General features: G+C 52.7%; 17 protein-coding genes and 2 pseudogenes. 11 read left to right on the top strand and 8 right to left on the bottom strand.

What is annotated here, in order from left to right; all coding sequences use genetic code 11:
* The 3 genes and pseudogenes from ACCI49_RS15945 to ACCI49_RS15935 form a co-directional block, all read left to right on the top strand.
* Positions 1-171, top strand: a pseudogene (locus tag ACCI49_RS15945) (transposase); the annotation flags it as partial.
* Positions 172-733: 562 nt separating this feature from the next.
* Positions 734-1,975, top strand: coding sequence for a capsule polysaccharide biogenesis protein (locus ACCI49_RS15940; RefSeq protein ID WP_371840073.1), 1,242 nt, complete (start codon positions 734-736; stop codon positions 1,973-1,975).
* 216 nt (positions 1,976-2,191) lie between these two features.
* The gene (locus tag ACCI49_RS15935) at positions 2,192-3,970 is read left to right on the top strand and encodes a DEAD/DEAH box helicase (RefSeq protein WP_371840071.1); all 1,779 of its coding nucleotides are present in this window, start codon (positions 2,192-2,194) and stop codon (positions 3,968-3,970) included.
* Between the two features lie 89 nt (positions 3,971-4,059).
* Here ACCI49_RS15935 and ACCI49_RS15930 read toward each other — a convergent pair whose 3' ends face one another.
* Positions 4,060-4,599: a cytochrome b gene (locus tag ACCI49_RS15930; protein WP_371840069.1), complete on the bottom strand. Its 540-nt coding sequence runs from the start codon at positions 4,597-4,599 to the stop codon at positions 4,060-4,062.
* Between the two features lie 73 nt (positions 4,600-4,672).
* A complete protein-coding gene (locus ACCI49_RS15925; protein WP_371840068.1) occupies positions 4,673-5,641 on the bottom strand; it encodes a LysR family transcriptional regulator in 969 nt (322 codons plus the stop codon).
* 180 nt (positions 5,642-5,821) lie between these two features.
* Here ACCI49_RS15925 and metE point away from each other — a divergent pair, with 180 nt between their 5' ends.
* Positions 5,822-8,056: a 5-methyltetrahydropteroyltriglutamate--homocysteine S-methyltransferase gene (gene metE / locus ACCI49_RS15920; protein WP_371840067.1), complete on the top strand. Its 2,235-nt coding sequence runs from the start codon at positions 5,822-5,824 to the stop codon at positions 8,054-8,056.
* An 82-nt stretch (positions 8,057-8,138) separates the two neighbouring features.
* Here the strand turns inward: metE and ACCI49_RS15915 are convergent, their stop codons facing one another.
* Together ACCI49_RS15915 and pepQ are read right to left on the bottom strand one after the other, a co-directional pair.
* Complete coding sequence (locus ACCI49_RS15915; protein ID WP_371840066.1) at positions 8,139-10,190, bottom strand: amidohydrolase family protein; 2,052 nt, start codon at positions 10,188-10,190, stop codon at positions 8,139-8,141.
* Between the two features lie 205 nt (positions 10,191-10,395).
* Entirely contained in the window at positions 10,396-11,697 is a 1,302-nt protein-coding gene (pepQ, locus tag ACCI49_RS15910; protein ID WP_371840065.1) for a Xaa-Pro dipeptidase, read from the bottom strand.
* 83 nt (positions 11,698-11,780) lie between these two features.
* Between pepQ and purU the strand changes: the two genes are divergently transcribed.
* The 5 genes from purU (at position 11,781) to ACCI49_RS15885 (ending at position 18,874) form a co-directional block, all read left to right on the top strand.
* Entirely contained in the window at positions 11,781-12,620 is an 840-nt protein-coding gene (purU, locus tag ACCI49_RS15905; RefSeq protein WP_371840063.1) for a formyltetrahydrofolate deformylase, read from the top strand.
* Positions 12,621-12,688: 68 nt separating this feature from the next.
* Positions 12,689-13,108: a hypothetical protein gene (locus tag ACCI49_RS15900; RefSeq protein ID WP_371840062.1), complete on the top strand. Its 420-nt coding sequence runs from the start codon at positions 12,689-12,691 to the stop codon at positions 13,106-13,108.
* A gap of 130 nt (positions 13,109-13,238) precedes the next feature.
* The gene (locus ACCI49_RS15895) at positions 13,239-13,970 is read left to right on the top strand and encodes an AraC family transcriptional regulator (protein ID WP_371840061.1); all 732 of its coding nucleotides are present in this window, start codon (positions 13,239-13,241) and stop codon (positions 13,968-13,970) included.
* Between the two features lie 407 nt (positions 13,971-14,377).
* Positions 14,378-17,185, top strand: coding sequence for a TonB-dependent receptor (locus ACCI49_RS15890; protein WP_371840060.1), 2,808 nt, complete (start codon positions 14,378-14,380; stop codon positions 17,183-17,185).
* Positions 17,186-17,545: 360 nt separating this feature from the next.
* A complete protein-coding gene (locus tag ACCI49_RS15885) occupies positions 17,546-18,874 on the top strand; it encodes a glycosyl hydrolase family 18 protein (protein WP_371840059.1) in 1,329 nt (442 codons plus the stop codon).
* A 788-nt stretch (positions 18,875-19,662) separates the two neighbouring features.
* Here the strand turns inward: ACCI49_RS15885 and gcvP are convergent.
* The 3 genes from gcvP to ACCI49_RS15870 all read right to left on the bottom strand — a co-directional run bounded on the left by gcvP (position 19,663) and on the right by ACCI49_RS15870 (position 24,449).
* Complete coding sequence (gene gcvP, locus ACCI49_RS15880) at positions 19,663-22,554, bottom strand: aminomethyl-transferring glycine dehydrogenase (protein ID WP_371840058.1); 2,892 nt, start codon at positions 22,552-22,554, stop codon at positions 19,663-19,665.
* Positions 22,555-23,504: 950 nt separating this feature from the next.
* Positions 23,505-23,870, bottom strand: coding sequence for a hypothetical protein (locus ACCI49_RS15875; RefSeq protein ID WP_371840057.1), 366 nt, complete (start codon positions 23,868-23,870; stop codon positions 23,505-23,507).
* Positions 23,871-23,873: 3 nt separating this feature from the next.
* On the bottom strand, positions 23,874-24,449 hold the full coding sequence (locus ACCI49_RS15870; protein WP_371840056.1) for a hypothetical protein: 576 nt from the start codon (positions 24,447-24,449) through the stop codon (positions 23,874-23,876).
* Between the two features lie 300 nt (positions 24,450-24,749).
* On the opposite strand from ACCI49_RS15870, the gene ACCI49_RS15865 reads away from it, so the two are divergent.
* Together ACCI49_RS15865 and ACCI49_RS15860 are read left to right on the top strand one after the other, a co-directional pair.
* Complete coding sequence (locus tag ACCI49_RS15865) at positions 24,750-44,729, top strand: hypothetical protein (protein WP_371840055.1); 19,980 nt, start codon at positions 24,750-24,752, stop codon at positions 44,727-44,729.
* Entirely contained in the window at positions 44,720-45,274 is a 555-nt protein-coding gene (locus tag ACCI49_RS15860) for a hypothetical protein (RefSeq protein WP_371840054.1), read from the top strand. Before ACCI49_RS15865 ends, ACCI49_RS15860 begins: the two co-directional genes overlap by 10 nt.
* A gap of 241 nt (positions 45,275-45,515) precedes the next feature.
* Here the strand turns inward: ACCI49_RS15860 and ACCI49_RS15855 are convergent.
* Positions 45,516-45,668: pseudogene (locus tag ACCI49_RS15855) on the bottom strand (IS256 family transposase); the annotation flags it as partial.
* Positions 45,669-45,763 lie beyond the last annotated feature (95 nt).

Genomic DNA, 45,763 nt, shown 5'->3' with positions numbered 1-45,763 from the left:
AATCGTTACCAGCGGGAAAAGAAACGGAAAAAGTGCCGGCGTCGGGCAGCGATTGAACCACTCATTGGGCATCTCAAATTTGATTTTCGACTGTCAAGAAACTTCCTCAAAGGCACAGTGGGTGATGCGATAAATCTCCTCATGGCTGCGTGTGCCTGGAATTTGAGAAAATGGATGATCAGGGCGCTGGAGGCGTTTTTTTGTGCCCTAAAAAATCGTTTTCACCTATTTTTATGATCTCAAATCCGTTCCGGCTAATAATACGGATATTTTACTTACGTTTTGGAAGGTGGATTTAGTCCGAATCGCCCCGTAAACCCTCATTACACCGTGCTGGAGGCTAGTGTTTGGTTTTTTTTCAGGGCCGACTAAATAATGGCTTTCAAGGAAACTTGGTTTAACTATTTCTCTATATTTCAATAGTTTTCTTCCCCAAACGTTGTCAGCATGCGTTTTAAGTTGGCTAAAAACTTGTTGTCATCTGTGTTGCTAAGGGAAGTCTTTGCTATTGAAGAATTTAATTTCATTTGTTAGGATTTGGCGCCCAATTGGTTCCCTAGCATCTATTGCTTAGTTATTGGGCTTTCCAGAAGGTTTCTCGGAGCAAAAAAAGATACACAGTGAAGTGTCTTTTGTCCTAAGTGTGGTGGGGTTAAGGTCTCTCTTCGGCCAAATATTACGCATGCTCTATGGCAATGCACAAAATAACTAAAACCCAGGAGTAAGACATAGGATGTCTGTGGCAGTCTTTTTACAGGGACCTCACGGCCCTTTCTTTGCAAATTTAGCAAAAAAACTGTCACACCATGGCGTAATTACCCACAAGATCAACTTTAATGGTGGTGATCGCCATTTCGGATGGGCGGATTTTCAGGTAAGTTTCACCGGCAGTGAAAGTGACTGGCCGTCCTTTTTTCGTGAATATCTTTCGCTACACGGAGTAAAAGCGGTATTCGTCTATGGTGATTGCCGTCTCTACCATTCGAAAGCTCGAAGCGTCTGCGAATCTTTGGGGGTTGCTTTTGGGGTGTTCGAAGAAGGATATTTGCGCCCGGACTTCATATCCTTTGAATGGAATGGGGTAAATGCCTTTTCTCAGACAGATTGGTCTCGTGAGGCTATAGAGAGCTATAAGCCTATTAGTCGGAAGCCAGGCCTCCCGGTAGGGCAAACCTTTTGGCACCGTGCTTGTTATGCGACAGGGTACTATTTGGCAATGCGCCTAGCTCGTTCCGAATTTTTGTATTATCAGCACCATCGCAATCGTGACTGGAAGGCTGAAGCAACCTGTTGGCTGCGAAGCTTTGCTCGTAAGGGGCTTTATAAGATAACAGAGCGCTACCTAACACCAAATTTGATTGGTGAATTCAGCCAACGCTTTTTTTTGTTCCCCCTACAGACTCGTGATGATTTCCAGTTGCGTGAGCATTCTGATTTGCTCTCCATAGAAAACGCCATTGACAGGGTATTGAAGTCTTTTGCCGGGAATGCCCCTAGCGATACGGTGATGGTTATTAAGCATCATCCGATGGATCGCGGATTTTGTCATTATCAGAAGCTGATCAATGTTCTGGAAGTTCGTTATAGCATTCGGGGCCGGGTAATCTACTGTCATGACCTGCATTTACCCACCTTACTTGATCATGCTCTTGGGGTGGTAACTATTAACAGTACCGTTGGTATTTCTGCATTATTGCACAAGGTGCCAACTAAAGTGCTGGGCCGCGCGCTATATGATATGCCGGGCTTAACGCATCAGGGCCCCCTCTCGAGCTTTTGGTCTGAGCCCACGCAGGTGGATTTTGAGCTGTTCAAGCGGTTCCATACCTATCTTTATGAACAGACCCAACTGGATGGCAGCTTTACCAGAGCAGCGAGAACCACCATTAATGGTGTGGTTGATCGTTTGCTTGCTGCTGGCGCGGACAGCCTCCAGGTTAGACTGTCCAGCGGCAGTAGGAGGGACGCTGGCTAATTCTGCTATCTAGCTATCTCCTTATAGAGTGTGTCGTCCTGTTTGCAAACCTTGACCTTACCTTGGGCTAGGCAGTTTCTACGGTGCCATTCTCGGTAGTCACTCTTTGTTTAAAAAATAGGCTGATCTAAGTCGACTAACCTGTTAGACTGCGCGGCCTTTTGACCCGCCGCTCCGGTCCCGCGATAGGGACTTTGGCTTCAAGTGAATTCCGAAATGACCGATACCCCTAAACCGGCCGGCTTCGACCAGCTGGGCCTGCCGCCTGAAATCCTCAATGCCATCGAAAAGCTTGGTTATGAGACTCCATCCCCAATTCAGGCGCAGACTATCCCTTCCTTAATGGAGGGTCGCGATGTACTGGGCCAGGCACAAACTGGTACCGGCAAAACAGCTGCTTTTGCGCTGCCGCTGCTTTCCCAGTTAGATTTGAGTGACCGGCGCCCCCAGGCGCTGGTATTGGCGCCGACCCGTGAACTGGCAATCCAGGTGGCAGAAGCTTGCCAGGCCTATGCAGCCAAACTTAAAGGCTTTCATGTAGCACCGATTTACGGTGGTGCCGACTACCGTGGACAGATACAGCAGCTGAAGCGCGGAGTACAGCTAATAGTGGGAACCCCTGGTCGGGTGATGGACCATATGCGCCGCGGCTCCCTGGATCTCTCCAATTTACGCACGCTGGTACTGGATGAAGCTGATGAAATGCTGCGCATGGGCTTTATTGATGATGTGCAATGGGTATTGGAGCAGATTCCTGAAGAGCGCCAGATCGCCCTCTTCTCTGCGACCATGCCCAAAGAGATTGCCCGTATTGCCCGCGAACACCTGCAGGAGCCGGTAGAAGTCAAAATTCGGGTTAAGACCGAGACTGCCGAGACTATTCGCCAGCGTTACTGGCCAGTGGGTGGTCTTCACAAGCTGGATGCACTGACCCGCATTCTGGAAGCTGAGCCAGTGGATGCCACGATTATTTTTGTGCGCACCAAGAACAGCACTGTGGAGCTCGCAGATAAGCTGGCAGCGCGTGGCTTCGCCAGCGCAGCATTGAATGGAGATATGGCACAGAACCTGCGTGAGGCGGTGATCGACAAGCTCAAAAATGGCAAACTCGATATCGTAGTGGCCACCGATGTGGCGGCGCGTGGCTTGGATGTGAGGCGTATCAGCCATGTGATCAACTACGACATCCCCTACGATACTGAAGCCTATATCCACCGTATTGGCCGTACTGGCCGCGCAGGACGTGAAGGTGATGCCATCCTGTTTGTGGCACCGCGTGAGCGTCGCATGCTGCGAATTATTGAAAAGGCCACCAAAAAGCCGATTGAAAAGCTGGAGTTGCCAAGTGCTGCGGCGGTTAACAGTGCTCGAATGCAGCGTTTCCGTGAACGTATTACCGCAACATTGGAAGGCCAAACTGATCTGGCTCCCTACCGCCAGCTGGTAGAGGAATTCCTGGCACAAAATGACGTGGATCCACTGGATGTAGCCGCAGCACTGGCTGCGATGGCTCAGGGTGATCAGCCTTTGCTGATCAAAGAGCAGGAGCCCAAGCAGCGCAGAGAACGACGCGAGCGCGATGATGACTTCGAAGGGGCGCGCGGTCGCAAGAAAGGTGGTTATGAGAAAGACCGCAAGTTGCCGGCACCGGACGAAGGCCTGGAACGCTACCGTATCGAAATCGGACGCGAGCATGGTGTAAGGCCAGGCAGTATTGTTGGCGCGATTGCCAATGAAGTGGAGCTGGATAGTTCCTACATTGGTCGCATTGAGATCTACCCGGATTTCACTACGGTGGACCTGCCTGAAGGAATGCCAAAAGAAGTCTTCCAGCACCTGAAAAAAGTGCGTGTGGCTGGAAAGCCGATGAAGATTTCACGCTTTGATGAGACGAGCTCAAAGCCCAAGGGTAAGCCGAAAGGCAAACCCAAGGGCAAGTCGAAAGATAAGCCAAAAGGAAAGCCAAAGTTCAAGCGGGAGAATAGCGGGGAGTAATATGGCCCCCTATAAAAAAACGGCGCCGAAGGCGCCTTTTTTTTATTTGATAAACCATTTTGGTTTATCGCTTTTTCTATTCTCCGGTGCTAGCGCTGCGGCAGCATACGGGTCAGGGTGGTATCGCGTTTCACAAAGTGATGCCACAGGGCGGCTGTAATATGCAGGCCAACCAATATCAACAGTGCCGGCCATAGAACGTCTTTGTGAAGGAAGGCGAGCTGCTTGCCCAGATCGGGGTTTTTCTCTAACAGGCGTGGCAACGCGAAGAGACCAAAAAACTCAGTATCCCGGCCAAACAGCTGGCGCATGGCAATTCCGGATACCGGCATTGCCAACAAGACCAGGTAAAGGGCGCCGTGTGTCAGTTTGGAAACGGTCTTCTGCCAAGTAGTTCCCTGAATTTCTGGGCGCTTGTGGCGGGCGCGCCAGTACAGGCGAACAGCCAGCAGCATCAGTACAGCAACACCCAACGAGAAGTGCAGGCGTACAAACCAGCCGCGCATGGGGTCCTCCCGGTCGAAGAACTCATGTAACTCTACAGCTCCCCACACGGCCAGCAGTAAAATTACAAATAACCAGTGCAAGCCTTTACTGACTGAATTCCAGCCTTTGCTCGATGTTGACATAGGTAAATCTCCTGTAAAAACAATGCCCGAGAAAGGGCTTATCAATTGTGGCGAGTGTGTGCACCCGCTCCAGTTATGTCTCTGTGGTTAATTCGGCCTGTGGGCTTTTACCTCCAGTGGCAGCGCGAATGCCCTTTAAGTGGGAAAAACAGGTATCCCGCGCTGTTTGTAGGAAATCAGCCAAGTAAGCCTGCTCCAGTATTTCCTCTCGCACCGCTGCGTAGAGGGTGCTCCAGAGGCCCTTTTCCCCCAGGCGCAATTGCGCAATAAATCCTTTTTGCAGGTATTCGTGTAGGGCCCAGTCGGGTAGGGCACAGACACCACGGCCACTGGCCACCAGTTGCACCATCATAACTGTCAATTCTGCCGTACGCACATCTGCGGGTTCAACACCTGCCGGGTCGAGGAAATGTTGGAATATATCCAGGCGCTCCCGCTCCACGGGATAGGTGATCTGTATTTCTCCGTCCAGGTCATTGGGGGTGACCCAGCGCCGCTTGCCATTTTGTAACAGAGGGTGATTACGGCTGAGCGCCAGGCACATTTCGAAGCTGAACAGAGGGTAGTAGTGGATACCTTTCAGCTCTGAATCAGGGTTGGAGGTGACCACGAGATCCAGATCGCCGCGAACTAGTGCCGGTAGTGGTGCGAAGTGAAATCCACTACAGAGGTCCAGCTCTACTTCGGGCCAGTCGTCGCGGTAGGTATTTAGGGTTGGCATCAGCCACTGATAACAGCTGTGGCATTCAATGGCGATATTGAGACGACCAGACTGGCCTGAGGCGAGCCGTGCCAGGTCGCGCTGTGCGACGGCCACCCTCGGCAGTATGTCGTCAGCGAGCTGTAACAGGCGCAGTCCTGCGCTGGTAAAGCGTAGGGGGCGGGATTTGCGCACAAATAACGGTTGGTCGTGGCGCTCCTCCATTTCCCGGAATAAATGGGATAGTGCCGATTGGGTTAGGTGTAGCCTCTCGGCGGCTCGGACCAGGCTGCCGGTCTCCCTTAGGGTACAAAGGGCACGTAGTTGGCGCAGCTCAATCATCTTTAAATTTATTCATGTTAACCGCAAAAAATATGAAATTGATTGAATAACACTGTGCCGACACAATCAAGTCTGAATTATCGCGGAGTGTGTGACGGGATCTGGAACCGGCGATTTACCGCGAACGACCGTATACACGGAGCGATGCTCCCTCACAGGAATGGACTTGGTAACAGAGACATGGCGCAGACACATATTCTTGGCTATCCCCGTATCGGGGCCAATCGTGAGTTAAAGAAGGCCCAGGAGGCATACTGGCGTGGGGAAACTTCCCAGCAGCAACTCTTGCAGGAGGGAGAGGAAATACGTCGTAGCAACTGGCAGGCACAGAGTGATGCCGGTCTGGATTGGGTGACAGTGGGAGATTTTGCCTGGTATGACCAGGTACTGAATCACTCGTTGATGTTTGGTGTGGTGGGCGATCGTTTTTCTGAAGGTGCCGCGGAGAACAAACTGGATCAGTACTTTCGTTTGGCGCGGGGGCGAGCTCCCTCTGGGCAGCCGGTTGCGGCCAGTGCAATGACCAAGTGGTTTGATACTAACTACCACTACCTGGTACCGGAGTTTACTGATCAACAGGCCTTCTCCCTGGATAGTGAATGGTTGTTGGATGAAGTACGTGAAGCTCAGGTTCAGGGGCAAAAAGTAAAGCCGGTAGTAATGGGTCCCTTAACCTACCTATGGTTGGGAAGAGGCGTTGATAGCGCTTTGGCACTGTTGCCGAGTTTGTTGCCGTGTTACACACAGTTGTTTTCGCAGCTGGCTGATCTCGGTGTGGAGTGGGTACAGCTCGATGAACCAATCCTGGGTTTGGACTTGCCAGAAGAATGGCGCTCCGCATTTATTGGTGCATACAAGGGAATTGGCGCGGATTCTGGCAGCCTGAATTTACTCCTGGCAACTTACTTTTCCCCACTGCGGGAAAATCTACAGCTGGCTTTCTCTCTGCCAGTGGATGGTGTGCATATTGACTGTATACGAGCGTCTGAAGAATTAAATACTGCCCGCGATCTCCTTGGTGATAAGCAGGTACTATCTGCAGGTGTGGTGAACGGACGTAACATCTGGCGTGCAGATCTGGATAAATGGCAGCGTGTCCTGAAGCCAATGGCGGAAAAGCTGGGTGACCGCTTGTGGATCTCAGCCAGTTGTTCGTTGCTACACAGCCCGGTAGACCTGGATACTGAAACCTCCTTGCCCGTGGAGCAAAAGCAAAAACTTGCCTACGCTCGCCAAAAACTGGATGAGCTGGTGCAACTGCAAAGTCTTCTAGATCAAGAAGTAAGTACGACCGTAACCGAGTTGAAGAGCGGTGATAAAAGCGGTTCAGTTGCCCAACAGCTACGGGATACATGGCGTGAACAGGGTTACCTGGAGCGCGTTCCCGTGCAGGCTGAGCGCTGGCAATTACCACTGCTGCCTACAACGACTATCGGTTCATTCCCACAGACTGATCTACTGCGCAAGGTTCGCCGCCAGTATCGCAATAGTGAAATCAGTGAAAAAGATTATCTGGAGCATTTGCGCGCGGAGATTGCTGAAGCGATCCGGCGGCAGGAAATTCTTGGCTTGGATGTTCTGGTTCACGGTGAAGCCGAGCGCAACGACATGGTGGAGTACTTTGGTGAACAGCTTGATGGATTTGTGCATACCGGCAATGGTTGGGTGCAGAGTTATGGTTCCCGCTGTGTAAAACCGCCGATTATTTTTGGGGATATTTCCCGGCCCCAGGCAATAACTGTGGAGTGGAGCAGCTACGCACAGAGCCTTACCAAAAAACCTGTAAAAGGCATGTTGACTGGCCCGGTAACGATTCTCAACTGGTCCTTTCCGCGAGAGGATATTCACCGCAGTGAGAGCTGCCTGCAAATTGCCAGGGCTTTGCGTGAGGAGGTTCTGGACCTGGAGTCGGCGGGTATCGGTATTATTCAAATAGATGAGCCGGCTCTGCGCGAAGGCGTGCCCCTGAGAGAATCAGAACATGCAGATTACTTCTCGTGGGCGGTGGGTTGTTTCCGCTATACCTGCAGTGAAGTGAAAGCGGAAACGCAAATCCATACTCATATGTGTTACAGCAATTTCAATGCAATTATGGATGCTATTGTTTCCCTTGATGCGGATGTGATTACTATCGAATCAGCTCGCTCCGACTTGCGCCTGCTCAGTGCTTTTGCCGATAGAAGTGATGGCTATCCCAATGAGATTGGACCAGGCATTTACGATATCCATTCACCCAATGTTCCTGAGCGAGGAGAATTGGTGGATCGCCTGAAGAAAATTGCCGAAGTGGTTCCGGTAGAGCGCCTCTGGGTAAATCCGGATTGCGGTCTCAAAACCCGTAGCTGGGCAGAAGTCGGATCATCCCTGCTAAATATGGTAGAGGCTGCGCGCACTGTGCGTACAGAACTGGCTTAGTCAATTTATAAGTAGAAAAACCGGCAATCATTTGGATTGCCGGTTTTTTCTTTTCTGTTTTTTCCGCTTCTGTTTTTTCCGCTTACTGGGACTTGGCGGCTACTGTAGTAGTGTTATTTAATTCAAATGGCACTGAAGGGTGGAAAGGTTTAATACCCAAGGCTGTGTAAAGCTCATCCGGGCGATACATATTCTGCCCCTCGAGCACCAGTGCGGTGCGACGCAGCGCGGTAATATCCTCGAGAGGATTTCCCTCCAGTAAAACCAGGTCTGCATTTTTCCCAACCATAATACTGCCAGTGTATTCGTCGGCCCCCATAACCTGTGCCGGTACCAGGGTGGCCGTGCGCAGCACATCAATATTGGGAATTCCGGCTTTGGCATAGAGCTCCAGTTCACGTAAAAGGGTAAATCCGGGGATGCCATCGGAGCCCGCTACCATAGTGACCTTATGCTCGTGTAGCTTGAGCATCATGGCCAGCAGGGCTTCCGCTGAAAGGTCGTAGTCATCCCGGTGTTCCGGCTTCACATCCAGTTCGGCCCCAACAAAAGCGCGTTGGATATTCACTGGAAGGTGGTCGGTAATATCGGCAAATTCAGGATCTACTTTGCCCGGCTGGCGCAGTAACATCGAGCTGAATACGGTGGTGGTTGCGTCTACGACAGTACCTTTCTTGGCTAGCTTATCCAGGAAAGCAGCCACTTCTTTGCTATCCAGATCCAGCTCGTGGGCGTGCTCCCCGATTTCTGTAAAGCGCAGTCTTTTACGGGTATCTATCTTGCCCATAAAATTCAGGAACAGCATATTGATATGCTGAATTTCATCAAAGCCCGCATCCACGGCTTCCTCGGCGGTCATAAATGCAGGGATATGGCCGGATAAACGCATACCATTTTCGTGGATATGCTTGGCTAAGGGAGCGATCCACTCGGGCTCCATTGAGCTGTAGGTTTTAATTTGCTGATAGCCGCGATCCGCGTACCATTCGACAATATCCTTAGCTTCTTCCAGGCTGTCTGCAGTCTTGCCCATACGCATGGCATTTTCGCTTTCCCGGTCCATAAAGCCCGCGCGGAATAGGTCGCCGCCGATAATCTGCTCGGATTCATACAGTTCAGAAATTCGTGTTACAGATTCATGGGTATTACCAATATCGCGAACGTTGATAATCCCTGCTGCCATATTCAAAGTGCCATCAGCAGCAGATAAGTGTGTGTGCATATCCCAGAGGCCGGGGATCAGCGTATGGTTACGGGCATCAATGGTGGTTGCCCCATTGGCTTTGATCGGTTTTTTACTGATTTTTGCGATCTTTCCATCTTTGATCAGAACATGCTGCTTTCTCTGTAGTTTGCCAGATTCAACATCAACCAGGTTGACGTTGCTGATCAGGATGGGTTGGGTTGATGTGTGGGTATGTTTCTTGGCAATACCTTGCAGGTACTGGTCTGCGGCTGCAACTTGCCGGGTTTTCAGTTCTTCGAGGTGAGATTTATCCCAACCTTTGCGCAGGATGGCGAACCATCCCCCCTCATCGGAGGCAAATAAATCCCCATTGTCATCGTACCAGGCGAGATCTGGGGTAAAGCCCAGGCCGCTTACGCCGTAAAGGTGGACCGTTTTCTTTTTCTCGCCTTGTTGCAGGGTCACTTTATCAAGCTTATAGAGGCGTGCTTTTCCCTGCGGCAGTAAATCAATATTTTGATCTGCATCGGCAATCAGTGCTTTTACCAATTGTGTCTGTACGGCAAGGGTGCTGTTTTTGGGAATATAAAACTGGGCTTCGGAAGTTTTTGCGCTGCCATGCTCATCGGAACCTTTCCAGCGAGCGACACCATTTTCCAGGGAAAATTCTTCACTGACTGGAGCACCAAATGGGCTGATCCCTTCAATGGATAGTTGCTCGGGCATTGCCGCCTCACCGATAGTGAAGCTCTCCTTGAGGTTTAGGCGGCGGTTATTCCAGCCGAGCTTTAATTCACCAGATACCTTTGTTCCATCCTGGTGAATAACTTCAGAGCCGGCAATGCCCTCTTTATCGTAAAAAATATATTCGATTGATTTTGCGTAAGCGGTATTGGCTGCGGCTAGTACCGTGGCTGCGATAAGCGTTGCCAGTGTTTTTTTTCTCATGGATCGTCCCTTTTTTTGTTGTAATGCCGGTGATGGACTTTGGCTTCTTTTCGGTGAGGGGGCAAGCAGCTCTGGGGAGCAAACGGCGAAAGGAAAAGCGGGAGCGGTAGGGCGTTCTTTAATGTTTTAACTTTCGGAGTAAGGTAAAGGTACTGCGAGAGCGCTTACTTGTAAGCACTCTCACAATATTGCTTTAGTCTATGAACTAAGGGTTGCGAGAAAGGTTTTCGTTACCGGTTGCGTGTACGACAATATTGTCTTCAATGCGCACACCGCCATAGGGGCGGAAGCTGTCGACCTTATTCCAGTTAACCTCGGCAGCGAGGTCTGAGTCTTTCAGCTCTCCTAATAAGCTGTCGATAAAGTAGAGTCCCGGCTCGATGGTAAATACCTGGTTCTCCTCGATAGTTCGGCTGGTACGCAGGAATGGGTACTCGGCCGGTGGGGGTGTCGTACCTCCATCGGGGCCGGTCTGGTGACCGCCAACATCGTGTACCTGGAGGCCGAGGAAGTGGCCCAGACCGTGTGGCAGGAATGGGCGAGTTAAGCCGGATTCCACAGCACTCTCGGCAGAGGTTTTGATGATGTCAAACTGCGCCAACAGCTCCCCCACGCTTAAGTGACACTGGCGATGCAATTCCGGGTAGGGCAGGCCAGGTTTGAGGCCGTCCACCAGCTGCAACTGTTTTTCATCCATAGCCGTTACCAGCTCTGCGAACTCATTATCGGCATAGGCGTAAGTGCGAGTGATATCGGAGCAGTAGCCATTGCAGTCAGCACCCGCATCGATCAAGAAGCTTTTCAGCTGCGGCTCAGTCAGGCGTTCAGTAGACAGGTGGGTGTAGTGCAGGATTGCGGCGTGTTCATTCAGGGCAACAATATTGCCGTAGGGCATACGGTTCTCGCCCTGGCCAGCAGCGCCCAGGTAGGCCTGGTTGATCTCAAATTCACTGGCACCACTGCGGAAAGCCTGCTCGGCGGCCCGGTGCCCATTGATCGCAATACGGTTCGCCTCACGCAGGCAGGCGACCTCATAAGGCGTTTTATAAGCGCGGGCCCAGTGCAAGCGGTTGATCAGAAGCTCCGGATTTTCCTCCCCCAGTGACCAGCCTTGCAGCTTCTCGCTCTCGCCGATAAAAGCGGCATTCTCTGGGCTCAGGAACGCCTGGGCATCGGCCGGCTTACTCAGTAGCTCGATATCGTAGAAATCGCTCCAGAAGGTCTGGGGTGCCGGCGGTACATAGTGCCAAAAGTCTACTGGACGGTAGAACAAAAGCTTTGGCTTTTGTCCGCGCTGATAGATAACCCAGCTGTGGGGATTGTCGGTAATGGGAACCAGTGCCTTAAAGTGGGGATTCACCTTAAACGGGTAGTAGTTATCGTCCAGAAACTGCATCCTGGGAGCGCCACTGAATACGTTGAGGGTTTCAAACCCGCTCTGCTCGAGGATTTCATCGTAGCGGCGGCACAGGGTGGCCATATGATGGGCGTAAAGGTTTTTATCCATGTTCTCCCCAAAATGGATCGCTGAATCTATAAGACGGCATAGTGTATAGTCTGATGTCTGGATATTTGGCCTGAAATTCGACCATGGAAAAGAAGATACTGCTGACCGACTGCCCTGATGATAAGGGGCTGATCGCGAAGATTACCAACATTTGCTACAAGCACCAGCTCAATATCATCAAGAATGACGAGTTTGTAGACCGGGAACAGGGGCGCTTCTTTATGCGTACCGCCCTTGAAGGGATCTTCAATGATGCAACTTTCCTGGAAGATCTGGATATGGCCCTACCTCAAGGTGCTGAGCGGCGCCTGATTTCGACAGAGCGTAAGAAACGCCTGGTGCTGATGGTTACCCGTGAGCCTCACTGCTTGGGGGATATACTGATGAAATGCTATTCAGGTGCTTTGGATGTGGAAATCACAGCAGTGATCGGTAACCACCCTGATCTGGCGAGCCTGGTACAAAAGTTTGATATTCCCTTCCATTGCGTGCCTGCGGAAGGGATGGATCGTGTGGCACATGAGCAACAGGTTGCTGCGTTGGTAGATGAGTACAACCCGGATTACCTGGTGCTGGCCAAATATATGCGTGTACTCACTTCCGATTTTGTAGCCCGCTATAGCGGTCGCATCATCAATATTCACCACTCCTTCCTGCCCGCCTTTATCGGTGCAAAGCCCTACCAGCAGGCCTATGAGCGTGGTGTGAAGATAATTGGAGCCACGGCTCACTTTGTTACCGATGACCTGGACGAAGGGCCGATTATTGAGCAGGATGTGATTCATATAGACCATGCCTACTCAGCAGAATCTATGGCAGATGCCGGCCGGGATGTGGAAAAACAGGTATTGTCGCGCGCCCTGCAGTTGGTGCTGCAGGAGCAGGTGTTTATCCATGGGAATAAAACGGTGGTGTTTAAATAACTAACTGAAAATGGATGAGGGGTGACTCTTCTCGGCGAGAAGATGACTAGAAATCATGGGGAACTTTTGTGACAGATAATAATAAAAATACTGATTGGTTTTTCTTGTCAAGAATGATTGGAGTGTTGATATTTTTCTTGGCAATCGAAGCTTGTTCTGGTTATAAGCCTATTCCAGGCATGAAGGAAACCTTCCATACCGAAATTGCGCCCAATGGCGCCAAACGCTTCACATTTACCCTGAAAAGGGAACAGTGGGATATTCCTGCCCCTGTGAAGGCTAGTTCCAGCAATCCACGTCGAATGCAGCGGGAAGCTACAGGGCGTGGGACTGGCTCTAACCGTCGGATTGAAGACCACTTTGATTCAATGCTTGAGAAGAAATTGATGGAAACCGGTTTCTGTGAGCAGGGATATTTTGAGATTGAGCGGACCATCTCTGGGCATGGCGGTGAGGTAAGAGGAGAGTGTAGAGAGGGTGCCTTTTAAAGGTTTTACAAGTCTCTTTTGTTAAATATAGTACTGAAATTTAAGGGAATGTTGCTTGGCCTTGGAGGATGTTGAACAGGACTGATCGATATCTGGCGTGGATTTGATGTTGAAAGTGTAGTTAAGAATAGTGAAGTGCGAATCAATACTGGAGCAGGTCTCAACGCAACAACTAATTGCGGTTTTTGATCTTTTATCAGATATTATTTTTTGGGTTAAAGATGAATCCGGTTGCGTGGTTCACTGTAATCGGGAGTTTATCAAGCACGTTGGTTGTAGATCCCTAAATCAGGTAGTGGGTCGCTCAGATATGGACTTTTCCCCTTCGTATCTTGCGAAAAATTATATGCGGGATGACAAGAGGGTGATGGCGGGGGAGACAATTACAGATCGGCTGGAATTAAATATAGGAAAGTCTGGAGAGTTAGTATGGTTTACAACCTCGAAACGCCCCTTGAAAGATTCCACAGGAAAAATTATAGGGACCTATGGTGTTGCCAGGGATCTGAAAGAGACGGTAAAAACCCTATCCTGTATGGATAAACTAAAAAAACCGGTTGAGTATATAAAAAACAATTACAGTCATCCGATTACTGTGGAGCAACTTGCAGAAGTTGCCAGCCTTTCCGTTAGTGCATTAGAGCGACGCTTCAAAAAACATCTGGAGAAAACGCCGATGCAGTTTGTCCGGGAAGTAAGGCTGGAAAACTCTCGCCGCATGCTGGTGGAAACACAAAGCCCTATATCGGAAATTGCCTATCGGGTTGGATTTACTTCCCATAGCTACTTTAGCAGACACTTCAAGGATATGTTTGGGCAGCTTCCCGCCACTTACCGGGATGAGGTCCAATCTCAGATTTAGTAGAGCTCAAGTTAAGTAATTGGAGCATACTCTTAGGCCGCCAGCTTGGCTTCCTTAGGCTAAGCCGGTAATCGCCTATTTTAGTCATTTCAGAATACTTTGATTTTTCATGCGACATAAGCGCTATCCCTATAAATAAGGTAATAATCGGGGTGATATTCTGCCCCTCCGTGCCTTTTTCTCTCTGCTTAAGATATCAATACGCCGATTTTGTTTCATTACTGTCCCAGTTTTGATTACCCCTTCATGAAGGTTTTTTCTTAGGGTTTTAGTGCTCAACAAATGAACTGCCTGAGTGGGATTCCTGAGTGGGATTTAGGGGCTCTTGTACAATTTTTCGCCAGCTTCCTACCGGAGCTGTCGCCTTTAGATAAGTTTATAAAAGAAGAATAGAAAGTTGGGATGCTATGAAAACAATGAAGAAAAACAGCCGAAATAAGATGAATGCCTGGAGTAAGGAATTTAAACGGAAGTCGATAGTCTCTGCTATCTCGCTGGTCGTTAGTAGTATAGCGATAGCAGAAGATGCTTCCGATTCCGATAACAGAATAGAAGAAGTTGAGGTAATTGGAATCCTTGGAAGTACTACCAGAAATCTTGAAATCAAGCGGGACTCCAGTGCGATTGTGGATGCAATTACTGCGGAAGATGTGGGTAAGTTTCCAGATAAGAACGTAGCGGATTCACTCCAGCGAGTGCCTGGTATTACCATCGATCGCAGTGGTGGTGAGGGTAGTACTGTTAGCATTCGCGGCACTAGTGAAGAATGGACCTTAACTCAATTGAACGGGAACTATATCGCGACTTCTGGTCAAGGTGCCCCTTCCCGTAACTTTAACTACACTTTGCTGCCCTCTAATATGATTAGCAAAGTAGAAGTTTATAAAAGCCCGGAAGCGCGAATTGATGAAGGTGGTATAGGAGGAACCGTTATTCTCCACAGCCGTAAGCCTCTGGAAATGGATGCGGGCGAGGGGATTGTCTCAGCGGAAACAACTTATTCGGATACTACTGAGGAGTGGGAGCCACAATTTAACGCCTTTTATTCCTGGAAAAATGAATCAGACACTTTTGGAATATTGGCCGGCTATACAAAGCAGGATCGAACTGTTATCGACATTTCAAACCATGCCCGCCATTGGCGCTTCCACTCGGATACTGTTGAGGGGGCCGAGAGGCCGGCCATTGTCGATCAGCAAACGGGCGAAGTCTACAACAATGTGTGGGCGCCGCGTGCAATGGATATTTATCATAGTGAAGAAGATAGAACTCGGGATGGGTATCAGTTAACCGCCCAGTGGCGTCCCACCGAGCGGCTAGAGCTTGGTTTCAATTATTTTGGTTCTAATTTGGGTTATAACCGACGTAACCAAAACCTTACTTTTGCTGAGTGGAATGAAGATCACAATGCCTATTACGGCATTGAGTTGGAGGGAGATACCGTAGTTGGCTATGGCAACATCGATACCGAAAAACTCAATGCTGATAATTGGGGTGATGATGATGTCAATGGTGGGGAAAAAGTAAGACGCGGTTTGATGTCCCCCCAGTTGACGGGTCAGGATGTAACTGGTGAGTCCGAATCACATACCTTCGATTTGGAGCTAATCTACGAGGGTGACTCCTACAAGATAACTGCTAATGTTGGCCGAAGTGAAGCGAAGGGCGGTATTTCCGAGCAGATTATGGCTAACATGGATGCCCGTAATGGCTCTGTGGAAAGCTGGCATTGGTCTATTGCTGATGGAAAGCCAAGCTATGAACTCTCTACTGATCTCACGTCAGATCGCGATGCTTATCCCTATTATGATTGGTACAATTCAAAAGCTACTCAGAATAGAGACCGGGAGGATTATTACCAGTTTGACCTTGATCTCGATATGGATTGGGGGGTGGTTACCAAAGTATATGTTGGCGCGAAATACCGAGATCACGAAATCAAGTCACTGAGAGATAATTTCTTATGGGATGACGGTATTGATGATAATGGCGGCTATCGTGGTTGGCTGCCAGGAACAGAATGGTTCCACAACCCAGATTTTCATCCAGACACTTCAACTTTGTTAGGCGACGATGTTGTGGATAATAGCGCCGGTGATACTGGAGCTATTGACTACCTGCCTTTTGATATTGATGCGCTGAATGAATACGTCAGTGAGAACTTTGATCGCACTGTTGTCTCGGTATTGTCTGGGACTTACACGATCAATGAAGAAATATTCTCCACCTATGCCCAGGCCGATTTTCAGTGGGAGAATTTCCGCGGCAACTTTGGGGTACGGTATGTTTATACAGACTTAGCGACATCGGCTTATGATGACATCAGAGACCAAGTAACAGATGTGGCTAACGAAAATAAAGCTAGCAACGATTCTGAAAATATTCTGCCAAGTTTGAATGTTGCATGGGATCTAAGTGACAGCGTTGTTGTTCGCTTTGCTGCAGCTAAGACAATGTCCAGAGTTAGTTATGCGGATCTAGGGCAGGGGGAAAGCTATGGTCCTCCGGTAAATATTAATTCCCCTGACTCATGGAGTGGACGGGGATCGGGTTCATCAGCCAACACGGGATTGGAGGCTATGTTGGCCAACCAGTACGATTTAGGGGTTGAATGGTATTACCTTGATGGCTCGGCAATAGGTGCGACGCTGTTTAGTAAGGATATCAGTAACCTTCCCATCACTACGACTGAAGTTGTATTGCGTGAGCACGATTGTTGCAATGGGCCTATTGAAGTAGATATGACCACAAAGATTGGAGGAGCTGAAGCAACCTCGGAAGGTGTTGAGCTGTTTGCGCAGCATGCGTTTGAAAGTGGTTTTGGTGTAATTGCTAATTATACCTACACTGATACCAGTACCTCGGGAGTATTTCTTAATGGCGTAGAAACTGAAGCGGAGATTCCCGGCACTGCAAAGCATCAGTACAATCTTTCGGCTTACTATGAGAATGATGTTTATAGTGTCCGTGCTTCATACAATTGGAAAGATGATCGGGCTGGTAGCTATCATCAAGGATATAATCTCTACGATAAGGATTATGGTCAGCTCGATGTTAATGCCAGCTACACTGTCAATGATAATTTAAACATAACAGCGTCAATTATTAATTTGACAGAGGAAGTAGCAGAGGGGTATTGGAAGCAGGAAAACCGTATGACTGATTATGCTTACTCTGGGCGCCGCTTATATATTGGTGCTAATTATAAATTCTAATGCATTGTTGATCGTGCTTTTCGGGTAAGGCAAGGCTATTTACCTTACCCGATTTTTCCACATATCAATTGTAGATAAAGTACCCAGCCAGTTTCTATTTGGGTACTTTTATATCTGCTCCCGTGCTTATTAAGTTCCAATTTAGAGTTTAGATTGTCGGGATAGGAAAATGCTTCCTGCTGAAGTGAAATTTCATTTCATATAATGCTTTTAGTCGCCTAAGGCTGCAGGCCTTTGATGATCTTTATGAATTAAAATGATTAGCTTGTACCAAGCAAGATCATTGGTTATTGTTGGTCTTGATGGCTAATATTTATAAGGCCATTTTTTAAAAATTTAATAATAAATATGGGTTTTTACATGAAACAACAATGTCTAAGGGTGATGCAGGCTGCTTGTGTCTATCTTATCTGCCATGCCAGTGCACATGCCGATATCGAGGTGATTAGCTCCAATATTTGCCCATCTGGCACTTCAGAGGTGACTTACACTGAGGCCCTCAATTACCCCGATGAATTTTGTGCTTTGCTCGTCAGTGGCGATGTGGTTGGTTTGTCGAACGGGGCTTCAATTGAGCATGTAGGTTCAAACTGCCAGCTGTCAGGGAGTGACAGTCGTCAAATTACTAAAAAGTTATGTAAATCTCAACCTTCCTCTCCACATGTTGTTAGTGGAAGCCAATGTGGAACTGATGCAAATCCGGTTACCTATCTTGAAGCACAGCTTTATAAAGATGAGTTATGCTCGGTCCTGGGCGATTGGGAAATCGTTAACCTTGCCGAAAATGGCTCCATGGATGGTAGCGGATATGGGTGTGGCTCACGCAAGAATGAAGTTCGTACTCTGGGGTCGACATTGTGCAAGTCTGACTCTATTCAGCCAATTGAATCTCGACCTAAAGTCGCTTATGTCGAGGTAAATAGCAATGATATTGGTAACGCTGGATGCTTCACGGAAAGTGATGGCAGCCAACTATTTGATATCGCCGTAATTTTTGCGGCAAATATTAATTATGATGATGATGGACAAAAGGCCGTTTTACATTTTAATGATCAGGTGTCTGACCTGCTCAACAATAATTTGAGCACCATACAAGATTTGCAGGCCAAAGGTACAAAGGTGGTGCTTAGCGTATTGGGCAATTGGCAAAATGCCGGCTGGTCTTGCTTTGCGGATGAGCAATCAGCTGATGACTTTGCGCAGCAGTTAAAAGATGCCGTGGATCAATATGGGCTGGACGGTATTGATATTGATGATGAATATTCACAATGTAGCCAAACCTACACCGACTCTTTGGTTAAGGTTACCAGCGCTCTACGTGAAAAAATGCCGAATAAAATCATTTCCAAAGCATTATGGGAAGATTCTAAGTACTTCCAGGCACAGTGGAATGGAAAAAAGCTGGGAGACCAGTTAGATTATGGATGGGAAATGAGCTATTGGAAGGGTGCAAATTGTAGCTCTCGAATCCAGGAGTACATTAATCTAGGAGTTGACAAATTGAAACTTGGTGTTGGGGCTTCTACTGTGCAAAATCCTGATGCTTCTGTAGCAAGAGATTTAGCAGCTTGTAATGAGAGTAACAACCTGGGTGGTGGCACCATGATTTTTAATGTTACTAAAGATTCTTATAGTTACCTTTCAACGGTATGGCCTGGTACTTCACAGGTGCCTAACTGTCTTAAGTAATTAAAAACAGTCTTAATAAAATCCCCGTGGAATCTTGTGTGGCCTGATGAAGCGGGGAATTGATCAGGCTAAGGGTTGAGAGGATAGAAAACTAAATTCGAAAACATCGATAGTTGTGATTTAGTTAATTTCCTTTAGTGAAGCTATTTCGGGGTGGATAATAAACACTCCGAAATACAATTCTTATACTCGGCTAATACGGGGTGATTCCTGATTCTTCTTGAATATATCTCTACTCTTCATTAATGAATTCTTTCTTAAAGAAGGCCTCATTGGGGTGTGGCTTTTTTTTGCCATTGCTTCCATATGAGCTTTCTGTTCTGCCTTAGCTTGGTTTCTCAATTTCCCACAAGGACGGCAGCGAACCGCAGAGGTCTCGAAGTCTCCCTTGGCGATTCCATATCACCACTTTTGTTACTTAGCTGCCCACACTTCAATTGCTCCACAACCTTTACATTGGAAGAACCGGTCCAAGTGGTAAAGTGGAATATCAATGCAATAAGAGTGGTATACAACAGCTGTTCTATCTACTGGAGTAGCCCAGTCGGGAGTGGGGCCATTGAATTGATCAAGGATCTTTCCCTTACTTAACTTCTCTATTCTTTTTCTTCGGGCTTGCTTAATCTCGGCTCTTCTTTGCTTGCCGCTTTTTATTGGGTGTTCCTTGCCATTGATTGAGGGGGAAAGAGAGCGCTTTGCGGGTGGTGTGAAGTTTAATTCGACCCGATAAAAATGAAAAAAGCGGGCATAAAGCCCGCTTTTAAATCTACCTGTGAGAGTGTCGGATTTTACTCCGCGTAGCTCTCAATCGGAGGGCAGGAACAGATCAGGTTGCGGTCGCCGTATACGTTGTCGATACGGTTAGCAGCTGGCCACACCTTGTGCTCTTTTAACCACGCCGCCGGGCGCGCAGCGATATCCCGGGAGTAGCTGTGGGTCCACTCATCGCTCATCACGTCCTCAAGGGTGTGAGGGGCGTTGTGCAGCGGGTTGTCTTCAGGAGTGTACTTACCGCTGGTTACGTCTTCCACTTCCTGGCGAATTGTTGCCATCGCCTCGATAAAGCGATCCAGCTCACCCTTGGATTCACTTTCGGTAGGCTCGATCATCAGGGTGCCGGCCACCGGGAAGGACATGGTGGGGGAGTGGAAGCCAAAGTCCATCAGACGCTTGGCGATATCCTCTTCAGTGATGCCACTGGCCTCCTTGAGTGGGCGCAGGTCAACCAGGCATTCGTGGGCAACAAAGCCATTGGTGCCGGTGTAAAGCAGGGAGTAGTGCTCACCCAGTTTCTTGGCTACGTAGTTGGCGTTCAGGATCGCCATTTCGGTAGCCTGCTTCATACCCTGCTTACCCATCATACGGATGTACATCCAGCTGATCGGCAGGATGCTGGCGGAGCCCCAAGGGGCTGCAGAGATGGTGCCGTTATCCAGGTTGGTTTCCGGTACTTCAGTCACCGGGTGGGCTGCCAAGTAGGGCTTCAGGTGTTCGCCAACAGCGATCGGGCCCATACCGGGGCCGCCGCCACCGTGAGGAATACAGAAAGTTTTGTGCAGGTTCAGGTGGGATACGTCACCACCGAACTGGCCCGGAGCCGCGACGCCGATCAGGGCGTTCATGTTGGCACCGTCGATATAAACCTGGCCGCCAGCCTGGTGAACCAGATCGCAAACTTCGCGGATACCTTCCTCGAACACCCCGTGGGTGGACGGGTAGGTGACCATCAGTGCGGCAACGCGGTCGCCGTGCTCTTCGATTTTGGCTTTCAGGTCTTCGATATCCACATTGCCTTTATCATCACAGGCAACCACAACCACTTTCATGCTCACCATCATGGCGGATGCCGGGTTGGTGCCGTGGGCAGAGGCGGGAATCAGGCAGATATCGCGTTGGGTTTCGCCCTTCGCTTCGAAGTACTTCTTGATGGCAACCAAGCCAGCGTATTCGCCCTGGGAGCCGGCATTGGGTTGCAGGCTAACGGCATCGTAACCGGTACAGGCGGACAGCATCTGCTGGAGCTGGCGGAACATTTCCGCGTAGCCTTCCGCTTGATCTACGGGTGCGAAGGGGTGCAGCTTGCCGAACTCTGGCCAGGTGACCGGGATCATCTCGGCGGTGGCGTTCAGCTTCATGGTGCAGGAGCCCAGGGGAATCATTGAGTGATTCAGGGCGATATCCTTAGCTTCCAGAGACTTGAGATAGCGCAGCATCTCGGTCTCGGAGTGGTAGGTGTTGAACACCGGGTGGGTCAGGAATTCAGTATCGCGCACCAGGGCGGCGGGTACACCCAGGGAGCCCTTGCTGGCAATTTCGCTGTCCAGAGTGTGTAGGTCGATGCTGTGTTCGGTGCCGATAAAGGCATTGATCAGGTCGGACACATCTTGCAGGGTGGCGGTCTCACTCAGGCTCACACCCAGGGCGTCTTCACCAATTTTACGCAGGTTGATTTCCGTGGCCAGGGCGCGCTGGTAAATCTCTTCCTGCTTGGTGCCAACGGTGATATTCAGGGTATCGAACCAGCTGTCGTGGGCCAGATTGAAGCCTTCCTGCTGCAGGGCGGAAGCGAGAATATCTGCTAAGCGCTGGATCCGGGCAGCGATGGTTTTCAGGCCTTCGGGGCCGTGGTAAATCGCATAGAAAGCGCTCATTACCGCCAACAGCACCTGGGAAGTACAGATGTTGGAGTTGGCTTTCTCGCGGCGAATATGCTGTTCGCGGGTTTGCATGGCCATGCGCAGGGCACGCTTGCCTTTGCTGTCTACGGAAACACCGATAATACGACCCGGTGCGGAGCGCTTGTAAGCTTCGCGGAAGGCGAAGAAACCGGCGTGGGGACCACCGTAGCCCATGGGGATGCCGAAGCGTTGGTTACAGCCAACAACTACGTCTGCACCCATATCACCCGGTGCCCGCAGGGCTACCAGGCTCATCAGATCTGCGGCCACGGTTACCAGTGCGTTGGCTTCGTGCACCTTGGTGATGATGTCGGTCAGGTCGCGTACGCGACCGGTGCTGCCGGGGTACTGCAGCAGGGCACCGAACAGTTCGGCGGGAATATCTTTTTCCACATCGCCTACAACGACCTCGAAGCCGAAGTGCTCGGCGCGGGTTTTAACTACGGCGATGGTCTGCGGGTGGCAGTCCCGGTCCACAAAGTAGGTGTTGGATTTGTTGCGTTTGACCTGGCGCTTACACATGGCCATGGCTTCAGCTGCTGCGGTACCTTCATCCAGCATGGAGGCGTTGGCCAGTTCCATACCGGTGAGGTCCATAATCATCTGCTGGAAGTTCAGCAGGCCTTCCAGTCGGCCCTGGGCAATTTCTGGCTGGTAAGGGGTATAGGCGGTGTACCAACCCGGATTCTCCAGCACGTTGCGCAGGATCACATTGGGGGTAATGGTGTCGTGGTAACCCATACCAATAAAGGTGCGGTAGATCTTGTTGCGCGCCGCGATATCTTTCAGCTCTGCGAGGGCCTCAACTTCATTGATCGCATCGGCCAGATCCAGCTCATCGGTCTTGCGAATGGCTTCGGGCACGGTTTTCTCGATCAGCTCTTCGAGGCTGGCAACTCCGAGGGTTTCCAGCATGGCCTCTACCTGTTTGGCATCGGGGCCAATATGGCGATGGATAAAGGCGTCGTGTTGTTCCAACTGCTGCAGCGATGGTTGGGTCATAAACTTCGTTCCTGTAGTCGCAGGGAGTCGTCGTGGTGCGCTCGCGGTTAAAAATAGCACCTGGCCTCGGTACCGGTTTTCCTGTGGAAAGCCTCGGGCCTCCGCGTTGCGGATAGGCGAGGGTAACGCTTGGGAGAATCGGTTTGCTGGCAGCCCCGGGTCGCAATACGGAACCAGAGGGGGCGCCGGGCCATAGCGGCAGGCGCGCATCTTAGCAACCGGGGCGAGTAGGGGCAATCTGCAGGATTTGAGCGAGGAAACTGCTAAATTTGGGTACAAAAAGTGGGTTAAATCCTGTGAAACGGCACATTAGGTGATTTTGTTCTGTTTGTGAGGTCGCTTTGTCAGTAGGTATCAACTTTTGATAACCCAGCATTTTAAGGTCTAATATCGAGGTTTTATCAATCAGCGCCATTGATTATTGTAGTATTGCTCGATTTACCTCTTGCTCCCAGTGAAATTGTTATACGCCTTTTTGTGTTATTTGAGGGGCGATGGGGAGGTGTCTCCAGATTGAATCCGGGGGGCAGATAGCAATTGTAGGGTTACTTTGAGGAATGGTTCAATTTTAGGAAGTCAAAGTGATTATAGTTATAGCGAGCGTTCTTTTATTTCTCGCCAGCTTAGACGATAACTATAGCATTTATTGGCCACCATATTTTCTTTTTAGGGAGGGAGTAGGAAGTTCCTAGCCAGTAAGGTTTGGTAAACTTATAAATCGCACATTCTTACCCACCTAAAAATCAAGTGGGTTTTTCCAGCTTTAAATATTTCAGGATCTAGTGAGAGATCCGTTTAATATATGCTCTCATGATTTATACAGCTTGGAAGGTGATTGTAAGTTATAAGTATGACGAAAGCGTAGAAGGTGGAGCTAAGTTATATCTTTTGGCAGGGTTTGCGATAAGAAGGGTCATTAAATACCCTGATAATGGAACTGTGGCGCTAAATTAGGGGAGTTGCTTTTCGTCTAGTATAGTTTGAATCAGAATTTCTAGCTGGGAGTTTATTTTACTGTTGGAGGTCATGGTTTCAGTGATTGATTTAATCATTGATTGCAAATTTTCAATAGGGATTTTTTGCTCAAATTCTCCGGCGAGTACTGTGCTGATGAAATTTTTCTTTAAAGACTCTAAGCTCTCCCCTTGTTTATAGAGTTCTATTATTTTATTTTTTAATATCCGGTCAATGCTCAGTATGTCTGAGCTTGAGTTTTCTGGGGTCCCATCTTTTGGTGGTGACTTTTTTCGTTGTTGGGGTGGTGCGTTTAGTTTATTTAAAAGGGTTGTGAGGTTTTGGTCTGTGGTTATTTTCATGGGTTAATTTTGCCCATATTTAGAGAGCAGCATTTTATTCACGGCGTTATTTTCACTATCTTTTACCTGTGGTTCTTCTTGAGGAGAGTTTTGGTTAACTGTGGCTTCAATGATTTTCTCAATATCCTTATTCAGAGCAGGGTTTTCGTTGTTTTCTAAAATACCTCCTCGTAGTTGTTCAACGCCATCTTCTGTATTGCCGTCGGCTATCGCTAGGAGCCCTCGTGCGAATTCTTGAAAGTATCTAGGAGAGCTTGTTGAGTTGACGAGGTGCTCCCATACCTTTTTAGCTTCACTAATTTCTTGTGTTACTAAATAGAGTTGACCCAATTGAAAATGTGCGATCCACAACTCTGGAGCCATAGAAATAGCAGTTTGCATCCCTTCAATAGCGCGATCATACAGTTTGATTTCAGCATACTCTGCTGCGAGGAACAGGCGTTTTGCGGGATGATCTTCAAGTGAGATACTGCGTTTTAACAGCTCAATAGCTCTTTCATGGTACTTGAGGTTACTTGCTTCAAGTGCGCAGTGGAATAGCTCTTCAGCGTCAAGCTCGTCGTTGATTCCTAATGACATGGGTATCTCCTGTTACTCGATTACATTCTACCTGCCATATTCCATCGCAGCTAGCCTTCTTGCCTAAGTAAAAGCTCCTTTTCTTTGTTCATTGGTAGGTCCTCGCATTTTGAGATTTTAAGAGTGAACGTATAGTCATACATGCTGGTAGTAGTCGTGAATTGCTGCTCGTCCAAATTTTTTTAAATTTTTCCTGCACGATTTGGGTAAATCTCCGGATATATATCTTAACGAGATTGAAAACTGGCGATAACTCCCGGTGAGTATGTCAGTACAGATTAGATATTTTAGGGAAATGCTATGGTCGCCGTTATCAGTGGGGAAACTCTGGGTCTGTTCAACAGCACACAGGCAGGGGTAGGTTCGGCAAGTTTTGGGCAGGGACGTGAATCCATTTATGTCAACGCCTCCACCGGCAACCTGGTACTGCGCCAGCAGGATGAATTTGTCGCGGCCTCAGGCCTGGACCTGTCCTTACTTCGCACATATAACAGCCAGGGACAGCTGGATGGCGACAACAATGATGGCTTCCGCTTTAACTTTTCCAACCAGCTGATCAATCTGGTCGGTACTCCCAATCAGCCGGGCAGCCAGATTGCCCGTATCGGCAGTGATGGGGCCGAGACGGTATACCGCTACGATGCTAGCTTGCAGGCCTATGTCTCTTCTGACGGAGCCGGTGCCCACGACCAAATTCTTTTTGACAGCGGCAACAACCAGTGGGTATGGCGTGAGGGCTCCAGTCGCGTCGAAGAAGTCTACGGCAGTATCAACGGCAACTGGAAACTGGTGGCCCATGTCGATGCGGAAGGCCGCCAAGTGGTTTTTGGCCACAACAGCAGTGGTTTGGTGGACACGGTTACCGACGCCGCTGGCCAGACCCTCGCGATTACCTATAGCGGCACCCGGGTTACCGGAGTGACCGTCAGCAGCGACGGCACCACCGAACAGCGCCTGTACTACAGCTACGACGCCCAGGGCCGTTTAGAAACCGTTACCGTCGACCTGTCCCCGCAGGACAGCAGTATTGCCGACGGCAATGTATACACCACCACTTACGAGTACGATGGGGATAGCACCCGCGTTGCCGCAGTGCTGCAAAGTGACGGCACGGTAATACGCTTTGTGTACGCCAATGTGGATGGGCAGGGGGATTATCGAGTTACCGAGGTGCACACTGGCCGGGTAACCTCCAGTGGTCTGGCACAGGAGTTTGATAACAGCGACCGCCGTATCACTCTGTACAATTACGACCTGGCCAAGCGCAAGACCACCATTACCCAGGTAAACAACCCGGAAGCGGGTGGCGGCAGTTGGGCCGGAGTGCAGACTGAACTGACCTTCGACAGCGCCGGGCGCATCACGGAGATGAAAGCCCCTGCCGACCAGAACGGCGTGCGCGCACTGACCCAATACAGTTACGATGCCGACGGCAATCTACAGAGCCTCACCGATCACAGCGGCGACACCACCACGTATGAATATGACAGCCGCGGCAACCAGACCCTGGTGCGCGATGCCCAGGGCAATACGGTCGAACGGGAATACGACAGCTATAACCAGCTGAGTAAAGAAACGGTCTACCGGCGCCCGGACCCCGATGGCGATGGTGCCGAGCAACCGGCCGAAGCTCGTGTCACCCACTACGTCTATGACGACCAGCAGCGGCTGCGTTTTGTGATTGGCCACGACGGCACTGTCCAGGAAACCCGCTACAGCGATGCCGCACAGAACGCCGAGCACGGCATTCCCGCCCGCACAGTGAGTGCCATTACCTACTTGCAGCACGGCTACTTCGACCAGTTCGACGCCGCCAACTACAGTGAAGCGAGTGCCGAAAACATCGTCGACTTTGCCTACAGCACCCTCATCAGCTGGGTGCAAAACACCCAGAGCGATATCCAGGCCAACAGCCTGCACAACGCCACCCGCAGAAGTGATACCCGCCTGGACTTCCGCGGCCAGGTCTACAGTGTGACCGCCTACAGCGCCGTGGGCAGCGACGGCGAGGGCATTGCCGACGGCAGTGAATCCACCCAATACACGGTCTACGACGCCAACGGCCAACTGCATAGTACCGTCGACCCCCGCGGTGGCGCGCAAGATGCCAGCAGCTATAAAACCAGCTACGTCTACGATGGCCTCGGCCGACTGCTCAGCAGCACCGATGCTGAAGGGCATACCAGCACCACCCTGTACAACGATGCCCAATCACAGGTTATTACCACCGACGCCGACGGCCTGCAGATCACCCGCAGCTACGCCACCAACGGCAGTCTGATCAGCGAAATCCGCCACGACACCACCAACGGTAACGCCACCCTGGGTGAAACCCGCTTCTTCTATGACACCCTCGGGCGTATCCGCGCCACCCAGGACGCGATCGGTGCAATCAGCCACAGCCTCTACGACGACAAAGGCCAGATGGTGGCCGTGATCAGCGCCTCCGGCGCGATTACCGAATTCCACTACGATGGTGAAGGCCAGCAGGTACAAAGCACGCACTACGCCAACCGACTCAGCGGCACCCAATTGCAGAGCCTGTTGCAGAAAGACAACGACGGCAATGTGATTGGCATCAAGCAGAGTGTCACCCTGGCAGACCTGCGCCCAGCTGCCGTATCCGGCAGTGACCGCAGCACTTACCAATACTACGATGATGCCGGCCAAGTGCGTTTCTTTGTGGACGGCGAAGGTTACCTGAGTGAAACCCAATACAACGCCCAGGGGCAGGTGCTGCGCACCACCCAGTACGGTGTAAAAATACAAAATCCCCAGGGAGAGACCACCGCAACCCTAGCGGCTAAATACGCAGCCAGTAATGCCAACCTCAGTGTTACCAGCGACAGCGCCACCCAGTGGGTAGACCCGCAGCAGAGTTATGCCCAGGCAGACAGCCTCGGCTTTAACCAGCGCAGTATTGTCAATCAAAGTGGCAGTATCGACCTCAGTCAATCCGCCACCACACGCCCGGCACAAAATCCCTACGCCCTGAGTGGCACCACCAATGCGCGGGTCGAAAATACGCAAACAGAAAGGGTGAGTGGCAGTGCCATTACTACCGCTTATACCCGCGCACCGGTGCAGCTTTATACCTATGCCAGCACGGCGATTGTTGCGGAGCGGGAGATTAAAACAGACCCTCCGAGAACATTGACGGTGACAACGCCAATGGTGGAACGTGGTCCAGAGCAGAATGGGTATACTTACTCTACGACAGCCTTGAAGCGAGTTGAGGGAGTTGAGCAGCAAAGTCAGGTTGTTACCTTCTCCCGCCAACACCCAAATGTAAACTCCACTAGCAACTATACCAAGCTCAACTCAGGAGCGTTCACGTCAAGAACTGCTAGTTCGGATACTTTGAGTAGCCGATTTAATTATTGGAAACTCAATATAACCGTGACCCGTAGCGATGGCAGCCTGCCTAGTGGATATGATGGAACTTTCTCTTATACGACGACTTCGCGTACTTGGGGTGGCAGTGTCGATTTAACCAAATACTACGGTGATAACTTACCTGCGGGAGAGTATTCGATAAAGGTTGTTGCAGAAGAGTACCGCACGCCGTACTGGTATGAGGCCGAGATCAGGCAGTGGCTTCAAATTGGTTCCCCTAAAGCGGAAGCGAGTTATACACAAACCAAGAGTTATAACGTCGGCACACGTATAGTATGGGGAAGCTTCCGAAGTGGCAATGAAGTCTTCTACTACCGGCCAAACTCTTCTTCTAATTGGAAGTCAGTAATAGCTACAGCTGTAGATAAATATACCAGCATGGTAAGTCTGGACTATCCGGATAGTGGCGATTTTGATTTTAGGATTGATATCCAGAATGGTGATAAGCAGGGCGGTGTTTATGAGGTGGAAAGGCGCGTCGAGGGACGCACGCCCTTAGTTGGTACTGGTGATGAGCTGACAATTTGGTATATTAATGGGTTAGATACCACAGATCCGGTATCTAACTCCTCTGTACTGCAATATTACAGTGGTAGTCTCCCCTCGAATATTCAATCCATTGTGGCAGTGTCTAAAAACAGGGCCACGGGTGTGTCCTATACCGCCTCGACCTATCCTCAGGATATTGTGCGCGATGGTTTTAGTTGGGATGGCAAAGTCAACTTGCGGATTGGTAGCGCACTGCCGGATGGACAATACGATATTACCCTGACGATCAATGGTGTTCAGCAGCCCAGTATTTATTATGAAATCGGTGAGCAGTATTATGTCTATGGTTCAACCACTGTAACCTGGCCGCTATCCGCTCAACCGGAAGGAACCGCGGTCATTTTCAAATATCGTTTGGCGGGTGGCAACGATAGCTGGACAGAGATTGCACCAGTAGCCAGTGGCTCCGACCATAAGGCAACGTTGGATGTTCTGGATAACGGCAGTTACGAATACCTAATAGAATATATAGACGGCGATCAGGTTATTAAATCCGCTACCGGTACTTTTTCTGTCGCTAAAGATGGTAAAACCACCGATAGCAGTTCCCCGAGTGCGACTTTTAAATTTGCATCCATTAAATACGTTGAAGTGGGTACTGCATCCAGTGTATCGGGATATTTCTCTGAAGGCGAAGCGGCCTCCATTGCCCGCGCCGATATCGTTGTGCGCGATAAGGTCTCCGGTCAGATAATTTATACGGGATCCGATTACCCGGCGGATTATTTGGCGTGGCTCAAAGCAGAAAATCCCAACAACTATACCTATAACGGTAACCTCAATATCTCCACGGACTTTGTCCATCACAGCTTTAACACCAGCCAGAATATCAGCACTAGTGATTGGCAGATTTACGATAGCACTCCGGCTGGTGCGACCCTTAAAAGCGTGTATGACAGCACCCTAAATCGCGATGTGATCGAAATTTCCGGCGATGGTACCAGCAATGGTTTCCGCACGTTGCAAGGTGGCCAAATCGATGCCTGGAATATCACCGATGGTACCAAGGCACGCGCGGAGCTGAAGCTGTCCGGCGAAGCAATCCTTTATTATCGACTGGAGACCTCAAAGGGGCCCGCCTATGTAAGCTACAACTCCGGTGTGCAGGAACCTTATATCTATTTTTCCTCATCATCTAATACGACCTATTATACCTTCCCGCTGGAAGATACATATCGGGATGGCAACTGGCATACCTTCGAGCGGGATATCCTCGCCGATGTGGCCTATCTGGACCCGGCTGCCGAAGTGCAGGGGATCATGGCCTTTTATATTCGCGGCAATGGGCGGATAGGAACGATTGAAGTCGATACCCATACCCCTACCGGCAAGGGTGAATTGGGTGCTGGTCGCTACGCAGTAGAGGTGACCACCTATGATCTCGAGGGCGATGAGATTGGCACCAACACCTTCGACCACGAAATCGGTACTCAAACCGAGCACCACCCCACTGAATTCCGCTGGCCGGTCAGCTCGCGCCCAGCCGGCAGCGTCGCCGTTTTCGAATACGAAGTTGCCCCCAACACCTGGCAATCGGTGCCGGCGCTAGAGGATGGCAGTGACCTGAAAGTGATGCTCGGCGATGTGGATGACGGAAGCCTTCTCGAGGGTACTTATCATTTCCGGATTCGCTACCAGCAAAATGGTGAAACGGTTAAGCAAACGGCGGGCAGTCCGACGCTGACGGTGAGCAAGGGCGCCACCCAAGCCAGCAGCTTCGATTTCGAGTACACCGTGGTCTCCCTGCAAAGTGGCAGCGGCCATGGGATTTCCGGTTATCCGGTTGCCACCGGCGGCAGTCCCGCCCTCAATAAAATTGTCGCGCAGGTCAAAGACGGCAATGGCCAGCTGGTCTCCACTGCCGAGACCTATCCACAGTTGTTTGGCAACTACAACGGCGAAGTCAATTTAGCTATCGGCACCGCATTGACCGCGGGCCAAGCCTATAGCGTGACCTTAACGCTGCACTACGACAATGGTAGCAGCAGTGCGCAAACGCCTTTTGCGGTAGAGGTGGGCGATCAGGCGGCGCAGGATCGGGTGATCAGTTGGTCCGAAGCGGCCTATGCGCCGCAGGCGGATGAGGTGACGGTCTTTGAATACCGCCGCGCCGGTAGCAGCGATGCTTGGGCCAGCGTAGCGGTGAGTCAGAGCGGCAGCGACTTCAGCGTCAATCTGGGTTATGCCCTCACCGGCAATTACGAGTACCGTGCATCCAGTTACCGCGATGCCGATGGCAATGGCTTTAGTGATAACGACCGCCTGTTGCGCACCCTGTCCGGCACCTTTGCCGCCAACGACAGCGGCCCTGTGTCTGCCGACTGGGCGGTGCCGACTTACCAGCGCAGTGCCTCGGCAGGTTATGCCATCGAAGGCTACCTGAGCGCCGCGGAAGCGACGGATATCGCCTATGTGGAAGCGGTGGTCATCGACAATGCCACCGGTTCCCCGATCAGCGCACAGCCGGCGCAGACCTGGATCGACCCGGCCACGTTGCACGACGGCTCCTTCGCCGGGCGGGTCAACCTGCTGGTGGGAGAGCCCCTGGCCGACGGCGATTACAGCGTACAGGTGACGCGCCACTATATCGACGGCAGCAGCCAGGTGGACGCCAGCTTCCAGCATCAGATTGGGCTGCAGCAAGAGGCGGTGGTCAACCCGCAGCTGAGCTTGGGGCTGGATGAACCCTATACCGCCAGTGCGGTAAGCCTGTCGATACGCCCGCTGGGCAGTGCTAATTGGGAGACGCTATCCCTCGACCCGGCCACCGGCGCGGTGGAGCTGGACAAGGCCAGCCACGCCAACGGCGTGTATGAATACCAGCTGTCCTACACCCTGGATGTGGACGGCACCCCAGTGAGTAAGAGCGGGGTGGGGCGCTTCACCCTGGCCGCCGGCGAGAGCTATATCCAGGCGCTTAGCGCCACGGCGAGCGGCGTGGATTTGGCGGATGCGCGTATCGAGCGCCGTTTCTACGACGATGCCGGGCGGGTCTCCGCGACCCTGGATGCAGAGGGCTATCTAACTGAATACCGCTACAACCGCGCCGGCCAGTTGGTCTCCACAACCCAGTATGCCAACCGCGTCGCGGATTACGATCAGAGTGCACACTGGCTCAACAGCGGCACCCTGCAGACCCTGCGCCCCGCCGCAGACCCAGCGACGGATCGCAGTCACTACTGGCTCTACGACGGCCAGGGCCGCGAAGTGGCGGAGATCAATGCCGAGGGCTATGTCACCGAGCACCAGTACGACGCCGCCGGCAACCGGGTAAAAAGCCTTCAGTATGCGGACTCGCTATACGACCTCAATGAACTGAATAGCGCGTTGGCCGCGGTGGACAACGACCCGGCCCGTCTCTCTTTGGGCAGCGACCGCGGCCTGGGGCAGGTGCGCCCGCTGACTTCCAGCGACGACCGCACCACCGAGTGGCGCTACGACGCGCGCAACCAGGTCACCCACAGCACCGATGCCTTTGGTAATACCAGTACCTTTACCTATACCGCCGGTGGCCAGCTGGCGAGCAGCCGCAGCGGCATTATTATTGCCAGTGGCTCCATCCTGGATAACTACCTGGACAACTACCAGGGCGACCCCACCTTCAGTGCCAACGACAGCGAGGCGCGGGATTACCAGTTTGAGTACGACGTACAGGGCCGGGTGATCGCCGAGCGGGATCACCAGGGCCGGGTGGTGTTGAGTCACAGCTACGATGACAGCGGTCGCCGTATCAGCAGCATCGATGCCAATGGCTATACCACCCACTTCGCCTACAGTGCCGACGGCCTGCTGAAGTACAGCCTGGCACCGGTGTTCAACCCCGGTAACAACGCCCTCGAATGGCAGTTGAGCAGCTTTAGCCACAACGCCTTCGGCGAAGTGACCGGCACCCGCCAGTATGCCAGCCGCCTCAGCAATACCGCGCTCAACAACCTGGGCCTGGCCGGCGACGCCGCCACCCTGGACAGCCTGGCGGCCAGCCTTGTCGATGATGACGACACCGTCACCAGCACCGTCTACACCCAGCGCAGCCAGGTGGACAACAGCACTGACGGCGAGGGCTTTGTCAGCACCTCCCAGTACAACGCCTTTGGCGAACGCACCCGTTTAAGTCGGGCGATTGATGTTGCCAACAGCCGCCAGGCGGTCACGGACTTCAGTTACAGTCGCCGTGGTGAACTGGAAACGAGTAGTGCGCAACTGAGCAGTGGTCCCTTCTCCAGCGTGGGCACCAGTACGGTGTACAACGCCTTCGGCGAAGCGGTATCCAGTACCGATGCGCGCGGTTTTAGCACCGACTACGCCTACGACCGCCTGGGACAATTGGTGACCCAGACCAATGCCCTGGAACAGCAGACCCACTTAAGCTACGACGCCTTCGGCCGGGTACTGACCCGCACCGATGCGCTGAACCGCAGTACCCGCTACGAATACGACGACGCCAGCCGCAGCCAGGTGGTGACCACTCCAGAGGGAGTACAAACTCGCACCGTCAACAATATCCACGGCGAGACCTTCGAGGTCTCCATCAAGGTCGGGGACAGCTGGCTGCGCCAGGTGCGCTATGACTACGACACTCAGGGCAACCTGACTGACACCACTGACGCCCTCGGCAACAGCGCCCGCAGTGAGTACAACGCCGCCGGCCAGCTCACCGCCAGTGTCGACGCCAGTGGCGTGCGCACCGAGCTGACCTATGACCCCCAGGGGCGGGTACTGACCCGCACCCAGGATGTGGGCGGCCTCAACCTGACCACCACCCAGCGCTACGGCCACCGCTATGAAGAGACGGTGGATGCCAGCGGTAGCGTGACCCGCACCGAGTACGATAAAAATGGCCGCGTGAGCCGGGTGATTGTCGATGCCAGCAGCGATGGCTCCGGCCTCAACCTGCTGACCCAGTACCGCTACGACGGCCAGGGCAACCTGCTGCAAGTGCAGGAGGGCGCGCTCAGCGGCGGTATCGATGGCAGCGCCGCGATCCACCGCACCACCGCCTACAGCTACGACGAGCTGGGCCGGGTACTGAGCGAGACCCTCGACCCCAATGGCCTCGCCATCACCACGCGCTATGCGTACGACCAGGCTGGCAACCGCACCGCGGCGACCAACGCCCTGGGCTACAGCACCTACTTTGTCTACGACGCGCTGGGGCGCGAGCGCTTTGTGCTGACCCCGCACTCCTTGAATGGCGCCTCCAACATGCAATACGCGGCGCTGGAGAAGCAGTATGACGATGCCGGGCAGTTGGTTGCCAGTATTGGACACGACGGCGTCCATACACTGCCCGCGAGTTTGGATATCGCCTCGTTAACGGCGACCTATAGTGGAGCGGTTTTTGCCCCGGATCGCACCACCCATTATGTCTACAACGACGACGGCCAGTTGACCCACAATATCGACCCCCTCGGCCAGGTGACGGAGACGGTCTACGACAGCGCCGGCCGTGTCAGCGCCGTGATCCGCTATGCCGACAGGATAGATCCGTCCACAGAAAGCGTCGCCGACCTGGTGCGCGACACCAGTAAAGACCGCGAGACCCGCTACCAGTACGACGCCGCCGGCCGCCAGACCCATACCCTGCGGCTGTTTGAACAGGGCGGCGCGCAATACGCGTATGTCACGGAGAGCCTGTACAACAGCCGCGGTGAAGTGGTCGGCGAGATCGCCTACGCCCACGCCCTGCATCTCGCCAGCGAGACCACCGCTGATCTGAACGCGGAAGCCGCAGACAACCGCCACAGCACCTTTATCTACGATGCCGCCGGCCGCCGCACCCACACCGTAGACAGCCTCGGCTATGTTACCGAGACTCGCTACGACGATAGTAATGACATCGAGACGGTGATCCGCTACGCCAACGGCATCAGTGTACCCGCCGCCAACGGCTGGGCCGGCCTCAGTGCCGCCGACCTGGCCATCAGCGCCAGCAGCCAGCACGACCAGGTGATCGTCACTCAGTACGACGCCGCCGGGCGCAAGGCCAGCCTCACCGAGAAGGTGTGGGCGGATGGCGCCTTGCAGGATTACGTTGAAAGTTACCAATATGATGCCCTCGGCAACCGCACCCAGATCAGCGACCCACTGGGCTACAAGACCTATTTCAGCTACGACGCCGCCGGCCGCCTGACCCACAAGCAGGTCCCGCGCATTGGGACAGAGGGCTACCTATCCACCTGGAGTTACGACGCCCAGGGGCAGGTGCTGAGTGAGACCCACTACAGCCAGGCAGTGGCGCAAAACACCGACCCCAGTGCTATCAACACCAATGCCCTGGCGCACGCCCAGGACCGCAGCACCCACTACACCTACCACGCCAGTGGCCAGCTGAAAACGGAAACCGACAGCGCCGGCGTGGTGACCCAGCACGACTACACGACGTTCGGAGAAACCTGGCGCACTATCGAAGCCAAGGGCCTGGCCGAGCAGCGGGTCACCTACCGCGGCTTCGACCAATTGGGGCGCCTGGTGGAGGAGACCAGCGGCCTGCCGGACTGGGCACAGAGCAGTATCGACAACCGCCACAGTCTGACGGGAAGCGAGCTGGGTGCCGACGAGCAGGTGGCCACCACCTACTTCAGCTACAACGCCTTCGGTGAGCTGGAGACCCTGGTCAGCCCCCGCGGCCCCGGCTATGTCAGCCAGCAGCACCACGACCAGCTGGGACGCAAGGTCGGAGAGACCGACGCCCGCGGCGGCAGTACCCAGACGGTGCTGGACGCCTTCGGCAATATCGTCGCCACCACCGATCCCAACGGCAACACCGGGGTCTTCCTGTACGACGCCAACAACCAGCTCACCCACCAGGTGACCCCGGATGGCGCCGTTACCACGTACAGTTATGACGCCTTCGGCCAGGCCGTGGACGTGCGCACCTACGCGCAGAAGTTGGCCGCCGGCACCGATATCGCCGCTCTCAACCGCGCCGGCTTGGACACTTTACTCAGCGGTTTACAGGATGCTGTGCGCGACCGCCACAGCGTCAGTGTGTACGACAACCGCGGCCAGTTGCTCACCAGCACCCAGTACGGCTACGACCTGATCAACGGCCACGCCACCGCCAATGTCAGCACCTATAAATACGACGCCGCCGGCAACCGCACCGCCATGATTGACGCCCGCGGCGCGCGCACGGATTACCTTTTCGACGCCCAGGGGCGGGTGACCCAGGAGACCGGGCCCGAGTACTACGCCACACTGACCTCGCATAAGACCAGTACCACCCTGGTGCGCGCCATTACCAAGTACAACTACAACGCCTTCGATAAAACCTTCGAAGCGGAAGGCTATTACTGGGATGTCAGCGCCGGCGAGGAGAAGGCCTCGGTATACGGTATCCAGGACCGCTATCTGCGTTACGACCACAACGGCCAGTTGCTGACACTGCTGGGTTCCGCCTTTATCGGCGCCACAGGCAACGCCCAGAGCAGTGCCGACTTCGACGGGACTATCGACACGGTGTCGATGCGCACGGTGACCGAGCGCCGCTACGACGCTCTCGGCCGCTTGGTGTACGAAGGCCAGCGCGGCCTGCAGAATGCCAGCCTGAACGACGACGGCAGTGCCAGCGGTGTCCAGCACGGCCAGATCCAGGCCAGCGCCTACAGCTACAACCGCCTGGACCAGCAGGTGTTCGCCCTGGATACCGACGGCGGTCTGACCTACAACCGCCACGACGCCGCCGGCAACTTGCGCAGCGAGAGCCGCTACGACCAGCGCCTCACCATTAACGGCAGCCCCTGGGACGGCAGCCTCAATGGGCTCAACCTCGATAGCAGCGTCGAGCACTGGCGCACCGACGCCCAGGCCCTGCAGGGCAGCGAGTCCAGCAGCGGACGCACGACCCATTACCAGTACAACGCCAATAACCTGGTGACCAAAACCGAATCCGATGCCGGGGTCTTCTTCGACCTCAACAACCTGGTGGCTCCGGACTCCACCAGCGGCGACCAGCAGGAACTGCAAAACGGCTTCAGCCTAGGCAGCACCCAGGGCCACCAAGCGCTCTACGATGCCAACGGCAACCCTACTATCCAGATCGATGGCAAGGACCAGGCCAGCTTCGCCCTCTACGATGCCGCCGGCAATCGCGTACTGGAAGTGGATCGTCTCGGCTATGTCACCGAGTATATTTACGACGGCCTCGGCCAGATCACGGCACAGACCCGCTACGCCGGCGCCCTCGACTTCGCCAAGCTCGGCGCCCCCGCCGACAACGAAGCCCGCCACGCCTGGCTCGACAACCTCTACGGTGGCAACCGCGCCGCCCTGGTGGCCAATGTTGCCACCGGCGACGAGCGCACCACCGAATATGTGTACAGTGGCCGCGGCCTGCTGCTGGAAGAGCGCACCAAAGGGGAATCCTTCGCGCGCATCAGCAACTCCGGCACCGCCCTCAATGTCAGCCGGGTCAGCAGTGACCTGGTGACTCGCCACGACTACGATGGCAATGGCCTGGCCATCACCACCGTGCGCTACGACGGTGATGAAAACGCCGCAGACAGCCGTATGGAGAGTGTCGACTACAACGTGTACGGCCAGCAGGTACAAACCCGCGGCGCCGAGTACACCGACTACCGCGGCCAGAGTGTGCGCGGCACTGTCAGCTACCGCTACGACCTGTTCGGCAACCGCACCGCCGAGATAGTGCACAACGACAGTGGTGGCCAGGTTACCAGCCACCACTACAACATGATCGGCAAACGGGTAGAGACCCGCGACGCGCGGGAAAACCGCGGTGAAGCCAACTACGAAGGCAAGACGCGCTTCTACTTCGACGCCTTCGGCAACGCCGTCTATCAGAGCCAGACACAGACAGATATCGACAACGCCCAGAGCCAGGTTATCACCTGGCTGCAGTACGACGCCCTCGGCCGCGAGATCGCCCGCAGCAACAACGTCGACCAGACCGAGCAGGGCGGCCTGGTGCAGTACGATATGGCCTACAACACCCACGGGCAGATTATCGGCAAGGGCATCAACACCGCGGTGCGCGATTCGGTGATCGATGGCAAATACCAGGAATACTACGTCTACGACGAGCTCGGGCGCTTGTTTAAAACCAACGCCGACAACGGCTCCCCGCGTCTTTACCTGTACGACCAGAACGGCAATGCCACGCTGGAAATTGCCGCGATCAACAACAACAGTTTGGACAGTATCCACAGCGCCCAGCAGGCGATGAACGAGCTCACTCAGAGTGAGACGCAGTGGAAGTACAGCCTGTACGACCAGGAAGACCAGCTGATTACGGTGGTGGATGCCCCGCTGGATACACCCAGCGATAATCCCGACCTGGATGTGAACTGGACGGTGGATAGTGCAGACAGCGGCATCAAAAATACTGTCGAAAGCACGCCGGGAGGGGCCCCGGGAACCATTACTCTTGGCGAACGCAAAAAAATGGACATGGCCGACACCTGGAGGCACATCGAGGATAGTACGCCCCAGGCGAACAGCCCCATCATCACCACGGACTGGGTGAGCCTCAGCAACGGTATGCCCAATTCATCTACGGTGGGGGTCAATAAATACCAGGCTAATACTGTTCTTTATAATTCCATTAAATCGAATACGCTTTATCTTGGAGCAAGCCCTGATGGCGCAGGCCTGAGTTTCAAAGTTGAGGGCGAGGTAAATCTCACTATACCCTACGCAACGCCCGACGCCCCCGTAACTGTGAAGCTCTCCGTTGAGGGTGCGGGGGAAAGGGAATATGTTCTGACAGAGAGCGGTAACTATACGCTTTATAGTGATCCTATCTGGACGCCAGACAATAACATAGAAACTTGGGTGTCACTGGAGACAGGGGGGGTTACCTGGGGGGGGAGGGCAGCTGTTTCTGCGGAAAATATCAGCGTCAGGATCCCCGATCTGCAAGGGACAACCACTCGGGATAATGATATTCACTTTGTTGATGATCAGGGGATGGGGTACAGCAGTGACCCTGGCGGTGCTATCGCTGTAGATAGCGCACTCTCTTGGGTGGACTCCAGCTATAAACTTACCAATCTCATGGCAGGTGACCGGCGCCTGGATTTAAGAGAGCACCAGGATGTTGCAAATCTGTCGGAATTATTGACGGACTCCAATGGCTATTTTCTGGCGGGAACCACTCAGGGAAGTAATCAAGGTTATATCGAAGAAAGCACCACCCAGTACTACACCAGTCGCCAAGTCACCCTAGACAGCGGCCGGGAAATTACTGTGCATACCAACCGTATCGAAACAGAAGAAAGGCTGCATATTTTTGTGCCGCTTTTTAGTGGGGGCGTTGAATACGGTTGGCGTGAAGTGGTGATTACCACCAATAGCCATAACTACGCCGTTAGCAGTGACTTTCTGCAGGCAGATGATACGGAAGCAGAGAGTGCTTTAGATAATGCACAAAACAATCCTCTAGAGGTGATGCCAAGCCTGGACTGGACTGTGAATGACAATATTCTGACTCTGGAGAGTAGCGCTGTAAGCAGCATTTTCGGCGATAGTATTCAGGTCAAAGTGCTGGCGAAGAGTGCCGGTGGCCAGGTGGTGATGGACAACACCCAGTACAACTGGAGCGATGGCATGGCCATCGCGCTGAACAGCAACGCCGCGGCGGTCTCACTGACATTTGTCGATCCCGACGGCCTGGTATTACATGCGGTGGACCTATACAGCAGCGCCGCTGACAGCCAGAGTGGCAGCGTGGGCCTGCCGGGTGAGGGTGTCGGTCTGGAGCATTTACCGGAGGTGAACAAGTTCTGGCTGTCGGCGGGTTACCGCTCCTCGAAGCAGGGCAGTGGGGAAAGCATCCACTTGGAATACAGTGACTCGGTCAGTGTGAGGGAGGCCACCTATGAGCCGCTCGAAGGTAGTGTGGCGGTAGCTCCCAAAGTGGAGGCTTATGGGGATGTAACGGTTACCTACCATCATGTGATCGCTAATCGCACTGGTTCTAGTAATTCCAATGGTACGCCGTACTATCAATATCAAGGGGAGGTTAAGTTTACCATCTCCGGTCTGAGAGATGCCACGGGTGCAAAGATAACCATTGGTATCGGGGGGGGATCAACCGAAACCAAAACGATTACAAAGGATGGTACATATACGATTACGGGTGGATATGTCTCTTCAAGTAGCTCATTGGTGGATGTTGGTGTTTTTATGACCACTAACGGTCAGGACTGGGGTGGCTACTCCGGCAGTGGTGGCGTTACCAAAACCTCCCCGGAACTGGTCAAGGTCTACGGCCTGCCTGACGGCACCAAATCCATCAGTTTTATTGCCGATGGAGTTACTCAAAATGTGAATGTGCCCTCAGGGCAGGACTGGGTGTATGTCGATACCTCATCGATGAACGACAACGCCACCAATCTGGCATTTGTACTTCTGGCTTACAGCGGCAGTAACCAGACCGGCACAACTTTGAATCACGCCAGAGGCAACTTCAATAATGACAATGGCGGTTCAGTGACCAATATCACCAATAAGGTGACAAAAATCACTAATGATATTACCTATGTCCGCGAAGGCAGCTCTGATGGCACAGCCTCTGAAACTATTTTCTACTCCCAGACTGGCCTGTACAACCGCGAGGCCATCCGCAATATCGCCTTGCAGCTGACCGGTGCCGCCAACGACGAGACACTGATCGCCCACCACGCCACCTACAACGCCTTCGGCGAGAACGTGGCATCGATCGACAACAACGGCAACACCACCCTGTATGAGTACGACCAGCGCGGCAATGTAGTGAAGGAGCTGAAGCCGGAAGCGGACGTCTACACCGAGCAGATGACCAGCTTCCGCGCCCACACCGCCACCGAATACGGCGTCAATGCCTTCGGCGAAGTGGTGATGGAGAAGGTCGGGGCTGAAGCTGCCGCCGGCGCCAGCAGCGCCACCCAGAGTGCGGTGACCAGTTACAACGCCCAGCACGAACAGGTGCGCCTGCAGGACTATGAGGCCGGCTTATTGATTGCCAGCCAGGACGGCGAGGGCGATTACGACACCCAGATCTACGACCAGGCCGGCAACCTCAAGGGCAGCAGCCAGTTGGTGTACCGCGCCAACGAGCGCGGCAACGGCACCAGTGCACTCTACTACCAGGTGGCCTACCACTACGACGCCAATAACCAGCTGGTGCGCATGAACCGCTTCCAGGACAGCTCCCTGGCGATCGACTACGGCTACAGCACCTCCGATCGCTACGACGAGTGGGACTACGACGAGTTTGGCAACCGCATCCGCCACCGCAACGCCCTCTACGGCGACACTAACCATGTGCTCGACGTCAGTTTCAACAGCAGCGGCAGTGTCGGCAGCAGCGGCACCGTCGGCCAGGAGACCTACCGCTACGACGGCATGGGTCGGGTACTGCAGTACAAGAGCTACAACGGCAAGATCACCGACTACGCCTACGCCTGGAGCGATGCGGTGAGCCGTAATGTGCTCGCCGCCACCGGCCAGCAGGCCCAGGGCGCCGCCGATCAAGTGCAGCTGGGGGGTTATATCACCTCCATCGCCAAGTCCGGTATGGGCGGCGTGGTGGACACCGACTGGAACCAGTCCTCCCACGAGGATGTACTCAGTGACGCCGTCGACTACTTCGGCAAAGCCGTCTGGCACGACGACCTCGGCGGCCATCGCATCGAATACACCTACAACTACGCCGGCTGGCTATCGCGCCAGACCGGCAATACCGCCCTGAGCGGCGACGGCACCTGGGAAGCGCGCAACAACCAGGACATTCGCTACACCTACTACCACAACGGCAACCTGTTCCGCACCTACGACTACGGCAACAACGGCCTCAGTGACGGCGACCAGACTGGCGCCAACAGCGATATCGCCCCCGCCGTCACCGAATACCGCTACGATAAAGCGGGCAACCGCACCGGCGAGCTCTACTACCGCGCCAACGACCTGTACAACAACCTCGGCCGCGTGGTGTACCAGCACAGCAATGCCGTCTACGACGAACAGGGTCGCATCACCAGTATCGAAGGCTACGACGAATACGGCAACGCCTACCAGATCGACTACACCTTCGATGTGTTTGGCAACCGCCGTAGCGTCAGCAGTGTTTACGACGGACGCTATGTCGACAACCTCGACGGCACCATCGACGGCAAGACGCAATCGTTCTACTACACCTACGACAAGAACAACCGCTTCACCCTCACCCTCGGCGAGTTTGAAAACGGCCAGATTGTCCTGGGTAAAACCGGCACCGCCATCACCTACAACGGCCTCGACCAGCGCTATCTCGCCAGCCGCGCCAGCGACGGCAGCATCCGCGAGAAGTACGCCTACGACAGCAACGGTCGACTCACCACCGTGCATATCGACCAGGGCAGTGGCTTTGTCCTGCGCGCCAGCCGCGTCAATAACGACGCCGGCCAGGTCACCGCCTATCACGAGTACGACTCCAAGGGCAAACGGTTCAGCAGCACGGACAATTACTACAACGCCGACGGTATCCAGCTCGGTTATCAGACCACCCGGTACGACGAAAACGGCATGGCCACCAATGAGGTGACCCGCAGTCGCAACACCTTCCTCGGCGACGGCCAGACGGTCAACACCACCGTCACCAACGCCTATACCGAAGACAGCACCGACCCCACGGTTACGACCCTGTACAACTCCTACGAAAAGTGGGACACCTACAAAACCAAATCCGTGGTGATCAGCGCCGACAAGAAAGACCTCCTCTGGGAACAGCGCATCAACTGGGAAAGCGGCGAGGCCTACTACACCTACGACAGCAACGGCCATATCCGCCGGGTCTACGACGTGGAAGGTAAGCGCGCCATCGCCTACGTCACCGACAAGGAAGGGCGCACCCTGGTGCGCGAAGAGATCAACGACGACGGCCAGAACAACCTCGGCCGCGAGATGCGCCACTTCTACTACTTCAACGGCCACGCCGTCGGCGATGTGGGCAACGACCAGGTGCCGAGCCGCTACGACTACGTTAAAGCCTTGGCCCAAGCTGAAGGGGCAGGCAACCGCCATCTGAATAGTAATGGCGACCATGTGCAGGCGGTGCAATCGGCGGACTTCGACCAGAACTACCAGCCGATCAACCCCAACTATCCCACGGCCAGCTACTCCAGCTACGAAGCCCAGGGTGGTGAAACCCTGCAGAGCGTCGCCGCTATGGTATGGGGCGACTCCAGCCTCTGGTATCTACTAGCCGATGCCAACGGCATGAAGGGCGACGAGGTACTCACCAAAGGCCAGCGCCTCGAACTGCCCAATGTGGTCACCAATATCCACAACAACAGCGACACCTTCCGCCCGGTAGACGGCGCCCTGCAGATGGGCGACACGGCCCCTACCCTGCCGGATGTACCGCCGCCACCGCCGGTGGATGATGGCGGCTGTGGTGCGCTGGGTATGATCCTGGTGATTGTGGTTGCGGTAGTGGCCACGGTATTTACAGCCGGTGCCCTTGCTCCGCTAGTGACCGGTGTTGTGAGTAGTGGGTTTGCCGGAACAATGGCAGCTGGTGCATCGCTATTAGCTGGTGGAGCTGGCTTTGGATTTGCTGCAGTAGGTGCAGCATTTACCGCAGGGGCTGTAGGCTCCATTGCCAGCCAGGCAACCGCAATCGGTCTTGGAATGCAGGAGGGCTTTAGTTGGAGCGATGTAGCCGTTGGGGGGTTGACGACGGTTGCCACTATGGGCGTAGGCAGATACTTGCAAGGGTTTGATAGCTTGATGGTCAGCGACGCCACTAGGCTGAACTGGGCCGGTTCATCCATCCTCGGCGCGAGCAGCGCGGTCACCAGTTACGGTATCAACAAAGCATTTAACAAGGATGTGAGCTTTAGCTGGCGCAATGTGGCCACCTCCGCAGTAGCCTCTGGAGTCAGTTCTGGTCTCGCTGATGGCTTTGCAACCCCCTCTGACGGAGGTGGTGCACTGGCCGGAGTCATGCAGGGGGCAGAGACTTTCGGTGGGGATATTGGTCGGGAGCTGACCAGCGCCCTGATCAACGAGTCAGTGCAGAGTGCTATCTGGGGTGACAGTTTTGACTGGGGTGGGGTGGCAATTGCCACTGCTGCCGGAGTAACTCAAAGCTCGATCAAGCGCTTAGGCGGTGATGGTGAGCCGGTTGCAGGCGGCGGTCTGGATGCGGGCTCAGTTACTGGCGGCGAAAAAGCCAGTGCTGGAGAACAACGTCTTACTGAACAGTTCAGTAGCTCAACGAGCAATATAACTTCCAGCTGGTCAGGACAGGAATTGGTGGTGACTGCTAGCCAAAGTGGTATTTGGGGCAGTGAAAGGGACTACTGGTCTAACAGTGCGATAATCCAGCGGAATACGCAGGTGATGATGCACTCCGCCGGTTTTAATAGTCGGCTAGATGCGAAAACTGCGCAACGTAGTGCACAGGTAGCCGCTCAGCAAGCCTACGCTGCGCTAAGTTTTGCAGAACAATATCAACTGGCGACTCCAACAAATACATGGACCGATGTTGGGTTAATTGCGCCTGGTGGGACTGATTTTTCTGAAGAGGTAATTAATTTAGGTGGTTATATAAGCTCGAAAGAAACTGCCAGAGGGCAAGAGGTATTAATTGATGAGCCGAGCATTTTTGAGTATGTGCATGAAAAGTTAGAGGATAGTGTAACTGAATTTGAGAATTGGCTAGATGTATACAATCAGCCAGGCTCAATTTCTATGGGTGGATCAATTGATTTTCAAATCTTGAAAATTGCTCCGAATTTTGGAGGAATGTTTGGACTGGATTCAAATGGAAAATTCTTTATTTCCTCGAACATTGAATATGGCACCGCATTAAATAGTGTTGGTTTTAGCGCTGGTATAGAAACTAATGTGGCTCTAGCTAATTTGGACTATGAAGGTTACGCACAGGAAGGTGGAGAAGCGTTAGTGACTAGTGCTGAGTGGGGCATTAAAGATGAGGTAACCAAAAAGGTCTTAGGAGAAAGAGTAGGGAAACTGCTTAAAGGAAAGGCACTAGATGGAGTAATAGGATATGAGAACAGTATTCTGCAGGGTAGAGACCCTGAAGGTGGACCATTGAAAAATATAGGGCGCGCTGATTCGATAACTGTAGGGGCATCAGTAGGGTTCACTTTTGAGGACGAATTAAAGAGTGATGACAAGTCAAAAAATAGAGCCAGTAACTTGGCTCCAGATGTCGATATAACTAAGCAGTATGTGCCAATTTCTACTAGTACTGATGAGACCTTGATTGGTAAAGCCATCTATGCATTAGCTATTCAAACACCCAAAAACATTGTAAAAAATTGGACGATAAAAGACGCTGTAAAGAATATGGTGCAAATTGATGGCGGGGAGTGGGAGTGGAAATAAGTAATCATGAAAGCTACATCGTTAACTATAATGTTTCGGTGCTAATAATGGCTATAGTCGCAGTGCTTACCCTATTTTTTTTCTTGTACCTTTTCTTTGTTAGGGCTAAGTCTGAGAGACTCTGGGAGCTTGGTATAGTGAAGTATTTAATGGGCGGGGCAGGCGTTTTAACTGTTCTATTTTCTATGATGGTGGTCTTTAATTATTTTTCGGTAAACAATTACAGAGAAATGCTAAGGTTGAAGTCAAGTAAGGTTCGATATACAGAGGGTATTCCGGCTTACAGTAAAATTCCATTTTCAAGAAAATCTCCTGAAGGGCCTCAGATGGGCATTGCTAATCTTGGAGGGATATTTTTTTCTATATATAGATGGCCATCCCCCTGTATAAATAATAGGCTTCAACCCAGGAGAAAGTCTCCTGCGTTATTGGGAAATAAAATTATTTATAAAGCCTGGTATGTTGAAGGGAATGGCGGGGGGGCGTTCGAGGGATTGCAAGATTTTGAAGCATGCTTGATCAAGCTTGATATTGTTCAGATATAACCAAACTTTGGGCGAATCTAATTATTCTAGATAAACAAAGATTAGATAAAGCGCTAGCAGCGTTGCTGGCGCTAACTCCTGTGGGTATTTCTTTCTGATTTATAGTTAAGGATAGGTGAGGCGCAGAAGATTTATGCTTGGGCTTAGAAAATCTGTGACTTTGGAGGAAAAGTGGAAAGTAGTATCAAGAGAATGGGTGAGAACTAGCGAGGGTGTTCAAAACTCTGTGTCAGCCAGGCAACTATAGGCTGATGTATTTCTCCAGGCGATCTGGAAAGTGGATCGCCAGCTGTGACAGTGTCAGATTCCAATTTTGAATCGGGCGTGTCCAGCGTTCGGAGGCTTTTAGTATACCGGCGTAAAGAAGCTTCAGTAAGCTATTCTCATTGGCGAAGAGGATGTTCAAAACTCTGTGTCAGCCAAATGGCCTCATAAGCTGATGTATTTTTCCAAGCGATCTGGAAAGTGGATCGTCAGTTGTGACAGTGT

Origin of the sequence: Microbulbifer epialgicus (assembly GCF_041447265.1) — a bacterium.
Lineage (GTDB): Bacteria > Pseudomonadota > Gammaproteobacteria > Pseudomonadales > Cellvibrionaceae > Microbulbifer > Microbulbifer epialgicus.
The sequence above is the reverse complement of the archived record's forward strand: the minus strand, read 5'-3'. Positions and strand labels throughout refer to the sequence as shown.

Coding starts and splice junctions, on each gene's coding strand:
- ACCI49_RS15940 (WP_371840073.1), top strand. CDS start 734: ATGTCTGTGGCAGTCTTTTTACAGGGACCTCACGGCCCTTTCTTTGCA.
- ACCI49_RS15935 (WP_371840071.1), top strand. CDS start 2,192: ATGACCGATACCCCTAAACCGGCCGGCTTCGACCAGCTGGGCCTGCCG.
- ACCI49_RS15930 (WP_371840069.1), bottom strand. CDS start 4,599: ATGTCAACATCGAGCAAAGGCTGGAATTCAGTCAGTAAAGGCTTGCAC.
- ACCI49_RS15925 (WP_371840068.1), bottom strand. CDS start 5,641: ATGATTGAGCTGCGCCAACTACGTGCCCTTTGTACCCTAAGGGAGACC.
- metE (WP_371840067.1), top strand. CDS start 5,822: ATGGCGCAGACACATATTCTTGGCTATCCCCGTATCGGGGCCAATCGT.
- ACCI49_RS15915 (WP_371840066.1), bottom strand. CDS start 10,190: ATGAGAAAAAAAACACTGGCAACGCTTATCGCAGCCACGGTACTAGCC.
- pepQ (WP_371840065.1), bottom strand. CDS start 11,697: ATGGATAAAAACCTTTACGCCCATCATATGGCCACCCTGTGCCGCCGC.
- purU (WP_371840063.1), top strand. CDS start 11,781: ATGGAAAAGAAGATACTGCTGACCGACTGCCCTGATGATAAGGGGCTG.
- ACCI49_RS15890 (WP_371840060.1), top strand. CDS start 14,378: ATGAAAACAATGAAGAAAAACAGCCGAAATAAGATGAATGCCTGGAGT.
- ACCI49_RS15885 (WP_371840059.1), top strand. CDS start 17,546: ATGAAACAACAATGTCTAAGGGTGATGCAGGCTGCTTGTGTCTATCTT.
- gcvP (WP_371840058.1), bottom strand. CDS start 22,554: ATGACCCAACCATCGCTGCAGCAGTTGGAACAACACGACGCCTTTATC.
- ACCI49_RS15875 (WP_371840057.1), bottom strand. CDS start 23,870: ATGAAAATAACCACAGACCAAAACCTCACAACCCTTTTAAATAAACTA.
- ACCI49_RS15870 (WP_371840056.1), bottom strand. CDS start 24,449: ATGTCATTAGGAATCAACGACGAGCTTGACGCTGAAGAGCTATTCCAC.
- ACCI49_RS15865 (WP_371840055.1), top strand. CDS start 24,750: ATGGTCGCCGTTATCAGTGGGGAAACTCTGGGTCTGTTCAACAGCACA.